The 54946-nt window shown below is 63.2% G+C and carries 59 protein-coding genes; 33 read left to right on the top strand and 26 right to left on the bottom strand.

Features of this window, described 5'->3' with window-relative positions:
* Positions 1-135: 135 nt before the first annotated feature.
* On the top strand, positions 136-522 hold the full coding sequence (locus YUA_RS0132940; RefSeq protein WP_027534501.1) for a response regulator: 387 nt from the start codon (positions 136-138) through the stop codon (positions 520-522).
* A 75-nt stretch (positions 523-597) separates the two neighbouring features.
* Here YUA_RS0132940 and YUA_RS0132935 read toward each other — a convergent pair whose 3' ends face one another.
* From YUA_RS0132935 to YUA_RS0132910, 5 genes are all read right to left on the bottom strand, one after another.
* Positions 598-1716 carry a branched-chain amino acid ABC transporter substrate-binding protein gene (locus tag YUA_RS0132935; protein WP_027534500.1) on the bottom strand — a complete coding sequence of 373 codons (1119 nt, stop codon included), beginning with the start codon at positions 1714-1716 and terminating at the stop codon, positions 598-600.
* A 149-nt stretch (positions 1717-1865) separates the two neighbouring features.
* The gene (locus tag YUA_RS0132925) at positions 1866-2609 is read right to left on the bottom strand and encodes an ABC transporter ATP-binding protein (RefSeq protein ID WP_027534499.1); all 744 of its coding nucleotides are present in this window, start codon (positions 2607-2609) and stop codon (positions 1866-1868) included.
* Positions 2606-3439, bottom strand: a complete 834-nt coding sequence (locus tag YUA_RS0132920) for an ABC transporter ATP-binding protein (RefSeq protein WP_027534498.1) — start codon at positions 3437-3439, stop codon at positions 2606-2608. The genes YUA_RS0132925 and YUA_RS0132920 overlap by 4 nt, the downstream gene beginning before the upstream one ends.
* Positions 3436-4761: a high-affinity branched-chain amino acid ABC transporter permease LivM gene (gene livM, locus YUA_RS0132915; protein ID WP_027534497.1), complete on the bottom strand. Its 1326-nt coding sequence runs from the start codon at positions 4759-4761 to the stop codon at positions 3436-3438. The genes YUA_RS0132920 and livM overlap by 4 nt, the downstream gene beginning before the upstream one ends.
* A gap of 13 nt (positions 4762-4774) precedes the next feature.
* Positions 4775-5692 (bottom strand): branched-chain amino acid ABC transporter permease, encoded by a 918-nt coding sequence (locus YUA_RS0132910; RefSeq protein WP_027534496.1) that lies wholly within the window; start codon positions 5690-5692, stop codon positions 4775-4777.
* 286 nt (positions 5693-5978) lie between these two features.
* On the opposite strand from YUA_RS0132910, the gene YUA_RS51310 reads away from it, so the two are divergent.
* Positions 5979-6155 (top strand): hypothetical protein, encoded by a 177-nt coding sequence (locus YUA_RS51310; RefSeq protein WP_198029547.1) that lies wholly within the window; start codon positions 5979-5981, stop codon positions 6153-6155.
* 196 nt (positions 6156-6351) lie between these two features.
* Entirely contained in the window at positions 6352-6882 is a 531-nt protein-coding gene (locus YUA_RS0132900; RefSeq protein ID WP_027534494.1) for a hypothetical protein, read from the top strand.
* Here the strand turns inward: YUA_RS0132900 and YUA_RS0132895 are convergent.
* From YUA_RS0132895 to YUA_RS0132885, 3 genes are all read right to left on the bottom strand, one after another.
* Positions 6844-7236 carry a carboxymuconolactone decarboxylase family protein gene (locus YUA_RS0132895; RefSeq protein ID WP_027534493.1) on the bottom strand — a complete coding sequence of 131 codons (393 nt, stop codon included), beginning with the start codon at positions 7234-7236 and terminating at the stop codon, positions 6844-6846. The genes YUA_RS0132900 and YUA_RS0132895 overlap by 39 nt on opposite strands.
* Before the next feature lie 69 nt (positions 7237-7305).
* Positions 7306-8088 (bottom strand): 3-oxoadipate enol-lactonase, encoded by a 783-nt coding sequence (gene pcaD / locus YUA_RS0132890; protein WP_027534492.1) that lies wholly within the window; start codon positions 8086-8088, stop codon positions 7306-7308.
* A gap of 15 nt (positions 8089-8103) precedes the next feature.
* On the bottom strand, positions 8104-9459 hold the full coding sequence (locus tag YUA_RS0132885) for a 3-carboxy-cis,cis-muconate cycloisomerase (RefSeq protein WP_027534491.1): 1356 nt from the start codon (positions 9457-9459) through the stop codon (positions 8104-8106).
* A gap of 186 nt (positions 9460-9645) precedes the next feature.
* Here YUA_RS0132885 and YUA_RS0132880 point away from each other — a divergent pair, with 186 nt between their 5' ends.
* The 9 genes from YUA_RS0132880 (at position 9646) to YUA_RS0132840 (ending at position 17122) form a co-directional block, all read left to right on the top strand.
* Positions 9646-10092, top strand: a complete 447-nt coding sequence (locus tag YUA_RS0132880; RefSeq protein WP_027534490.1) for a carbon monoxide dehydrogenase subunit G — start codon at positions 9646-9648, stop codon at positions 10090-10092.
* Between the two features lie 154 nt (positions 10093-10246).
* Positions 10247-10732 carry a (2Fe-2S)-binding protein gene (locus tag YUA_RS0132875; protein WP_027534489.1) on the top strand — a complete coding sequence of 162 codons (486 nt, stop codon included), beginning with the start codon at positions 10247-10249 and terminating at the stop codon, positions 10730-10732.
* Between the two features lie 30 nt (positions 10733-10762).
* Complete coding sequence (locus tag YUA_RS0132870; protein WP_027534488.1) at positions 10763-11569, top strand: xanthine dehydrogenase family protein subunit M; 807 nt, start codon at positions 10763-10765, stop codon at positions 11567-11569.
* A 61-nt stretch (positions 11570-11630) separates the two neighbouring features.
* On the top strand, positions 11631-12539 hold the full coding sequence (locus YUA_RS0132865) for a MoxR family ATPase (RefSeq protein ID WP_027534487.1): 909 nt from the start codon (positions 11631-11633) through the stop codon (positions 12537-12539).
* A gap of 144 nt (positions 12540-12683) precedes the next feature.
* Positions 12684-13886: a VWA domain-containing protein gene (locus tag YUA_RS0132860; RefSeq protein WP_027534486.1), complete on the top strand. Its 1203-nt coding sequence runs from the start codon at positions 12684-12686 to the stop codon at positions 13884-13886.
* Positions 13887-13897: 11 nt separating this feature from the next.
* A complete protein-coding gene (locus tag YUA_RS0132855) occupies positions 13898-14221 on the top strand; it encodes an XdhC family protein (protein WP_008564652.1) in 324 nt (107 codons plus the stop codon).
* 2 nt (positions 14222-14223) lie between these two features.
* A complete protein-coding gene (locus YUA_RS0132850) occupies positions 14224-14925 on the top strand; it encodes an XdhC family protein (RefSeq protein ID WP_027534485.1) in 702 nt (233 codons plus the stop codon).
* Positions 14922-16526, top strand: coding sequence for an NTP transferase domain-containing protein (locus YUA_RS0132845; protein WP_027534484.1), 1605 nt, complete (start codon positions 14922-14924; stop codon positions 16524-16526). Before YUA_RS0132850 ends, YUA_RS0132845 begins: the two co-directional genes overlap by 4 nt.
* Positions 16527-16732: 206 nt before the next feature.
* A complete protein-coding gene (locus YUA_RS0132840; protein ID WP_027534483.1) occupies positions 16733-17122 on the top strand; it encodes a DUF4189 domain-containing protein in 390 nt (129 codons plus the stop codon).
* Between the two features lie 58 nt (positions 17123-17180).
* Here YUA_RS0132840 and YUA_RS45825 read toward each other — a convergent pair whose 3' ends face one another.
* The gene (locus YUA_RS45825; RefSeq protein WP_156947422.1) at positions 17181-19022 is read right to left on the bottom strand and encodes a CYTH and CHAD domain-containing protein; all 1842 of its coding nucleotides are present in this window, start codon (positions 19020-19022) and stop codon (positions 17181-17183) included.
* Positions 19023-19216: 194 nt separating this feature from the next.
* Here YUA_RS45825 and YUA_RS0132830 point away from each other — a divergent pair, with 194 nt between their 5' ends.
* Entirely contained in the window at positions 19217-19627 is a 411-nt protein-coding gene (locus YUA_RS0132830; RefSeq protein WP_027534482.1) for a DUF2000 family protein, read from the top strand.
* Positions 19628-19759: 132 nt separating this feature from the next.
* On the top strand, positions 19760-20785 hold the full coding sequence (adhP, locus tag YUA_RS0132825) for an alcohol dehydrogenase AdhP (RefSeq protein WP_027534481.1): 1026 nt from the start codon (positions 19760-19762) through the stop codon (positions 20783-20785).
* Positions 20786-20795: 10 nt separating this feature from the next.
* Here the strand turns inward: adhP and YUA_RS0132820 are convergent, their stop codons facing one another.
* From YUA_RS0132820 to YUA_RS0132810, 3 genes are read right to left on the bottom strand one after another with little or no spacing between them, the layout of a single operon-like run.
* Positions 20796-21209: a GFA family protein gene (locus YUA_RS0132820; RefSeq protein ID WP_027534480.1), complete on the bottom strand. Its 414-nt coding sequence runs from the start codon at positions 21207-21209 to the stop codon at positions 20796-20798.
* 24 nt (positions 21210-21233) lie between these two features.
* On the bottom strand, positions 21234-21698 hold the full coding sequence (locus YUA_RS0132815; protein ID WP_027534479.1) for an SRPBCC domain-containing protein: 465 nt from the start codon (positions 21696-21698) through the stop codon (positions 21234-21236).
* Positions 21695-22030 (bottom strand): helix-turn-helix transcriptional regulator, encoded by a 336-nt coding sequence (locus YUA_RS0132810; RefSeq protein ID WP_027534478.1) that lies wholly within the window; start codon positions 22028-22030, stop codon positions 21695-21697. Before YUA_RS0132810 ends, YUA_RS0132815 begins: the two co-directional genes overlap by 4 nt.
* A 107-nt stretch (positions 22031-22137) precedes the next feature.
* On the opposite strand from YUA_RS0132810, the gene YUA_RS45820 reads away from it, so the two are divergent.
* The 9 genes from YUA_RS45820 (at position 22138) to YUA_RS0132765 (ending at position 31255) form a co-directional block, all read left to right on the top strand.
* Positions 22138-22824, top strand: a complete 687-nt coding sequence (locus YUA_RS45820) for a TetR/AcrR family transcriptional regulator (RefSeq protein ID WP_027534477.1) — start codon at positions 22138-22140, stop codon at positions 22822-22824.
* Entirely contained in the window at positions 22821-23738 is a 918-nt protein-coding gene (locus YUA_RS0132800; RefSeq protein ID WP_245285318.1) for an HlyD family secretion protein, read from the top strand. The genes YUA_RS45820 and YUA_RS0132800 overlap by 4 nt, the downstream gene beginning before the upstream one ends.
* Positions 23735-24670, top strand: a complete 936-nt coding sequence (locus YUA_RS0132795; RefSeq protein WP_027534475.1) for an ABC transporter ATP-binding protein — start codon at positions 23735-23737, stop codon at positions 24668-24670. The genes YUA_RS0132800 and YUA_RS0132795 overlap by 4 nt, the downstream gene beginning before the upstream one ends.
* Positions 24671-24676: 6 nt before the next feature.
* Complete coding sequence (locus YUA_RS0132790; RefSeq protein ID WP_027534474.1) at positions 24677-25840, top strand: ABC transporter permease; 1164 nt, start codon at positions 24677-24679, stop codon at positions 25838-25840.
* Between the two features lie 30 nt (positions 25841-25870).
* Positions 25871-27178, top strand: a complete 1308-nt coding sequence (locus YUA_RS0132785; protein ID WP_027534473.1) for an adenylate/guanylate cyclase domain-containing protein — start codon at positions 25871-25873, stop codon at positions 27176-27178.
* A gap of 100 nt (positions 27179-27278) precedes the next feature.
* Positions 27279-28010, top strand: a complete 732-nt coding sequence (locus tag YUA_RS0132780; protein ID WP_027534472.1) for a GntR family transcriptional regulator — start codon at positions 27279-27281, stop codon at positions 28008-28010.
* A gap of 50 nt (positions 28011-28060) precedes the next feature.
* The gene (locus tag YUA_RS0132775) at positions 28061-29305 is read left to right on the top strand and encodes an MFS transporter (RefSeq protein WP_027534471.1); all 1245 of its coding nucleotides are present in this window, start codon (positions 28061-28063) and stop codon (positions 29303-29305) included.
* Between the two features lie 21 nt (positions 29306-29326).
* Entirely contained in the window at positions 29327-30220 is an 894-nt protein-coding gene (locus YUA_RS0132770) for an amidohydrolase (RefSeq protein WP_027534470.1), read from the top strand.
* A 120-nt stretch (positions 30221-30340) separates the two neighbouring features.
* Positions 30341-31255 carry a PhzF family phenazine biosynthesis protein gene (locus YUA_RS0132765; RefSeq protein WP_027534469.1) on the top strand — a complete coding sequence of 305 codons (915 nt, stop codon included), beginning with the start codon at positions 30341-30343 and terminating at the stop codon, positions 31253-31255.
* A gap of 155 nt (positions 31256-31410) precedes the next feature.
* On the opposite strand, the gene YUA_RS0132760 is transcribed toward YUA_RS0132765, so the two are convergent.
* The gene (locus tag YUA_RS0132760; RefSeq protein WP_027534468.1) at positions 31411-31872 is read right to left on the bottom strand and encodes a DUF488 family protein; all 462 of its coding nucleotides are present in this window, start codon (positions 31870-31872) and stop codon (positions 31411-31413) included.
* 9 nt (positions 31873-31881) lie between these two features.
* A complete protein-coding gene (locus YUA_RS0132755) occupies positions 31882-32718 on the bottom strand; it encodes a DUF72 domain-containing protein (protein ID WP_084293025.1) in 837 nt (278 codons plus the stop codon).
* Positions 32719-32822: 104 nt separating this feature from the next.
* Between YUA_RS0132755 and YUA_RS0132750 the strand changes: the two genes are divergently transcribed.
* The 4 genes from YUA_RS0132750 to YUA_RS0132735 all read left to right on the top strand — a co-directional run bounded on the left by YUA_RS0132750 (position 32823) and on the right by YUA_RS0132735 (position 36493).
* Entirely contained in the window at positions 32823-33212 is a 390-nt protein-coding gene (locus tag YUA_RS0132750) for a hypothetical protein (protein WP_027534466.1), read from the top strand.
* 152 nt (positions 33213-33364) lie between these two features.
* Positions 33365-33571, top strand: coding sequence for a hypothetical protein (locus YUA_RS0132745; RefSeq protein ID WP_027534465.1), 207 nt, complete (start codon positions 33365-33367; stop codon positions 33569-33571).
* A 258-nt stretch (positions 33572-33829) separates the two neighbouring features.
* On the top strand, positions 33830-34957 hold the full coding sequence (locus tag YUA_RS0132740) for a glycosyltransferase family 2 protein (RefSeq protein ID WP_027534464.1): 1128 nt from the start codon (positions 33830-33832) through the stop codon (positions 34955-34957).
* Positions 34958-34987: 30 nt separating this feature from the next.
* Positions 34988-36493 (top strand): glycosyltransferase family 39 protein, encoded by a 1506-nt coding sequence (locus YUA_RS0132735; RefSeq protein ID WP_027534463.1) that lies wholly within the window; start codon positions 34988-34990, stop codon positions 36491-36493.
* Between the two features lie 72 nt (positions 36494-36565).
* Here YUA_RS0132735 and YUA_RS0132730 read toward each other — a convergent pair whose 3' ends face one another.
* Positions 36566-37594: an NAD(P)-dependent oxidoreductase gene (locus YUA_RS0132730; RefSeq protein ID WP_027534462.1), complete on the bottom strand. Its 1029-nt coding sequence runs from the start codon at positions 37592-37594 to the stop codon at positions 36566-36568.
* Between the two features lie 57 nt (positions 37595-37651).
* Positions 37652-38824 carry a DegT/DnrJ/EryC1/StrS aminotransferase family protein gene (locus YUA_RS45815; RefSeq protein ID WP_051383499.1) on the bottom strand — a complete coding sequence of 391 codons (1173 nt, stop codon included), beginning with the start codon at positions 38822-38824 and terminating at the stop codon, positions 37652-37654.
* Between the two features lie 181 nt (positions 38825-39005).
* On the opposite strand from YUA_RS45815, the gene YUA_RS0132720 reads away from it, so the two are divergent.
* Positions 39006-39785 carry a glycosyltransferase family 25 protein gene (locus YUA_RS0132720; protein WP_027534461.1) on the top strand — a complete coding sequence of 260 codons (780 nt, stop codon included), beginning with the start codon at positions 39006-39008 and terminating at the stop codon, positions 39783-39785.
* 46 nt (positions 39786-39831) lie between these two features.
* The gene (locus YUA_RS0132715; RefSeq protein ID WP_027534460.1) at positions 39832-40539 is read left to right on the top strand and encodes a WbqC family protein; all 708 of its coding nucleotides are present in this window, start codon (positions 39832-39834) and stop codon (positions 40537-40539) included.
* A 109-nt stretch (positions 40540-40648) separates the two neighbouring features.
* Here the strand turns inward: YUA_RS0132715 and YUA_RS0132710 are convergent, their stop codons facing one another.
* From YUA_RS0132710 to YUA_RS0132690, 5 genes are all read right to left on the bottom strand, one after another.
* Complete coding sequence (locus YUA_RS0132710) at positions 40649-41416, bottom strand: crotonobetainyl-CoA--carnitine CoA-transferase (protein WP_027534459.1); 768 nt, start codon at positions 41414-41416, stop codon at positions 40649-40651.
* Positions 41417-41573: 157 nt separating this feature from the next.
* On the bottom strand, positions 41574-42254 hold the full coding sequence (locus YUA_RS0132705; protein WP_027534458.1) for a metallophosphoesterase: 681 nt from the start codon (positions 42252-42254) through the stop codon (positions 41574-41576).
* A complete protein-coding gene (locus YUA_RS0132700; RefSeq protein ID WP_156947424.1) occupies positions 42232-43143 on the bottom strand; it encodes an ATP-grasp domain-containing protein in 912 nt (303 codons plus the stop codon). Before YUA_RS0132700 ends, YUA_RS0132705 begins: the two co-directional genes overlap by 23 nt.
* Before the next feature lie 62 nt (positions 43144-43205).
* Positions 43206-44048 (bottom strand): NAD(P)-dependent oxidoreductase, encoded by an 843-nt coding sequence (locus tag YUA_RS0132695; protein ID WP_156947418.1) that lies wholly within the window; start codon positions 44046-44048, stop codon positions 43206-43208.
* A gap of 8 nt (positions 44049-44056) precedes the next feature.
* The gene (locus YUA_RS0132690) at positions 44057-44782 is read right to left on the bottom strand and encodes a class I SAM-dependent methyltransferase (RefSeq protein ID WP_035972399.1); all 726 of its coding nucleotides are present in this window, start codon (positions 44780-44782) and stop codon (positions 44057-44059) included.
* A 211-nt stretch (positions 44783-44993) separates the two neighbouring features.
* On the opposite strand from YUA_RS0132690, the gene YUA_RS47260 reads away from it, so the two are divergent.
* A complete protein-coding gene (locus YUA_RS47260; protein ID WP_051383498.1) occupies positions 44994-46991 on the top strand; it encodes a glycosyltransferase in 1998 nt (665 codons plus the stop codon).
* 165 nt (positions 46992-47156) lie between these two features.
* On the opposite strand, the gene YUA_RS0132680 is transcribed toward YUA_RS47260, so the two are convergent.
* A complete protein-coding gene (locus YUA_RS0132680; protein ID WP_027534454.1) occupies positions 47157-49043 on the bottom strand; it encodes a CHASE2 domain-containing protein in 1887 nt (628 codons plus the stop codon).
* 64 nt (positions 49044-49107) lie between these two features.
* Entirely contained in the window at positions 49108-49635 is a 528-nt protein-coding gene (locus tag YUA_RS0132675; protein WP_027534453.1) for a FecR domain-containing protein, read from the bottom strand.
* Between the two features lie 652 nt (positions 49636-50287).
* On the opposite strand from YUA_RS0132675, the gene YUA_RS0132670 reads away from it, so the two are divergent.
* Complete coding sequence (locus YUA_RS0132670; RefSeq protein WP_027534452.1) at positions 50288-51376, top strand: tlde1 domain-containing protein; 1089 nt, start codon at positions 50288-50290, stop codon at positions 51374-51376.
* Between the two features lie 7 nt (positions 51377-51383).
* Here the strand turns inward: YUA_RS0132670 and YUA_RS0132665 are convergent, their stop codons facing one another.
* Together YUA_RS0132665 and YUA_RS0132660 are read right to left on the bottom strand one after the other, a co-directional pair.
* Positions 51384-52013 carry a glutathione binding-like protein gene (locus YUA_RS0132665; protein WP_027534451.1) on the bottom strand — a complete coding sequence of 210 codons (630 nt, stop codon included), beginning with the start codon at positions 52011-52013 and terminating at the stop codon, positions 51384-51386.
* A gap of 12 nt (positions 52014-52025) precedes the next feature.
* Complete coding sequence (locus YUA_RS0132660; protein WP_027534450.1) at positions 52026-52619, bottom strand: cysteine hydrolase family protein; 594 nt, start codon at positions 52617-52619, stop codon at positions 52026-52028.
* A gap of 129 nt (positions 52620-52748) precedes the next feature.
* Between YUA_RS0132660 and YUA_RS0132655 the strand changes: the two genes are divergently transcribed.
* Both YUA_RS0132655 and YUA_RS0132650 read left to right on the top strand, forming a co-directional pair.
* Positions 52749-53582, top strand: coding sequence for a LysR family transcriptional regulator (locus YUA_RS0132655; RefSeq protein WP_027534449.1), 834 nt, complete (start codon positions 52749-52751; stop codon positions 53580-53582).
* A 142-nt stretch (positions 53583-53724) separates the two neighbouring features.
* On the top strand, positions 53725-54012 hold the full coding sequence (locus YUA_RS0132650) for a GIY-YIG nuclease family protein (protein WP_027534448.1): 288 nt from the start codon (positions 53725-53727) through the stop codon (positions 54010-54012).
* Positions 54013-54142: 130 nt separating this feature from the next.
* Here the strand turns inward: YUA_RS0132650 and groEL are convergent.
* The coding region (gene groEL / locus YUA_RS0132645; RefSeq protein ID WP_027534447.1) for a chaperonin GroEL at positions 54143-54946 on the bottom strand (804 nt) is incomplete at its 5' end.

Here is a 54946-nt window from a genome sequence, read left to right as displayed (position 1 = left end):
CAGCTTACTTAACTTGGACAGGGAGTCGGAATAGGGAATCGGTAAGGTTGGCTTTACTGGACCGTCCCATACTCCCTTGGCGCACGCCGCCGTTGAATTGAACCAATTCATGATCCGAATCCGGGAGTTGTTCCCATGCCCCGTGTCCTCGTTGTCGACGACCAGAAGGACGTCCGCGCCATGGTCTCGATCGTTCTTCGGGTCAACCGTTATGACGTAGTTGAAGCGGAGACCGGCGCGGCCGGCCTGAAGGCCTTTGGCGAGAACGTTTTCGACGCAGCGATTGTCGACATTTTCCTGACCGACACCAGCGGTATCGAGGTCATGGCCGCTATTCGCGAGCGGGTCCCCGGATTTCCGATCGTGGCGGTATCAGGCATGACGGCGCTGGACTTCGTGGGCGAGGCGCCCGGCCTTGACGGCGTGGTCTGCCTGCAAAAGCCGTTTCGGCCGAACGACCTGCTCCAAGCCCTCCGCAGGGCGCAGGAAGCGGCGGGCGGCGAATTGTCGGCAGCCGTCTGATCGGACTGCAAAAGAAAACGCCCCGGCGAACCGGGGCGTTGACGTCGGTCTGGTTAGAGGGTCAGGCGTCCTGTCTCAGGTACCGTTGCCCTTGATCTGGGCGTAGCCGCCCTTGGCGTCCCACTTGTAGACGACGTAATCGAGCTGCTTGATGTCGCCCTTGGCGTCATACTCGATCGGGCCGATCACGGTGTCCCACTTGCCGGCCTTCATCGCTTCCATGACCTTCTTGGGGTCGGTGGTGCCGGCCTTCTTGGCCGCCTGCGACCACACCTGCATCGCAGCGTAGGTGTAGAGCGTGTAGCCTTCGGGATCGATGTTCTTGGCCTTGAAGGCGTCGACGATCTTCTTCGCGGTCGGCTTCTCGCGCGGATCTGGGCCGAAGGTGAACAGCGTGCCTTCGCCGGCGGGGCCGGTGATGGAGGCGTATTCCTTGTCGGCAAGCGCGTCGCCGGCCATCAGGATCGTCTTGAGGCCCTGGTCGCGCATCTGGCGCAGGATCAAGCCGCTTTCCTGGTGATAGCCGCCGACATAAACGAGATCGATGTTGTCGCGCTTCAGGCGCGAGACGATCGCGTTGAAGTCCTTGTCGCCCTTGTTGTAGGACTCGTACATCTTCTCGGTGACGCCGGCCTTGTTGAGCGCCTTCTTGGTCTCGTCCGCAAGACCCTTGCCGTAGGTGGTCTTGTCGTTGAGGATCGCGATGTTCTTGCCCTTGAAGTTCTTGGCAATGTACTGCGCCGCGATCAGGCCCTGCTGATCGTCGCGGCCGCAGACGCGCGCCACGTTCCAGAGCTTGCGTTCGGTGAAGAGCGGATTGGTCGAGGCCGGCGTGATCTCAAGCACGTTGCCGTCGGCGTAGGCTTCGGACGCCGGGATCGACGACGACGAGCAATAATGCCCGGCCACGAACGGGATCTTGGCCCCAGCGATCTTCTCGGCAACCGAGCGCGCCTGTTTCGGATCGCAGGCATCGTCCTCGACGTTGAGGGCGAGCTTCTTGCCGTTGACGCCGCCGGCGGCGTTGATGTCAGCTACGGCCATTTCAGCGCCGTTCTTCATCTGGCGGCCGAAGGCGGACTCGGTTCCGGTCATCGGGCCTGCGACTGCGATGGTGACATCCTGCGCGAACGCCGCGCTCGACAACGCGATCGACGCGCCGAATGCCAGACCGATGAGCTTAAGTGATTTCATGAGATACCTCGCGGGTGATCGCCTGTGGAAGTTGCCGGGCTCGCCCGGTTCAAACCGGCGCCATTCTTGAACGAATTTGGCGAGAAGTCACCGGCAAAATACGGGCATTGCGGCGATATCTCGCTACATTCAATCGCAAACGGCGGGCGCTAGCCGTGGCGGCCGCCTTCCAGATAGGCGGCGCGAATCTCAGGGCGCTGCAGCAACTCGGCGCCGGTTCCGGCAAGCGTGATCAGGCCATTGACCATGACGTAGCCGCGATGGGCGAGCTTGAGCGCATGGTTGGCGTTCTGCTCGACGATCAGGACGGTCAGGCCGTCCTGCCGGTTCAGGGTCCGGATCGCGTCGAAGATCTGGCGGGCGATCAGCGGTGCGAGCCCGAGCGAGGGTTCGTCGAGCATGAGCAGGCGCGGGCGGCTCATCAGGGCGCGCCCGATCGCCAGCATCTGCTGCTCGCCGCCGGACAGCGTGCCGCCGCGCTGGACGTAGCGCTCCTTCAGCCGCGGAAACAGCGTGAACACGCGCTCCAGCGTCGCCTCGCGCTCCGCATCGGTGCATTCGGTGGCGTCCGCACCCATCTGGAGGTTTTCCGCCACGCTCATGCGCGGAAAGATGCGGCGGCCCTCCGGCGACTGCGCGATGCGTAAGTGCGCGATCTCGTGGGTCGGTACGTCGGTGATGTCGCGGCCTTCGTACAGGATCTGCCCCGAGCGGGCGCGCGGCTTGCCGAAGATCGTCATCATCAGCGTCGATTTGCCGGCGCCGTTGGCGCCAATCAGCGCGACGATCTCGCCGGCATTGATCGCGACGTCGACGCCCTTCAGCGCCTCGATCTTGCCGTAGGCGGCGCGCAAGCCGCGAATCGCGAGCAGGGGAGTGGACGCCGGCGTCACGACCCACTCTCCATCACGGCCGCAGCCTCTTCCTCGTCGGTGCCGAGATAGGCGGCGATCACCTTGGGATCGTCGCGGACCTCTCGCGGCGTGCCCTGCGCGATCTTCAGGCCATGGTCCATCACCACGATGTGGTCGGAGATCTCCATGACCACAGACATGTCGTGCTCGATCAGGAGGATCGAGGTGCCGAGCTCGTTGCGGATCGACAGCAGGAGCTCGCTGAGCCCAGCGCTCTCGCGCGCGTTGAGGCCGGCGGCAGGCTCGTCCAGGCACAGAAGGGCAGGCTCGGTGCACATTGCGCGCGCGATCTCGAGCCGGCGCTGGTCGCCATAGGCGAAATTGCCGGCGGCGTCGTCGGCGCGGTCGAGCAAATTGACTCGCTTGAGCCATTCGGTTGCAAGCTCGATCGCGCGCTTCTCGGCGGTGCGATAGGAGGGCACGCCGATCAGGCCGAGGAAGGTGAGGCCAGAGGCGCGCATCAAGGCATTGTGCTGCGCCACCATCAGGTTCTCGAGCGCCGTCATGCCGGGAAACAGCCGGATGTTCTGGAAGGTGCGGGCGACCTTGGCCTGTTTGGCGATGCGGAAATCGTTCAGCCGCTCCAGCGCGATCACCTTTCCGTCGTCGTGGGCGAGGCGGATGCTGCCGCCGCTCGGCTTGTAGAAGCCGGTGATGCAGTTGAAGACGGTGGTCTTGCCGGCGCCGTTCGGCCCGATCAGCGCGGTGATCTTTTTCCGTTCGGCCGCAAACGACAGGTCCTGCACGGCGACGATGCCACCGAAACGCATGGTGAGCCGGTCGACGCTGAGAATTGGCTCACCGCTCATCCGTGTCCCTCCTTGACGAGGTCGGAGGAGATGGCATTCGCCTTGGTCAGATACACGGTCGGCGCGCGATGGCCGATCAGACCGCGCGGCCGCCAGATCATGATCAGCACCATGGCCATGCCGAACACCAGCATGCGGTAGGTCTCTAAGCTGCGGAACAGCTCGAAGCCGCCGATCATGGCAAGCGCTGCGAGCGCGACGCCGAGCTGCGAGCCCATGCCGCCGAGCACGACGATGGCGAGCACCAGTGCCGATTCCTGGAAGGTGAAGGATTCCGGGCTGATGAAGCCCTGACGGGTCGCGAAGAACGCGCCGGCAAAGCCGCCGAACATGGCGCCCGTTGCGAACGCCGTGAGCTTGGTGGTCGTGGTGTTGATGCCGAGCGCGCGGCAGGCGACCTCATCCTCGCGCAGCGCCTCCCAGGCGCGGCCGATCGGCAGGCGGCGCAGGCGGATCGTGACCCAGTTGGTCAGCAGCGCCAGCGCCAGGATCAAATAGAACAGGAAGACGATGCGATGGGTCGGCGAGTACTCGATGCCGAGTTTTGCAGCCAGCCCGTCGTCGCTGTTGTCGAGCGGAATGCCGAAGAAAGTGGGACGGGGAATGCCGGAGACGCCGTTTGGACCGCCGGTCAGACTCTGCCAGTTGATGATGACGAGACGGATGATCTCGCCGAAGGCGAGCGTGACGATGGCGAGATAGTCGCCGCGCAGCCGCAGCACGGGAAAGCCGAGCAGCATGCCCCAAAACGCGGCAAGGATGCCGGCGAGCGGCAGGCAGACCCAGAACGACCAGCCGAAATTGGTGGCGAGCAGCGCGTAGGAGTAGGCTCCGACCGCGTAGAAGGCGACGTAGCCGAGATCGAGCAGGCCCGCGAGCCCGACCACCACGTTGAGGCCCCAGCCCAGCATCACATAGGTGAGCACGAGGATCGCGAGGTCGAGGATATAGCGCTGGTCATAGAAGATGACAGGCACCAGCAGCGTGAAGATGAGGAGCGCGGGCGCAACGTAGCGGCCGATGAACGACATTCCGCTCTGCACCGAGGGCGGCACCAGCTTCTCGGCACCGGTCGGGCCGATCCATTGCCTGAGCAGCTCGATCACGATCGAGCCGCCGAAGACCGCGGCGACGATGGATGCGAGATCGCCGAAGCGCGTCCAGTAGGTCAGTTGGCCGTCGGAGCCTGCCTCGGTGCGGATGCCGATCATCAGCGAGAACAGCACCAGCGCGATCAGTGCGTTGATGAAGGCGGTTTTCAGAAGGAAGGGGATGCCGGCGGTGCGACGTGCTTTGGTGGTCTCGTGCGGGATGGCTGTCACGCGGGGCGGTCCGTCAGACTTTTTCGACTTCGGGACGGCCAAGCAGGCCGGTCGGCATGAAGATCAGCACGACGATCAGGATCGAGAACGCGGCGACGTCCTTGTACTCGACCGAGAAATAGGCTGACCAGAACGTCTCGATCAGGCCAATCGCGAGCCCGCCGAGCATGGCGCCGGGCAGTGAGCCGATGCCCCCGAGCACGGCGGCGGTGAAGGCCTTGATGCCGGCGACGAAGCCCATGAAGAAATCGACCAGGCCGTAATAGAGCAGATACATCAGGCCGGCGACCGCGGCGAGCGCGGCGCCGATCACGAAGGTCATGGAGATGGTGCGGTCGACGTCGACGCCGAGCAGCGCCGCCATGGTCTGGTCCTGCTCGCAGGCGCGCATGTCACGGCCGAGCCGTGTGCGGGAGACCAGCCAGGTGAAGATCCCCAGCAGGGCGATGGTGGTGAGGACCACCATGATCTGGATGTTGGAGAGCTGAATCACGAAGCCGTCTGCGCTCTCATGCAGCGTGTAGCCGCCGATGATGAAGGGTGGGATCGGCTTGACGCGCGCTCCTTGCGCCACCTGCGAGTAGTTGGTCAGCACGAAGGACATGCCGATCGCCGACAGCATCGGTGCGAGGCGGAAGGAATGGCGCAGCGGGCGGTAGGCGATGCGCTCGATGGTCCAGCCATAGAGCGCAGTGATCGCCATCGAGACCAGCAGCACGACCAGCAGGATCACCGGGATCGCGGTCAGGCCGAGCGATATCAGAATCAGGAAGGTGATCAGCGCGATGAAGCCGCCGATCATGAAGATGTCGCCATGGGCGAAATTGATCATGCCGACGATGCCGTAGACCATCGTGTAGCCGATCGCGATCAGGCCGTAGATGGAACCGAGCACGAGGCCGTTGATGAGCTGCTGGGCGAAATAATCCATAGGCTGCCGTTACCCAAACCTGACGCGACGCAAAGGGAGGTCTTCGAGAGAGTGTTTAAGTTTCTTCTCGGGCCCCGGCAGCCCTTGAGCGTTCTAACGGTTTTGTAACAGGAGGGAACTGGTGGCTGCAACTGGCCATGCCTTGGCATAAAGGCTTGTACAGAGATCATTTCGGCTATGGATCTCATATCCCAGTTCCCGCAACTGCGAGGAACCCGGTTCCGCACAGCAACCAAATCGGCTGCAGGCTGTTAGCTTCCACTGACGTCCAACAAGGGAGTTCCCCATGCCGAAGCAGCAGAACCAGAATCCGGGCCAGCAAAACCAGAGCCCCGGCCAGCAGCGCCCAGGGCAGCAGCAGGGCGGCGGGCATAAACCCGGACAGCAGCAGCAGGACGACCCGATGCGCCAGGGCGATAAGCCCGGCCAGCAGCAGGGCGGCCAGCACGGTCAGGACAAGTAGGGAGCCCGATGAGAACCAAGGGTTGTGAAGTGAAGCTGGCCCCGGCGAAAAGCGGGGCCTTTTTCATTGGATGAACCGGCCAGCCGGGCGATTAAGGTAAACAAAGGGTTTAAATTGCCGCCACAGTCCGATGCGAGTTAGCTCCCGGCAAAGCCTTCCGTCGAAGGCGCGGGTGGCAGGCGAAGCGGGAAGCGGCATGTTCAGGAATTGGCGGATCGGCTCGGTCAACGGCGCGTTGCTGGCGGCCTATTTCATTCCGGCATGGACGATGGTCGCCTTCAACATCATGGTGGCGCCGGTGCACGGCCTCTATGAGCGGCCGAGCGTCGCGGTGGCGCTGTTCCTCAGCGATCAGCTTCAGATGTCCGGCATCAGCACGGTGCGTGCCGCCTGGCTGCTGGCGCTCGGACGGCTGACCGTGGTGGCGTTCTTCGCGATCTATCTCGCGCTGCTTGCCATTCCGCGCACCCGCAAGAGCGGGGCCAGCGACGAGGCGCTTGGCATTGCGCTGGCGATCGGCAGCGTGATCTCGTTTGTGAGCATGGTGATGGCCTCGAAGGTCGCCGAGATGGCCGCGCTTCGGCTGCATGCCACCGAGCTTCTGCTGCTGCTCGGCGCGGCGGTCGTGCTCGTAATCGAGCGGCCGGCGGCTGCGCCAAAGATCGTCGACGTCGCGGACACCGCGCCGCTAGGTCTTGAGCAGGCCGAGCTCCTGCACAATCGCTGAGGCCTCCTTGACGGCGTGGTTTGCCGCCGGCACGCCGCAATAGATCGCCTGCTGCAACAAAATTTCCTTGATGTCGTCGGGGTTGAAGCTGCCCTCGGCCAGCGCCGCGCGCACGTGGAGGCGGAATTCGTCCCATTGCCCGAGCGCGACCATGGTGCCGATCACCAGAACCCGCCGCGTGCGTTCGTCGAAATGCGGCCGCGTCCAGATCTCGCCCCAGGCGTAGCGTGTGATCATGTCCTGGAAGTCGGTGTTGAAGGCGTTACGGTTGGCGATCGACTTGTCGACCCAGGCATTGCCCAGCACTTTTCGGCGCACGTTCATGCCGGCATCGCGGCGCTTCTGGTCGTCCATGTTGTTTCCTCCGGATCAGTCATTCCGGGTTCGCCTCTTCGAGGCGTCCCGGAATGACGACGATAGCAATCAGCGTTGCGTCAGGAATCCCACCACTGCGTCGGTGAACGCGTGCGGCTGCTCGACATTGGAAATGTGAGCGGCGTCGATGATGGTCATGCTAGCGCCGGGAATGTTCGAGCGGATCAGTTCGCCAGCGGAGATCGGCGTCGCCATGTCGTGGCGGCCGGCGATCACCAGTGTCGGGCTCTTGATGTCAGGCAGCAGGGCGCGCTGGTCGAGCGTTGAGAGCGCCTCGCAGCAGGCCAGATAGCCTTCGACCGGGGTGGCGAGCAGCATCGCCTTCATCCTGGCGGTGATGTCGGGCTCACGCTCGCGAAAATCCTGCGTCAGCCAGCCCGCGATCACGGCATCGGCGACCGCGGCGATGCCGCCTTTCTTCACGGCGTCGATGCGCTCCAGCCATTTGGTCGGCTCGGCATAGTAGCAGGAAGTGTTGGCGAGGATGAGCTTGCCGAAGCGCTCCGGCGCATTCGCGCCCAGCCATTGCCCGACCATGCCGCCCATCGACAGGCCGCACCAATGCACCTTCTCGATGTTGAGATCGTCGAGGATCGCGAGCACGTCGCGGCCGAAGCGTTCCAGCGTATAGGGGGCGGGCGGAACGTTGGACTTGCCATGGCCGCGGCGGTCGTAGCGGATGACGCGGAACACCTGCGTCAGCGCCTTCATCTGCGGCTCCCACATCTGCAGCGTGCAGCCGAGCGAATTGGAGAGCATCAGGGTCGGCCCGCCGTCGCGGCCCTCGACGGAGACGTTGATCAGGCAACCGTCGGCATCGATCATGGGCATGCGGCGTCTCCGTATCTATTCGCGGTCGAGGCTGTCGAGCAGCCGGTCGATCAAGGCCTGCGAGGCCCCTTGATAGGCCATCGGCTCAAATAATGCCGTTATTTTCTCAGGCGTCAGATGCGCAGTGACCTGCGAATCGGCGGCGAGAATTTCGCGCAGATGTTTCCTCTCGGCAACCGCGCGCTTGCTCGCGGCCTCGATGAGATGATGGGCATCGCTCTTGCCGATCTTGTCGGCGAGCGCAAAGGTGACGGCTTCCGCCATGATCAGCCCGTGTGTTGCATCGAGATTGCTGCGCATGCGCACGGCATCGACCTCCAGCCCTTCCGCGATGTCCACGACGGCCGCGAGCGCGCCCGAGGTGACCAGCATCAATTGCGGCAGCGTCGGCCATTCCGCATGCCAGGGGCCGGCGCTACGCTCGTGGTCTTGCACCTGGGCTGCCAAAATCGTCGCGGCGAGCTGCGGCGCCATGGTCGCGCAGCCGAGGGCGCTTGCGGCTGCGACCGGGTTGCGCTTGTGCGGCATGGTCGAGGAGCCGCCGCGGCCTTCGCCGGCGGGCTCGAACGCCTCGCCGACATCGGTCTGCATCATCAGCGAGACGTCGCGCGCGATCTTGCCGCAGCTTCCGGCGAGAATCGCAAAGTGTGAGGCGGCCTCCGCGATGCGGTCGCGATGGGTATGCCAGGGCGCTTCGGGGAGCGGCAGGTTCAGCTCCTGTGCCAGCCCTTCGGCCACGTCGAGCCCGTTGTCGCCGAGCGCGGCGAGCGTGCCGGCGGCTCCGCCGAATTGCAGGGCGAGGCCTTCGCGGCGGAGCCGCCGCAGACGGCAGCGGGCGCGGGCGAGGCTCGCGGCGTATTCGGCGACCTTCAATCCGAACGGCATCGGCAGCGCATGCTGAAGCCAGGTCCGTGCCACCATCGCGGTGTTGCGATGGCCGCGGGCGAGTGCAGCAAAGCCCTTGATGGCGCGGCTGAGGTCGACATCCAGCGCGTCGATTGCAGCACGCAGCGTCAGCATGGTCGCGGTGTCGATGACGTCCTGGCTGGTCGCACCCCAATGCACGTAGCGCGCGGCCTCGCTGTCGGCCTTGCCGACATTGGCGGTCAGCATCTTGACCAGGGGGATCGCGAGATTGCCCGACCGGGTCGCGGCCTCGGCCAGCGCAGCCATATCGAGGGAATCAGCCTTGCAGGCGGCTTCGATCGGGCCCACCGCAGCCTTCGGAATCACGCCCGTGGCCGCCTCGGCCCGGGCCAGGGCTGCCTCGAAATCGAGCATGTTCTGGAGCGTGGACCGGTCGTCGCAGACGGCACGCATGGCTGCGCTCGACAGCATCGGCGCAAGCAGGGGGGAGAGGGCTGTGCTCATGTTGCGCCGGACCTAATCACCATGCTTCGGCTCTGCCAATCCCTGACCGACCGCACCAGACATTTTGCAGGTGCGAATATGCATTGCACGTGACCGGGGGGCTGCTCTTTCCTTTGCGGCCTCCGTGCGTTACTTGAGCATTATTATTCTGATGCGATCCAAGTCTGATATCCCGGGAGAAGCCCCATGGCCATGACAATGAACGGCGAAGTCCAGCTTGCGGCGCCGCGCGAGGCTGTGTGGGAGAAGCTCAACGATCCCGCGGTGCTGAAGGCCTGCATCCCCGGCTGCGAGGAGCTGGAGAAGACCGATGACGGCGGCTTCCGCGCCACCGCAAAGATGAAGGTCGGCCCGGTCTCGGCGCGCTTCAAGGGCAAGGTGACGCTGAGCGATCTCGACGCGCCGAACGGTTACAAGATCTCCGGCGAGGGCGAGGGCGGGGTCGCCGGCTTCGCCAAGGGCGGCGCGGTGGTCAAGCTCGCGGAGAAGGACGGCGGCACGCTGTTGTCCTATGACGTCGAGGCGCAGATCGGCGGCAAGTTGGCGCAGCTTGGCCAGCGCCTGATCAACGGCACGGCCAAGAAGCTGGCCGACGAGTTTTTCGCGAATTTCGCCAAGGCGGTACAGGGCTGAACGCCCAAATACCTTGAGCATAGTGCTTTTCGTCATGGCACCTTGCGCCCGGGGCAATATTGCCCCCGGCGATAATGGTCCATATGATGGGTTGGAATAATTATAAAAAGAACCGCTTCGACGGGACCCGTCGGGGCGCTGATAGAGAGTGCTTATGGCAAAAATCTCCCTCATCGTGAACGGCAATCCTGTTTCCGGCAATGTCGACCCGCGTACGCTTCTGGTGCAGTTCCTGCGCGAGAATCTGCGGCTGACGGGCACCCATGTCGGCTGCGACACCTCGCAGTGCGGCGCCTGCGTCGTGCATCTCGACGGCAAGGCCGTGAAGTCCTGCACCACATTGGCCGTGATGGCCGACGGCCACGAGGTCAAGACCATCGAGGGACTGGCCGCCGATGGCGCGCCGCTGCATCCGATGCAGGAGGCCTTCCGCGAGCACCATGGCCTGCAGTGCGGCTTCTGCACGCCCGGCATGATCATGACCGCGATCGACATCGTCCATCGCAAGGGCCACGAGCTCGACGACCACACCATCCGCGAGGAGCTGGAAGGCAATCTCTGCCGCTGCACCGGCTACCAGAACATCGTCGCCTCGATCGCCGCCGGCGCGAAGGCGATGGCGAAATCCGATCTCGCGTAACCGCGCGCCCTCCGCGATCAGGACACCCCAATGTACGAATTCAAATACCATCGCCCCGGGACCGTCCGGCAGGCCGCCAATCTCCTGGTGAAGAACGAAGACGCCAAGGTGATCGCCGGCGGTCACACGCTGATTCCGGTCATGAAGCAGCGGCTCGCGAGCCCCCCGCATCTGGTCGACCTCTCCCATATCGAGGGGCTGAACACGATCGAGATGAAGGGCCGTTCGCTGGTGATCGGCGCGACCGCCAAGCATGCCGAGGTCGCAAGCTCTGCGATCGTCGGCGAGGCCATTCCGGCACTGGCCGATCTCGCCAGCCAGATCGGCGATCCCGCCGTGCGCCACAAGGGCACGATCGGCGGCTCGCTCGCCAACAACGACCCGACGGCGGATTATCCGGCCGCGGTGCTGGCGCTGGGCGCGACCATCGTCACCAACAAGCGCCGCCTCAAGGCGGAAGAGTATTTCCACGGCCTGTTCTCGACTGCGCTGGAAGCCGATGAGATCATCACCAAGGTGATGTTCCCGCTGCCGAAGAAGGCGGCCTACATCAAGTTCCGCAACCAGGCCTCGCGCTACGCGCTGGTCGGCGTGTTCGTGGCGCGGCGTCCGTCGGACGTGCGCGTCGCCGTCACCGGCGCGGGCTCGGACGGTGTGTTCCGCGTCGAGGCGTTCGAGGAAGCGCTGAAGAAGCGTTTCGCTTCGAAGGCTCTGGAAGGCATCGAGGTGCCGGCGGACGGGCTCAACAGCGACATCCATGGCAGCGCTGAATACCGCGCGCATCTCATCGGCGTGCTGACGCGGCGCGCCCTCGACGCCGCCAACGCCAAGGAGTGAGTGAACCTCACACCTCGGCCAAACTTGTCCCTTGTAGGGACGTAGCGAGACTGGCTCTTTCATGACTTCAGTGACCTTGCCGGCATCGGTCGACGCGATGCTCGAACTTTTGACCTCGCGCGGCTATCTCGCCGAGCGGTCGCTGGCGACGGTGACGTATCTCTCGCTGCGCATGGGCCGGCCGCTGTTCCTCGAAGGCGAGGCCGGCGTCGGCAAGACTGAGATCGCAAAAGTGCTGTCGGCTGCGCTGGGGCGGAAGCTGATCCGCCTGCAGTGCTATGAAGGTCTCGACGTCGCCTCCGCGGTCTATGAGTGGAACAGCGCCGCACAGATGATCGCGATCCGGATGGCGGAAGCCGCCGGTGACACCGATCGCGATCAGCTCTCGAGCGACATCTTCGCCGACCGCTACATGATCAAGCGGCCGCTGCTGCAGGCGCTGGAGCCCGACGTCGCCGGTCCGCCGGTGCTGCTGATCGACGAGCTCGACCGTGCCGACGAGGCGTTCGAGGCGTATCTCCTGGAAATCCTCAGCGACTTCCAGGTGACGATCCCCGAATTCGGCACCGTGAAGGCGCCGCATCCGCCGATCGTCATCATCACCTCCAACCGCACCCGCGAGATTCACGACGCGCTGAAGCGGCGCTGTCTCTATCACTGGGTCGATTATCCCGCCGCCGACCGCGAGCTCGCGATCGTCAAGTCGCGCGTGCCGGGCATCTCGGCAAAGCTGTCGCAGCAGGTGGTGCGCTTCGTGCAGGCGCTGCGCAACCAGGACTTCTACAAGTCGCCGGGTGTCGCCGAGACCATCGACTGGGCCACCGCTCTGTCCGAGCTCGACGCCCGCTCGCTGACGCCCCAAGTGGTCGGCGATACGCTGGGCGCGCTGCTCAAGTACCAGGACGACATCACGCGAATGCAGGGCGACACCTTGCAGAAGGTGCTGAAGGAAGCGACGAGCGAGAATTGACGCCCGCGCGTCTAACTCGTCGTTCCGGGGCGCGCGTAGCGCGAGCCCGGAATCCATTGTGCAGCGGCGACGGTGGATGAATGGATTCCGGGCTCGCGCCCAAGAGGGCGCGCCCCGGAATGATAAGGGGATGGATACGAGACCATGGCCATCAACCACCTGGCGCCCGAGCAGACCGAGCAATTCGCTGACAACATCGTCGGCTTTGCCCGTGCGCTGCGTGCGACCGGCATGCCGGTCGGCCCGGGCGCGGTGATCGATGCCATGAACGCGCTGCAGGTGATCGACATCGGCAGCCGCGCCGACGTCTTCACCGCGCTGGAGTCGATCTTCGTCATGCGCCATGAGCATGCGCTGATCTTCAAGCAGGCCTTCAACCTGTTCTTCCGTGCCTCCGAAGAGTGGAAGCACATGCTGGATTCGGTGCCGCTGCCGGATGGCGCCAAGAAAAAACCGCCGGCCGCCGCGCGCCGCGTCCAGGAGGCGATGACGCAGCCGCGGATGACGGAGACGCAGCAGCACCAGGAGCAGGATCTGCGCCTGTCGGTCTCCGACAAGGAGATCCTTCAGAAGAAGGATTTTGCGCAGATGAGCGCCGCCGAGATCGCCGAGGCGCTCCGCGCGATCGAGAAGATGCGGCTGCCGCAGGCGGAGCTGCTGACGCGCCGGCACCAGCCCGATCCGCGCGGCCTGCGGCTCGACATGCGTCGCACGTTGCGCGCGTCCTTGCGCACCGGCGGCGACATCATCGACATCCATCGCCTCGGGCGGATCGAGAAGCCGGCCCCGATCGTGGCGCTGCTCGACATCTCTGGCTCGATGAGCGAGTATACCCGCCTGTTCCTGCATTTCCTGCATGCCATCGGCGATGCGCGCAAGCGCGTTTCGGTGTTCCTGTTCGGCACGCGGCTCACCAATGTGACACGTGCGCTACGCCAGCGCGATCCCGACGAGGCGCTCGCAAGCTGCTCGGCGGCGGTCGAGGACTGGGCCGGCGGCACCCGCATCTCGGCGTCGCTGCACAACTTCAACAAATTGTGGGCGCGGCGGGTGCTGAGCCAGGGCGCCATCGTGCTGTTGATTTCCGACGGGCTGGAGCGGGAGGCCGACTCCAAGCTGGCCTTCGAGATGGACCGGCTGCACCGCTCCTGCCGGCGGCTGATCTGGCTCAATCCCTTGCTGCGGTTCGGCGGCTTCGAGGCCAAGGCTCAGGGCATCAAAATGATGCTCCCGCACGTTGACGAATTCCGCCCGGTACATAATTTGAGTTCGATCCAGGAGCTGATCACCACGCTGTCCCGGCCGCTGCCGCCGCATCACCGCAGCCTGATCCGCCCCGCAGCCTGAGAGGCAAAACCATGCTCGATCGCGACGAGGATATTCTGAAGGCGGCGGAGGACTGGCAGAAGGCCGGTCGTGGCGTCGCGCTGGCAACCGTGGTGGAGACCTGGGGCTCGGCCCCGCGTCCGGCGGGCTCGAGCCTGGTCATCAACGACGAGGGGACATTCCTGGGGTCAGTCTCCGGCGGCTGCGTCGAGGGCGCGGTGGTCACCGAAGCCATGGACGTGATCGAGAGCGGCAAGCCGAAGATGCTCGAGTTCGGCGTTGCCGACGAGACCGCCTGGAATGTCGGGCTGTCCTGCGGCGGCACCATCCGCGTGTTCGTCGAGAAGGTCGGCTAGCCGTGAAGCTCGCAATCCTGCACGAACTCAATGCCGAGCGCGCCGCGCGCCGGCCGGTGATTTTGGTGACCGACACCGAGAGCGGCGAGCAGCGCCTGGTGAAATCAGCGGACTTCGCCAAGGATCCGCTGCGCGCCGAGCTGGACAAGCAGCTTCGCATGGGCAAGAGCGCCAATGTCGAGGCCGGCGGCAAGAAGCTGTTTCTCAATGTCTACGCGCCGACCGCAAAGCTCGTCATCATCGGCGCGGTCCATATCAGCCAGGCGCTCGCGCCGCTGGCGCGCTCGCTCGGCTACGACGTCACCGTGGTCGATCCGCGCACGGCCTTTGCGAGCCCCGAGCGCTTCCCCGATGTTCCCCTGGTCGTGGAATGGCCGGACACCGCGCTGCCGCCGCTCAATGTCGATGCCTATACGGCCTTCGTCGCGGTGACGCACGATCCGAAGATCGACGATCCCGCGCTGCTGCACGCCTTCGAGCGCAACTGCTTCTATATCGGCGCGCTCGGCTCGCGGAAGACGCACGCCAAGCGTGGCGACCGGCTGCGGGCGCAGGGCGCCAGGGACACCGACATCGCGCGCATCCACGCGCCCATCGGGCTTGCGATCGGCGCGGTCTCGCCGTCCGAGATCGCGGTATCGATCATGGCCGAGATCACGGCAGTGCTTCGGCTGCCGCCAAAAGAAAAAGAAGAGGCGGCATGAAGTTCGGCCCGGCGAGCCCCAAGGATGCGATCGGCGGGGTGACCGTCCACACCCTGCGTCAGGGTCCGCTGGTGCTGAAGAAAGGCACGACGATCGGGCTTGCCGAGGTCGAGGCGCTGACGCGCGCCGGCATCAAGGACGTCGTCGTGGTGAGGATGGAGGAGGGCGATGTCTCCGAGGACGTCGCGGCTGCCAGCATTGCGCTTGCGATCGGCGGCGAGGGCATTCATGTCGAGCGCGCCTTCACTGGCCGCGCCAATCTGTTTGCGGCGCGCCCGGGTTTGCTGGTGATCGACCGCGCCGCGGTCGACCGCATCAACAATATCGACGAGGCCATCACCTTCGCCACGCTCGCCGCTTACAAGCCGGTGGTCGAGGGCGAGATGGTCGGCACCGTCAAGATCATCCCGTTCGGCGTTGAAGGAGACTTGCGCGATGCCGCTGTGAAGGCCGCTGGCAAGGACGTGCTCAGAATCGCGTCCTACGTGATCAAGCGTGTCGGCGTGGTCTCGACGCTGCTGCCGGGTCTGTCTTCGAAAGTGGTCGACAAGACCCTGCGGGTCACCGCGGAGCGCCTCGCGCCGGCCGGCGCCAGCATCATCGCCGAACGGCGGGTCCAGCATGATGAGCGCGCGCTGTCGGCTGCGATCAAGGAATTGCTCGCGCTCGGCGCCGAGCTCGTGATCGTGTTCGGGGCGTCGGCGATTGCCGACCGCCGCGACGTGATCCCGGCGGCCGTCACCGAGATCGGCGGCGAGATCGAACATTTCGGCATGCCGGTCGACCCCGGCAATCTGCTGCTGATCGCGCGCGCCGGCAGCGTGCCGGTGCTGGGTGCGCCGGGCTGCGCGCGTTCGCCGGTCGAGAACGGTTTTGACTGGGTGCTGATGCGGCTCTTGGCCGGGATCAAGGTGACGCGCTCCGAGCTGATGGGCATGGGCGTCGGTGGCCTCCTGATGGAGATCGTCACGCGGCCGCAGCCGCGCGCAAAGCCGGAGATCGAGGGCAACAGCCATGTCGCGGCCATCGTGCTCGCGGCGGGCCGCTCGACCCGCATGGGCGGACCGAACAAGCTGCTGGCCGAGCTCGACGGCAAGAAACTGGTGCGCATCGCGACCGAACAGGCGCTGGCCTCCAGGGCATCCGAGGTGATCGTCGTCACTGGCCATCAGACCGAGCTGGTCGAGCAGGCGCTGCAAGGCCTGAAGGTGCATTTCGTCAAGAATCCGGATTTCGCCGGCGGCATCGCGAGCTCGGTCAAGGCCGGCATCGCGGCTGTGTCCGACGCGAGCGATGGCGCTGTGGTTTGTCTCGGCGACATGCCGCTGATCGACGCCGGCCTGATCGATCGTCTCATCGACGGTTTTGCCCCGGACCGCGGCAATCTCATCGTCGTGCCGGTAGCCGAAGGTCGCCGCGGCAATCCCGTGCTGTGGTCGCGCCGCTTCTTCAAGGAGCTGATGACGCTGGACGGCGACGTCGGCGCGCGGCACCTGATCGCCAAGCACACGGAAGCAGTCGCCGAAGTCCCTGTCGACGGCGAAGGCGCCTTCCTGGACATCGACACGCCGCAAGCGCTGGAGGCGGCGAGACGCAGGTAGTGCCGTAGTGCCGTAGGGTGGGCAAAGGCGCAAAGCGCCGTGCCCACCATCTCTCTGCGCTGCAATCATCCAAATTGGTGGGCACGCTTCGCTTTGCCTACCCTACGGCACCTCCCAATTCTCCCGGTTTCAACGCCCCGTTCACCATCTGGAAACGACCGCCGCTTAGAGTCCCCTCCACCTGCCTTGGGGGGAGGGGCTTTTCCATGGTTTCGAACGTCGTCGCGCGCCGTTGCGCGATGTTTTTCTTTGCGCTGTCGGTTTGTGTCGCCGGCGCCCGCCACATCACCGAAGCCCATGCCGCCGGTGCGTTTGCAGTCGGCAAGTGCGGCGCTTACGGCCAGGCCTATGATTATGGCGCCGAGCACGAGGCGCGTGCTGCCGCGCAGAAGCAGTGCAAGGGCGACTGTACGACCGTGACGATGAAGCGCGCCTGCGCAGCGATGTCAGTCGACATGGCCAATCCCTGCGGCGCCTATGGCTATGCCGTGAAACCGAAGATCTCGGCCACGCTCAATGCTGCCACGCGCGAATGCTACAGATTTGGCGGCAAGGAATGCGTGATCCGCGCCTGGGCCTGCGACGCCAAGGGTTGATCAAAAGGGTTGACCAAGGGCTGGCGCAGCCATCAAGGGCTGGCGCAGTCATCAAGGGCTAGCGCAGCCATCCCGCGTTGGCTTGCACCAGTTTTGCCGGTTGCGCCGGCGCGTCCACCGACCACGGCGCCTTGGCCCCAGCGAATTCCGACCAGGCCTTGAGCAGACGCGCTTCGATGCCGACCATGGCATGGGCCTGCCAGCCGGCGATCGCCGCCGCGGCCATGCCGCTGCCGGTCAATCCCGCGTCGACATCCGCAAGCAGTGACGACGTCGTGGCCATGTCGTTGTAGATTCCGAGCTCCTGCTGGAGGTCGGCAAGCCGGCGCGAGAAGCGCCTCGCGGATTTGCGCTGCCCGCAGAGCGGGAGCAGGAAGTCGGCGACGTAACGCAACTTCTTTGCGGCGAGACGGACGCGATGCCGTTCCTCCGTCGGCAGCGACTTGAAGCGACGGCCGCGCTTCAGCACCTTCGCATGCTGCGCCGACAGGATGTTTCGTGCAAAATTGATCGCCGGCTCCGCCAGTTGCGAAAGACCCTCGGGAGCAACCTCGCTGCGCCAGCCGCGTGCTTCGATCCAGGCGCCGAGCCCGATGACAAAATACTGACACCGCCGGTCGGCGAGGGCGAGGCGGGCCTTGTCATAGCAGGCCGCGCGGCGTTCGTCGGCGAGCTCACCCAGCGTGTCGAAGCCGGTGACCGACGGACAGCCATCCGCGACGGTCCGCAACGTCTCCTGCCGAAACACATCCCAATCACGTGCGCCGGAGAGATTTCCCGCGAGCCACTTCGTCTCGGCGCGCATCAGGTCGAGCTTGCTCAACGACACCGCCGACCGCATCAGGTCGAGCGCGGAGCGCAGGCGCCGCAGCGCGACGCGAAGCTGATGCATCCCTTCGGGATCGCGACCGTCCTCGGCGGCGGGCAGCGACTGGAGCACATGCAAAAGACAGGAGCGCAGAATCTCGGAAAAGGCTTCGTCGAGCGATGTCGACGGATCGAGACGAAGCTTTGGCGGCTTCGGTGCCCGCGGCGGGATATCGACCGCGAGATCGAATCCGCGCGCCGATTTGGTCCGGATCGAAGGCTTCACCGAACCATGCTCGGCGAGCCGCAGCGCCAACTCCCAGATGGCCGACGGGCTACCGCTCTTGAGCTCCAACTCGATCTCGCTGAGCGGCATCGAGCGATCGCCTGATGTCAGGTGGCCCTGATCGAAGGCGACCTCGACGGTGCCGGACGGCAAGTCGACGAGGCGCTGATGCCGGTGGATGTCGCTGCTGAAGATGGCTTCGACCGGGTGACGTTCGAGATCGGCGCGTAGCTTCTCTGAAACCAGCGGCGTGGCCAGCGCGATGTCCGGCGCCATCGACGGGAGGGCTGCCTCCCACTCGCCACGGCGCAGCGGATCGTTGCCGAATTCGGCCTTCACCGTCTGCGTGAACCGCGCGCCGCTCTGACGAACCCTGAAGCTGAACCCGTCACGCCGGAGTGCGCGCTTGGGCGTGTCGTAATACACGGCCTTGAGATGCTTGCGCGTGCCCTTGTTGCGCGCATTCGCCGCGATGATCGGCGCATCGTTAAAATCCGCCAGGCGATCGGAAGACACGATCAGTTTGAGTTCGATTTCGGTGGCGCGTGGTGCGGCTTCGCGGGAAGGCGGGGTTTCCGGCGCAATCGTCTCTGCACCAGCTTCATCAGCGGAGAGGCGGGCCTGGAAAGACTCGTTGTGCGAAGACTGGTTCACAGGGAGCGCAGAACTGGGCGCCTCACGCGCTGCGGGAACAACGAAGCTGCTGGATTTGTTCCCGTCCTCGGGAATCGGATGGCCGATGGCTTTCGCAAGCCGTTGTACGGGTTCGAGGGCTCGCTTGATTGCGCCAGTTTCGGACATGCACATTTTATGACAGTTAAGTGACAGAGCGCCGACGTATACCCTACTTGACTCGCGAGGAGAAGCGCTGCCGGTCGCATCTCCATTGAAATTTCCGCGCTGTGATCGATGGGTCAATCCGGGTTACGTTCGTGTCCGCCGTCGGCGCGCGAGGAATCTTCTTTTCTTTCCCGACGCTTGGATATGTGTTGGGAGAATTCATGCAGTTCGACACCAAGATTGCCGTTGTCATTCGCAACGATCTGGAAGCATGGCAGAAGCTCAATGTCGCATCGTTCCTGACGAGCGGCGTTGCTGCCGCCTTTCCTGAGTGCATCGGTGAAGCCTATGAAGACGCCTCGGCGACGAAATATCTTGCGCTGATCGGCCAGCCGATCCTGATCTATGGTGCCGATGGTCCGGCGTTGTCGCGCGCACTCGACCGTGCGCTTACGCGCAATGTCACGCCGGCGGTCTACACCGAGGACATGTTCAAGACCACGCATGATGCCGCCAATCGTGAGGTCGTGAAGGCGGTTGCGCGCGCCAATCTCAATCTCGTCGGCATCGCGATGCGCGCCGATCGCAAGGTGATCGACAAGATTGTTGACGGTCTGAAGTTCCATAGCTGACGCACCGTCCACTTATCTTGCGCCGGCCCACGGTGGTTTTCGCGACGCATAAATTTGCGTTGTTTGACTCCAATCAAGGGCGCACCGCACGGCATCGCTAGTCTGCTCTGCGTATTGCAATGGAGCAGACACATGCCGACCATGAAAGCCGCGATCGTCAAACAATTCGGCAAGCCGCTGGTGATCGAAGACGTGCCAGTGCCGCAGCCCGGTCCCGGCGAAGTCCTGGTCAAGGTGAAAGCGTGCGGCGTCTGCCACACCGATCTACATGCAGCCTCCGGCGATTGGCCGGTGAAGCCTGGGCCGCCCTTCATCCCCGGTCACGAAGCTGCCGGTATCGTTGCCGCGCTCGGGCCCGGCGTGAAAAACCTGAAAGTCGGCGACGCGGTCGGCGTTGCCTGGCTGCACGATGCCTGCATGTCTTGCGAATATTGCGAGACCGGCTGGGAGACGCTGTGCGAGCACCAGCACAATACCGGCTACAGCGTGAATGGCGGCTTCGCTGAATATGTCATCGCGTCGGCCGCCTTTGCTGCAAAGCTGCCGGCAACGGTCGACTTCGCCGCGATTGCGCCGATCCTGTGCGCCGGCGTCACCACCTACAAGGGACTGAAGGAGACCGACGCGCGGCCCGGCGAGTGGGTTGCGATCTCAGGCGTCGGCGGGCTCGGCCACGTCGCGGTCCAATATGCCAAGGCGATGGGGTTCAAGGTTGTGGCGATCGATATCGCAGACGACAAGCTCAAGCTTGCACGCGAGACAGGCGCCGATCTCGCTGTCAACGCGCTCGCAAACGATGCCGTCGACAAGGTGCTGGCCGCAACCGGGGGCGGGGCGCATGGCGTGCTGGTGACGGCGGTCTCGACCGCCGCCTTTGCTCAGGCGCTGAAGATGGTGCGCCGGAAGGGCACCGTCAGCCTCGTCGGCTTGCCGCCGGGCGAATTCCCGACGCCGATCTTCGACGTCGTGCTCAAGCGCATCACCGTGCGCGGCTCCATCGTCGGGACGCGCAGGGATCTCGACGAGGCCATTGCGTTCGTCGCCGACGGCAAGGTGAACGCCGAGGTGAGCAAGGTGCCGCTCGCGCAAATCAACGATGTGTTCGAGCGAATGAAGGCCGGCAAGATCGACGGCCGCATGGTGCTCGACTTTGCCTGAGGTCTCCGCCTCAGCGCGGCGGCATCGTCTCGAACTTAGTCAGGCTGGAATCGAGATGATCCCAGTCATACGCGCGCGCGGCGTAGGTGACCACTTGCGGCTTGTAGCGGGCGGGCTCGTCGAGGCTTGCGGCGCGGATGGTGAAGATGTCGGGCATTGCGGCGAAAGTCATGTAGACGGCCAGGCCGCATTCGGGGCAGAAGGCGCGCGTCTTAACATTGCCGCTGTCGCCGACCATGTCCCATGTCTTTGCTTCGCCCGTCACCGTGACGCCAGCGCGCGCGAAGGTGGCGTAGGAGCCGTGGCCGCTGCCGCTTTCACGCTGGCAGTCCCTGCACTGGCAGTGATTGGCGAACAGGGGCTCGCCGGCAATCGAATAGCGGATCGCGCCGCAGGCGCAGCCGCCGGTATAGGCCTTGTTCATCGTGATCACTCCTCAACTGTCTCGCTACTTATCTTCGCCGCTGATTTCGTCGAGCTGCCGGACGACCTTCTTCCAGCCATCACTCATGACGGTGTAGGCACTCTCGTTCCTCGGCATGACGAAGCCCGCATGAATCAGCTGGATTCGCGTGCCGGATTCGACCGGGGTGAGGGACCAGGTGACTACGGTATCGAGCGGCGCGCCGTAACCAATGTTGCGCTCATCGCCGCCCTTCCAGGCGTAGACGAGGCGCCGGTTCGGTATGACCTCCAGAACGCGGCAATGGATGACGCCGTCCCAGTTGCCACCCGGCTTGGTCTGGTAGGTGAAATTGTTGCCTTCGACGGCCTCGAAGCCGGTCGGCGGCATCAGCCAGCGCGCGATCAATTGGGCGCTGGTCAGCGCTTTCCAGATCGTCTCGGGCGTGTGAGGGAAGACGTCGTCCAGAACGATATCTTTGGTCTCGGCTTTCAACTCGGCTGCACTCACGGGTCGATCTCCTTCAAGAGGTCACGCAGGTTCTCGAAGCGCTGGCGCCAGAAGACACCGTAATGATCCATCCAGGTGACCAACGGCTCGAGGCCTTGCGGGGCGGCGCGGTAGTAGACGTTGCGGCCCTCGGCGCGCTCGGCGACGAGGCCCGCCTGCTTCAACGATTTCAAATGCTGCGAGATCGCCCCCTGCGTCACGCCGCTGCCGCGCGTGAGCTCGGCGACGCTGATCTCCTTACTGTCGAAGACGCGCTCGAACACCGCGCGGCGGGTCGGATCGGCGAGGGCGCGGATCACGGCGGTGACGGGGTTGGGGGCGACTTCGATCATGTCGATCAATTAGCAGATGCTAATGCATTAGTCAATGCTAATTCGTCGGCGTGCCCCAAGCCGGAATATCAATTGACTATGACTGACTAGTCAGTCATAAATAATGGATGACAAAGAGCCCCACCAAAGCGGCGACTGCCAAAACACCAAAGCCCAAGCCGGACGCAGGCGGAGAAGCCGCCGTACCGGTGTCGAACCGTGCGATGCGCGCGGCGGAGCGGCGCGATGCGATCGTCGAGGCGGCGATGGAGGAATTCATCGCACGCGGCTTTGCCGCGACGCGGCTCGACGACATTGCCAAGCGCGCAGGCGTCGCGAAGGGCACGATCTACCTGCACTTCAAGGACAAGGAATCGATGTTCGAGGAGCTCGTGCGCACAGTGATCGTGCCGGTGGTGGCGCGGCTGAACGCATTGCCGCCGCCGACGGGCTCGGTGCGCGATCTGATCGAAACCTTTGCCGGCAATTTTCTCAAGGAGGTCATCGGCACAAGGCGCGGCGATCTCGTCCGCCTGATCGTGGCGGAAGGGCCGCGCTTTCCGGCCGTCGCTGATTTCTACTACCGCGAGGTGGTCTCGCGCGGGATCGCCGGCATGCGCGCGCTGATCGAGCTCGGCATTGCCCGCGGCGAGATCCGCGAGAGGGACCTTGCGCGCTATCCGCAGATCCTGGTCGCGCCGGCGATGATCGCGGTGATCTGGCAGAGCCTGTTTGAGCGGCACGCGCCGCTGGACGCGCAGGACATGCTGCGCGTCCACCTCGATTTGATTTTTGGCGAACGGAGGACGACATGAAGTCGTCGCGAACCATCTCTCACCTCATCCTGAGGAGCGCGGAACGCGCGTCTCGAAGGATGCGGGCCCGGCTGTGGCTCCTCGCCCTTCGAGACGCCGCTTCGCGGCTCCTCAGGGTGAGGGATCGACAGCAGTATCGGCCGCGCCTCTGTTCGGTCGCAGTTCTGGTCCTCGCAACCGCGCTCGCCGGCTGCAACGAGAAGCGCGATCCCGGCTTCCAGGGCTGGGTCGAGGCCGACATGATCTATGTCAGCCCGGACGAGGCCGGCCGGGTGACGAAGCTGAACGTCCGCGAGGGCGATACGGTGAAGGTCGGCGATCACCTCTATTCGGTCGACGACGATCTCCAGCTTGCCGATCTCAACCAGACCAAGGCGACGCTGGCGAACGCGCAGCAGACCCATGATCGCGCGGAGTCGCTGAGAAAGACCGGCTCCGGTACGCAGGCGTCGCTCGATTCCGCCGTCTCGGACCTGCGGGTTGCGGAAGCGCGGGTGGTGACCTCGGAGACTCGACTGGCTCGGCGCAAGGGTTTTGCGCCGGTTGCCGGCACCATCCAGCAGATTTACTTCCGGGAGGGCGAGATGGTGGCGGCGCAGCGGCCGGTGCTCTCGATCATGCCGCCGGGCAACATGAAGCTGCGCTTCTTCGTGCCGGAAACGGAGCTGCCGAAATTGTCGATTGGTGACGAGGTGCGGGTTGCCTGCGACAATTGCGCCGCCGATCTCACCGCAAAGATCTATTTCATCGCGACCTCGGCCGAATACACCCCGCCCGTGATCTACAGCCTCGAAGAGCGCAACAAGCTCGTCTATTTGATCCAGGCGCGGCCGTCGCGGCCCGACGCGCTTCGCGTGGGGCAACCGATCAACGTCTATCTCAATCCCAAAACTCCGGTAGCGGACAAGCGATGAACGCCGGCAATGATATCGCGATCGACGTCAAGGGCCTGACCAAATCGTTCGGCGGCCGCGAGGTCGTGCACGATTTGTCGATGCAGGTGAAGCGCGGCTCGATCTACGGCTTTCTCGGGCCGAACGGCTCCGGCAAGACCACGACCATCCGCATCCTCTGCGGCCTGCTCACGCCCGACAGTGGCGAGGGCACCTGCCTCGGCTACGACATCCTGAAGGACGCCGACAAGATCAAGCGCCAGGTCGGCTACATGACCCAGCGCTTCAGCCTCTATCAGGACCTGTCCGTGCGCGAGAATCTCGAATTCGTCGCGCGGCTGTATGGCCTCACCGACGCACGCGGCGCGGCACGCGACATGATCAATCGGCTCGGCTTGTCGGGGCGCGAGGAGCAGCTTGCCGGCGAGCTCTCCGGTGGCTGGAAGCAGCGCCTGGCGCTCGGGGCCTGCACGCTGCCCAGCCCAAAACTGTTGCTGCTGGACGAGCCGACCGCCGGCGTCGATCCCAAGGCGCGGCGCGATTTCTGGAACGAGATCCACGCGCTCGCCGCCGAAGGGCTCACCGTGCTGGTCTCGACCCATTACATGGACGAGGCCGAGCGCTGCCACGAGATCGCCTACATCGCCTACGGCCATCTGCTGACGCGCGGCACGGTGGAGGAGGTGATCGCGGGATCTGCGCTCACGACCTACACCGTAACTGGCGAGGATTTGAACGACCTCACGGGCGCGCTCACCGGCAAGCCCGGTGTCGACATGGTGGCGCCGTTCGGCACCTCCTTGCACGTTTCGGGGCGCGACGTTGCCGCGCTCGAAGCCAGCATCGCGCCGTGGCGCGACAAGAGCGGTCTGCATTGGCACAAATCGGCGCCCTCGCTGGAAGACGTGTTCATCGAGCTGATGGGCCGTTCCAAGGACAATTTTCAAGGATAGTTTGCAATGAGCGCCGTCGATCGTTCCGCGCCAGCGCATGAAATCCGGGAGCGCTTCGGCTTCTGGAAGCGCTCCTATGCGATGCTGATCAAGGAGTTCATCCAGCTCAGGCGCGACCGCGTCTCGTTCGCGATGATCGTGATGCTGCCGGTGATGCAGCTGTTGCTGTTCGGCTATGCCATCAACACCACGCCGCACAATCTGCCGAGCGCCGTGCTACTCCAGGAGGATTCCGACCTCGCCCGCTCGGTGTTGAAGGCGATGGAGAACACCGCCTATTTCCGCTTCATCTACGAGGTGCACGACGTCGACGATTTCGACAACCTCTTGAAGTCCGGCAAGGTGCTGTTCGGCGTCGAGATCCCGCGCGGCTTCGAGCGCGCGGTGCGGCGTGGCGACAAGCCGGCGCTGCTGGTCGCGGCCGATGCCACCGATCCGGTCGCGGCGAGCGCTGCGCTCGGTTCGCTCGGTATGCTCGTGCAGACCGCGCTTGCGCACGATCTCTATATCGGCAATCCCCCGGAAATGCCGTTCGAGATCCGCGCGCATGCCCGCTACAATCCAGCCGCGAACTCCAGCCTCAACATCGTGCCGGGCCTGGTCGGCACCATCCTCACCATGACCATGCTGATCTTCACGGCGCTCTCGGTGACGCGCGAGGTCGAGCGCGGCACCATGGAGGCCCTGTTGTCGATGCCGATCAAGCCTGTCGAGGTGATGTTCGGCAAGATCATTCCCTACGTGCTGGTCGGCTTCATCCAGGCCTTTCTCATCATCGGCATTGGTGTGCTGCTGTTCAGTGTGCCTCTCTTCGGCAACGTTCTCCTGCTGGCGCTGCTCTCGACGCTGTTCATCGCCACCAATCTGTCGATTGGCTACACGATCTCGACGCTGGTGCTGAACCAGCTCCAGGCGATGCAGATGTCGATGATGTTCTTCCTGCCGAGCATCTTGCTGTCCGGCTTCATGTTCCCGTTCGCGGGCATGCCGGTCTGGGCGCAATATGTCGGCGAATGCCTGCCGCTGACGCATTATCTGCGCATCGTCCGCGCCATCATGCTGAAGGGGGCGACCATGCAGAACCTGCGTTACGATACGCTGGCGCTGGCCGCCCTGATGCTGGTCGCCATGACCATCGCCGTGACGCGCTTCCGCCGCACGCTGGATTGAGGCAGACTGCCCTGGAATCGAGGGGGTGGAATGGTCAGCTTGGTCAGCGGGAAAGCCCGGCAGAAAGCCGTCTTGTCGGAGGAGTTCGAGCGGGAGCTGACGCGCGAGGTGCTGCGCACCGAGCTGTTGCGGGTGAAGGCGCTGATCGCCACGGGCTGCATCATGATGGTCTTGCTCACGGCAACCTTCGTGATCGATCCCGCCATCGCGAACCGGATCTGGCGCGGAACGGAAGGCATGGTCCGCGAATACGCTCTCGTGACGGGCTTCATGCTCTTCGAGGTCTGGGTCCACAGCCAGATCACGCGAAACCTCAAGCTTGATCGCGACCTGCCGGTGATCAGGCGTTATATCGGCACCCTTATCGAAACGTCGCTGCCGACGCTCATCCTGATCCTCCAAATCCGCAGCATGGGTGCAAGCCAGGCGCTCGGCTTCGTGTTGCCCCTGGTCTATTTCATCTTCGTCATTCTTTCGACGCTGCGGCTCGATTTCTGGCTGTCCACCTTCACCGGATTTGTCGCCGCGGCCGAACTCCTGGCTGTCGCGCTGTATTACAATTCAGTCAGCGACGACGGTGAACCGCTGATCTATTTCCATGCCGTGCGCAGTTTGGTGATCCTGATCTGCGGCGTACTGGCGGGCTCGGTCGGCGCCCAGTTGCGGCGGCAATTTGCCGCGAGCATCGCGGCGGCCACGGCGCGCGACCGGGTGACCAATCTGTTCGGCCAGCACGTCTCGCCGCAGGTGGTCGAGCGGTTGATGGCGGAGGGGACGAGCGCGGCGGGCGATCTTCGCCGCGTCGCCGTGATGTTCGTCGATTTCCGCGGCTTTACGGCAGGCGCGCAGTCGCGCACGCCGCAGGAGGTCGTCGATCGGCTCGACGGCGCGTTCGCGGTGCTGGTCGATATTCTCGACCGCAACGGCGGCATCGTGAACAAGTTTCTCGGCGACGGCTTTCTCGCTTTGTTCGGCGCGCCGCTGGAGGCCGCCGATGCCGCGCATCGCGCGGTCGCCGCAGGCCGCGAGATGCTGACCGCGATGGATCACATCAATGCGCAGACGAGCTGGCCGCTCAGAATCGGGATCGGCATCCATTTCGGCGAGGTCGTCGCCGGCAATATCGGCTCGCCCCGGCGCAAGGAATACACCGTGATCGGCGACACCGTAAACTTCGCCTCGCGGCTGGAGGCGCTCAACAAGGAGTTCGGCTCGCAGTTCCTCATCTCCGCGTCCGTGCGCGAGGCGCTGGGCGACGACGGCGTGGATGCGGTCGCGCTTGGCGAGGTGACGGTGCGCGGTTACGAGCAGAAGGTCGCTGTGTTTCAGCTCGGGTGAGCCTGCTGGGATTGCCAGCCTGGCCCGGGTCACTCTACCTAGTGCATCGGTATTTCAGTAGTGCTTGACTTCGCTTTCATATAGTCATCTATATGACTATATGAATTCAGCCCCGCGCGACGACCGCCTGCCACGCTACCAGCGCCTGCGCGACGACCTCGCCGCGCGCATCAACCGCAATGAATGGCGGCCGGGCGAGCCGATTCCGTCGGAGGCCGAGCTTGGCGCCCATTACGGCGTCGCCATCGGTACCGTGCGCAAGGCCATTGACCAGCTTGTCGCGGACGCCGTGCTGGAGCGGCAGCAGGGCCGCGGCACCTTCGTGCGGCGTGCACGCTTCAACTCCTCCCTCTTCCGCTTCTTCCGCTTCCAATCCGAAAGCGGCGAGCGGCGCGTGCCGAAGAGCCGCATCATCCGGCGCAAGAGCGTGCCGGCGACGTCCGCCGTGGCATCGGCGCTGCGCATTCCGGCCGGCGAACCCGTGATCAGCCTGTCGCGCCTGCGGCTGATCGACGATGTGCCGCTGCTCGCCGAAGAGATATGGCTCCAGCAATCGCGTTTCGCCGAGATCCTCGAGATCGACACGGCCGAGTTCGGCGACTTGCTGTATCCACTCTACGAGGAGCGCTGCGGCGAGGTCGTGGTCTCCGCCGAGGAAATCTTGACGGTCGAGATGGCGAACGAGATGCAGGCGCGATTGTTGCGGCTCGAAGCTCACGCGCCGCTGATCGTGATAGAGCGCCTCGCTCTCGATCTGGAGCGACGGCCGATCGAATGGCGCCGCTCGCGCGGGCCGGCGGATCGCTTCCGCTACCACGCTGAGATCCGGTGACGGCGACTTTCAACGACATCAAGCAATAAACGAGTACAGGGGTAGGAAACATGTCGAACTGGTATAGTGAAAGCTCGCCGCTGGAGCGGCGCACGTTCTGGGCAAGCTTTGGCGGCTGGGCGCTGGATGCGCTCGACGTGCAGATGTTCGGCCTTGCCATCCCCGCGCTGATCGCGGCCTTCGGCATCAGCAAGGCCGATGCCGGTCTGCTCGGCTCGGTCACGCTGTTCTTCGGCGCATTCGGCGGCTGGCTTGGCGGCGCGCTCGGCGATCGTTTTGGTCGCGTCAAGGCGCTCCAGATCACGGTCGCGACCTTCGCGCTGGCGACGTTCGCTTCAGCATTTGCGATGAGCTACACCCAGCTCGTGGTGCTCAAAGCAATCCAGGGTCTCGGCTTCGGTGCCGAATGGGCCTGCGGCGCCGTGCTGATGGCCGAGATCATCCGTCCCGAGCATCGCGGCAAGGCGCTGGGTTCAGTGCAGAGCGCCTGGGCTGTCGGCTGGGGCGGGGCGGTGCTGCTGTCGGCGCTGGTCTTCACCTACGCGCCGGCAGACATCGCCTGGCGCATCCTGTTTGCGATCGGCTTGTTGCCGGCGCTCCTCATCATTTTCATTCGCCGAGGGCTGAAAGAGCCGCCGCGCGCCATTGCAAAGGACGCAGAAACGCCGTTCCTCGCCACGCTGTCCGGCATCTTTCATCGTGACGTGCTGCGATCGACCCTGGTCGGCGGTCTCTTTGGCATCGGCGCCCATGGCGGCTATGCGGCGCTGACGACGTTCCTGCCGACTTATTTGCGCGAGGTGCGGCATCTCTCGGTGCTCGGCTCCAGCTTCTATCTCGCGGTCATCATCGCCGCCTTCTTCTGCGGCTGTGTCGCGAGCGGGATCATCAGTGACCGCGTCGGCCGCAGGGCCAATGTCGCGTTGTTCGCCAGCGCCTGCATTGCCACCGTGTTGGTCTACATTTTCGTGCCGCTCACCAACGGAGAGATGCTGGTGCTTGGCTTCCCGCTCGGCTTCTTCTCGGCCGGTATTCCCGCCAGCATGGCCGCGCTGTTCAGCGAGCTCTATCCGGCTGGCGTGCGCGGGACAGGCGTCGGCTTCTGCTACAATTTCGGCCGCGTCGTCTCCGCCGCATTCCCGTTCCTGGTCGGCTTCCTCAGCGATCACATTGGCCTTGGGCCGGCGATCGGTATCGATGCGGCGTTTGCTTATGCGCTGGTGCTGATCGCGGTGATGCTGCTGCCCGAAACCCGCGGGAAGGTGTTCGAGCAGACCGCGGCCGCCCGCGTTTGACCGGAATGGAGAGGAATAACCATGACATTTGCCCACCGCGGCCTCACGCGCCGTCAATTCAGCGTCGGCCTGGCGTCCCTCGCGACGGCAACCGCAACCAGAGCCATGAGTGAGACGGCCTTGCCGACGATCGACACCCACGCCCATGTCTTCCATCGCGCATTGAAACTCGCGCCGGGCCGGCGCTACGCGCCGGATTACGATGCGCCACTGTCGCTCTATCTCGAGCAGCTCGACCACAACGGCATGACCAATGGCGTGCTGGTGCAGCCGAGTTTTCTCGGTACCGACAATTCCTACCTCGTTGATGGCCTGAAGCAGACCGGTGCCCGCCTGCGCGGCATCGCCGTCGTCGATCCCGCTGTCTCCACGGACGAGTTGCGCGAACTCGATCGCGCCGGCGTGGTCGGCATTCGCCTCAATCTCGTTGGCCAGCCATTGCCAGATCTCGCTGCGAGCGAATGGAAGGGATTACTCGCGAACGTGAAGGCGATGGGCTGGCAGGTCGAGATCCAGCGCAACGCGTCCGATCTCGCTGTGCTGGCGCCGCAGCTGCTCGATCACGGCGTCAATGTCGTGCTCGATCATTACGCGCTGCCGGATCCAAAGCTCGGCATCGCCGATCCCGGCTTTCAATCCGTGCTGAAGTTAGGGGCGACGCGGAACGTGTGGGTCAAGATTTCGGCGCCGTACCGCAACGGTCCGGCCGGCGAGAGCTTTGCCAAGGAAGCCTATCCGCTGCTTCGCAAGGCGTACGGCCTTGATCGCCTGCTGTGGGGCAGCGACTGGCCGCACACGCAGTTCGAGGCAACGCAGAGTTATGCGAAGAACCGCGAATTCCTCGATACGCTGATCGTCGACAAGAGCGAGCGCGCGCAAGTTCTGGCATCACCGTCTCAGCTTTTTCGTTTCTGATCCGTCATCCGCGATTGCTCCGATTGCTCCGAATTTTGGGGCATGACGGGCGATGTTGCGGGCTTGTAGAGTGCTGCGCGAGGCGGCCGGCCGCGGCCGCCATTTGCGTGAGGATTTTGCATGCAGCGCCGCTACATCACCGTCGACGTGTTCACCGACCGCGCCTTCGGCGGCAACCAGCTTGCCGTGGTGCTTGATGCCGCTGGGCTCTCCACGCGTGAGATGCAGGCGATCGCGACCGAGTTCAACTATTCCGAGACGACCTTCGTGCTGCCGCCGCGCGATAAGGCCAACGACGCCGAGGTGCGCATCTTCACGCCGGTGCTGGAGATTGCCTTTGCCGGCCATCCCAATGTCGGCACCGCTTTCGTGCTGGCCTCGCTGGCGAAGGAGCCGAAGCCGCGCCTGCTGTTCGAGGAGAAGGCCGGGCTCGTGCCGGTCGAGATCGCGAGAGAGCAGGGCCGGGTGGTCGGGACCGAGCTCACCGCGCCGCAGCCTCTGGCGCGGCTGTCGCAATTGTCTGCCGCGGAAGCCGCGAGCTGCATCTCGCTCAGTGCAGAGGACATCAAGACCGACAACCATGCGCCGCAAATCGTCACCGTCGGAAACGCGTTTCTGGTGATGGAGCTGCATTCGCGCGAGGCGCTGAAGCGGGCTCGGCCCGATGCTGTGGCCTATGGCAGGGTCTTGCCGCGTGACGGCGCCCGCTCGGTGTGGTTCTATACACGCGACGTGCCTGCAGCCGAAGCGCCTTGCGAGCGGCAGGCGCGGATGTTCATGCGCGGCGCCAGCGGCCTCACAGAGGACCCCGCCACCGGCAGCGCGACGGTCGCGGCCGCCGCGCTGTTCGCCGATCTCGATCCCACGCGCGACGGCGAATTGAAGCTCACGGTCGGCCAGGGTTTTGACATGGGCCGGCCCAGCATCCTCCGGACCCGCGTGCGCAAGCAGGACGGCAAAATCGTCTCCGCCCATGTCGGCGGCAGCTGCGTGCCGGTGATGGAGGGGACGTTTCGGCTGGCAGGAGAGGGGTAAATCTGGACCCGTCATCCTGAGGTGCGAGCCCTTGCGAGCCTCGAAGGATGCGCGGCCGAGGTGCCGCAGCGTCAGTGGCACGCCGTCGTCCTTCGAGGCCTCCGCTTCGCTACGGCACCTCAGGATGACGGCTACGTCTGGCGCCGATGGAGAGGCTACACCTGCCGTCCCGCCAGATTCTTCACCGCCACCCCATCGCGCTCCTCGATGATCTCCGCGATCATCTGGCGGTGGCAGTGGGTGTGGTCGCGCTCGTAGCAGAGCAGGCAGACGGGGCCGGCCTTCTTCACCAGCGCGGAGAGCTCGTCCATCTCCTCTCTGGCCTGCGGCGTCTTGAGGTGTTTTGAGTAGATCTTCTCCAGCACCTCATACTGGCCGCTACGCGCGGCGAGGCGGCCTTCCTTCGGCGTGCCCAGAGCTGCGAGATGGACATAGGCGATGCCGCGTTCGTCGAGACCTGCGGCCAGCTGCTTCTTGGAAAAGCCCGGCCGCCGCGACGACGTCACCGCGCGCACGTCGATCACGAGCTTGACGCCGGCCTGCTCGAGCTCGTCCAGCACGGCCTTGGGCGGCGTCTGCTCGTAGCCGATGGTGAAGAGCTTCTTCGCCCTGGCCATGAATGATCCTCAGCTTACCCGCGCAATCAGTTCCATGGCGCCGTGCGGTGCGCGCACCTTGCCCTCGTGGATGACGTAAGCGAACACGTCGCGCGGTTCCTTCTTTGGCTTGGCCTTGTCAACTTTCGGGAGATCGCCGGGTTCACCGCCGCCGGCCCAGGCCTGGAAGCGCTCGGCCCAGGCGTCTAACTGCTTCGGCGGATAGCAGGTCTTGATCTCGTCATTGCCCTTTTGCAGCCGGGCGTAGACGAAATCGCCGGCGACGTCGGCGATCGCCGGATATTTACCGTGCTCGGCGAACACCACGGGCGTTTCGAATTCGCGGATCAGCGCGATGAAGTCCGGCGTGCAGAAGCTGTCATGCCGCACCTCCACCACGTGGCGCAGCGCGCGGCCCTCGAGCTTGCGCGGCAACAGCTCCAGAAACTTGCCGAAATCGGCGCCGTCGAATTTCTTGGTCGGCGCGAACTGCCACAGTACCGGTCCGAGGCGGTCGCCGAGCTCCAGCACGCCGGAATCATAGAAGCGCTTGATGGAATCGCCGGCCTCGGCGAGCACGCGGCGATTGGTGGCAAAGCGCGGCCCCTTCACCGAGAACACAAAATTTTCCGGCACTTCGCTCGCCCATTTGCGAAAGCTCTCCGGCTTCTGCGAGCCGTAATAGGTGCCGTTGATCTCGATCGAGGTCAGCTTCGAGGCGGCATAGGACAGCTCCTTCGCCTGCGTCAGCTTCTCCGGATAGAACACACCGCGCCACGGCTCGAAGGTCCAGCCCCCGATGCCGATGAAGATGTTGCCGGATTTTTTTGTCGCGGTTTTTGCTTTGGCCACGTGAGGATCTCGCATCGACGGGAAGGGGAGGGCTGCATCCTATTCAAACCAGAAGTGATTGGCCAGTTGCCGTGTCCCGTCTAAGCTCGCGATGAAATCTGCGCAAAAAGGAGAACAAGATGCGGATGCTGGGAGCGGCGCTCGCCATGATGACATCTGCTGCCATGACGTTTGCTGCCATGACGTTCGCTGCCATGGCGGATGACGACGATACGAAAGGCGCCCAGAAGCTCGCCATGCAGGGTCGCGACGATTACTGGCATTGCCTGGCGCGGGAATATTCGCGCGACAGCAATCAGGACCTGTCGGAGCAGGATTTTGGCCGCTCGGTCGCCAGCGCCTGCCCGTCGGAGCGGCAATATTACCGGGTGGCGCTGCTCGACTATCTCACCTCGCAATATCCGAACATCGAATCCGGCGCCCATCTCGCGACCGCGAACAGGGCAGTGGAGGCGGCGCAGAAGGACATCGTGACCGCCTACGTCAAGCGCCGCCCGCCAGCGAAATAGGCAGTGGCGAATGGCCAATAGCGAATAGGGTCAGAAGACCCGCTTGCCTTATTCGCTACTCACCATTCGCTATTCGCCCATTCGGCAAGCCCTTCCGGCCGTGCGTTCATCCGTGATATGACTGGGCCCATCTGGAACAGGGGCGGGTTGGCATGTCGTCTGAGTCGGTAGGTGGCATCTGTGGCGCGATCGTCGCGGCGATCGTGCTTGCGGTCGCCGTCGTCTTCGGGCCGATCGGGCAGTACGGCAAGCCGCCCAAGCCGGCCAAGGTCGAGCCGGCCCCCGCCGCCATGGCGCCCGCAGCCCCAGCGGCACCCGCGCCGCGGGGCCCAGTGATCCGGGAAGTCCCGAACCAGTAACGGGCTGAAAAAGGCTGTTTTTGCCCCTTGCAAAGCGGCTTCGTCGTTCCCATTTGGCTTGTAACGGCGACGTTGAGCGAAAACTCCGGCGCTGGGACGACCTTGGAATAGCTTGGGCTGCGCCGGATGTACGCGCGGTCCGCCGTTCCGGGGTCGTTGGCATTTTAGGGCCCCTTTGGGGCCCATTCCCCAGAGAAACCCCGGCTCGGTGGCCCCAGAACTTGGCATCGCAGGACGCGGCGGATATACGCTGCCGTCATGAATGAAGCGATCAGACCGGGCGTCGACGGCCAGGCTCAAGAGGGGCCGGAACTGTCGGTCATCGTCCCCACCTTCAACGAGCGCGACAACGTCACGGTGCTGTACCGGCGGCTGGAGGCGACGCTTGCCAACGTCGCCTGGGAAGTCGTGTTCGTCGACGACAATTCGCCCGACGGCACGTGGGACGTCGTGCGCGCGCTCGCCCAGCAGGACAGCCGCGTGCGCTGCATCCGCCGCATCGGCCGCCGCGGTCTGTCCGGCGCCTGCATCGAGGGCATCCTGGCCTCCAGCGCGCCCTATGTGGCCGTGATCGACGCCGACCTCCAGCACGACGAGACGCAGCTGCCGAAGATGCTGCTGCTGCTCGCAAGCGACCAGGCCGAGCTCGTCGTCGGGAGCCGCTACATCGAGGGCTACAAGAGCGAAGGTTTCAACAAGCAGCGCGCCGGCGCCAGTGCACTGGCGACCGAGGTCGCCAGGAAGATGCTCCGGGTCGAGATCGCCGATCCCATGAGCGGCTTCTTCATGGTCCGCCGCGACCGCTTCGAGCAATTGGCGCCGAAGCTTTCGGTGCACGGCTTCAAGATCCTGCTCGACCTCGTCGCGACTGCGCATGGCGATCTGCGCGCGGTCGAGATTCCCTACACGTTCGGTGAACGTCAGCACGGCGAGAGCAAGCTCGATTCCATGGTCGCGCTGGATTTTCTCGGCCTGGTGCTGGCGAAGCTGACCAACGACATCGTCTCGCTGCGCTTCATCCTGTTCGCGATGGTGGGCGGCATCGGCCTCGTGGTGCATCTCACCACGCTGTTCATCGCGCTCGAGCTGATCAAGGCACCGTTCGCCGAGGCGCAGGCCGCCGGCGCCATCGTGGCCATGACCACCAACTTCGTCATGAACAACTTCCTCACCTATCGCGACCAGAGGCTGAAGGGCTTTGCGATCCTGCGCGGCCTGATCATGTTCTACATCGTCTGCAGCGTCGGCCTGCTCGCCAATGTCGGCGTCGCCTTCTCGGTCTACGACCAGGAGCCGATCTGGTGGCTGGCGGGCCTTGCCGGTGCGCTGATGGGCGTGGTGTGGAATTACGCGATGTCCGGACTGTTCGTCTGGCGCAAGAAATAGCGCGTCACGGACGCTTGCAAGGAAGCTTGTATGGGCGGGGCTGACGCGCGGATCGTCCGCAATACGGCGCTGGTGATCCTTGTGCTGGTCGTATTGCGGCTGGTTGCGGCCGCCTTCACGCCGATCACTTTCGACGAAGCCTATTACTGGATGTGGTCGAAGAACCTGGCGGGCGGTTACTACGACCACCCGCCGATGGTGGCTTACGTCATCCGCGCCGGCACCATGATCGCCGGCGATACCGAGCTCGGCGTCCGTCTGGTCTCGATCCTGCTCGCGCTGCCGATGAGCTATGCGATCTATCGCTCGGCCGCGATCCTGTTCGGCGGCGCGCGTGTGGCGGCGACCAGCGTCATCCTGCTCAACGTGACGATGATGGCGTCCGTCGGCACTCTGATTGTCACGCCCGATGCGCCGCTGCTGGTCGCGTCCAGCTTCGTGCTGTTCTTCCTGGCAAAAGTGCTGGAGACCGGTCGCGGTGTCTGGTGGCTTGCGGTCGGCGCTGCCGTCGGCGCGGCGCTGCTGTCGAAATACACCGCGATGTTCTTTGGCGCGGCGATCCTGATCTGGCTCGCAACTGTGCCGAAGCTGCGGCGCTGGTTCCTCTCGCCCTGGCCCTATCTCGGCGGCCTCGTTGCGCTCGCGCTGTTCTCGCCGGTGATCTTCTGGAATGCGGATCATCACTGGGTCTCGTTCGCAAAGCAGCTCGGCCGCGCGAAGATCGAGGATTTCCGTCCGGTCTTCATTGCCGAGCTGATCCCGACCCAGATCGCGTTCGCAACCCCGCTTGTCTTCATCCTCGGTGCGATGGGGCTGCATGCGCTGACCTGGCGCCGGGCCGGTGCGCTGGCCTCGCGCGTGCTGATCGAGACGATGTTCTGGACCATCGTTGCCTATTTCGTCTGGCATTCGCTGCATGCCCGCGTCGAGGCCAACTGGTTCGCGCCGGTCTATCCGCCCTTCGTCGTCGCCGCCGCGGCCGCAGCCAACATCGCGCAGTGGAAGCCGCGTACACGACGCCTGGTGGATTTCTGCCTGCGCTGGGCCGCGCCGACCGGCATTGTGATGTTTGCCGCGCTGATCCTGCAGGCCAATACGGGCTGGCTATCCGGCTATCGCCGCGATGCGACCGTGCGCAGTGTCGGCGTTGGCTGGCGCGAGCTTGCTGCCGGCATCGAAGCCGAACGCGTCCGCGCAGGTGCGACCTGTGTGCTCACGCCGGACTACGGCACCACGGGCTGGCTTGCCTTCTATCTGCCCCGCGGCAGCTGTGTGGTGCAGCAGAACCAGCGCATCCGCTGGGTCAACATGCCCGAGCCCGATCCAAGACTGCTCGCTGGCAAGCTGATCTATGTCGATGAGCTGCGTCCCGACGGCCATCCGTTCCTGAACGACCTCTTCACGCAGGTGACGCGCGTCGCCGAACTGCAGCGCAAGCGCGGGCCGCTCGTGGTCGAGACCTACGGGATCGATCTGCTCGAGGGCGCCAAGGGCGACGTGCTGGACCGCTCGCCGCCGCCCGAACTCCTGCCTTGAACGGGCCGCACCTCGCGGTGCGGGCTGCAAGGCCGGCAAAAAATTCCGTCCTTCACCAGCGGGGAATTTCGGTCACAAGATCTTGCCGTCGATCGACAGCTCCTTGATCCTCTTTTCCCAGTCAATCAGGGCACGGTACCATCCCAGTGTATGGGTTGTGGGATCGTCGCCACTCACCACGCCCCGCTCCAAAGCCTGTTTTATCTCCACGATGCCTTCATGTACGCGGGAGGATGGATCGAATCTCAGGCGTTGTATGATCTTTGCAAAGGACAAATTATAGGTTCGCTTGTCCGTCGCATCCGGAATGGTGTGGGTGACTATGTTCGGAATGATGTCTTTGACAAAGTTTGCGAGCTGTTTGATTTGATAATTGAGATCGTCGCCGCCGACGTTGAAAGTCTCCCCGGACACGATTGACGCGTCGCTCTCGATGCCCAGCATCAGGGCGCGGCAGACATCATGAACGTGGATGAACGGCCGCCACTGCTCGCCGCCTCCCATGACGTAGATAACACGCTCTTTCCAGGCGCGTAGTGTCATGACGTTGATGGCGAGGTCGAAGCGCATGCGCGGCGCCAGGCCGAATACGGTGCTGTTCCGTAGTATAACCGTTTCGAATGTGTCGCTTTGCAGCTTACGCAGCTCGTCCTCGACGTGCAGCTTGCTTTCGGCATACAGCGTCTGTGGGCGGCAGACTGAGTGCTCGTTGAGCGCCACTTCCTGCCCGTGGCCGTAGACCGATGCTGAACTCGAATAGACATAGCGGCGAACGCCAGCCTCCTTGGCCGTGCGAGCCAGACGAGCGCCCCCCTTGTGGTTGATGGAGATCGTCAGCTCGGGATCGATTTCGGCGGAGGCATCGTTGCTCAGTCCGGCCAGATCGATGACGGCATCCATGCCCTCGAAGTGCTTGGGGTCCACGGTGCGGATGTCGTCGACGAGCAGCGTGATGTTCGGATGGGAAGCCGCCTGCATGAATCGATCCCGGCCGAAAAAACCTCGATCGAGCGCAACCACCGAAAAACCCTTTTGGGCCAGCATCTGGCACAGGGGAATGCCGATATAGCCTCCTGCTCCAGTCACAAGAATCTTCTGCATTTGCTCGACTTCTATGTCCTTGGGATCATCGCATAAGGTGCGATCTGATTTTTGCGACTAAGACTTGCTTCGGTTTTGCGCTGATTGGCGCACGCGCTGTATGGCGGCAACGATGAGATCGCATTCTTCGTCGGTCATGTCGTTGTAGACCGGGAGCGCAATGACGCTGTAAGCGATCCTTTCCGTCACGGCCAATTTCAGCTCCTTCTGCGCGCTGTAAGCCGTCATGTGGTGGCAGGGCGGGCTGTAGTACTTCCGAACGAAGACATTGTGCTTCTCGAGCGCCGATGCCAGCACCTCTCGGTCGAGTCCGAATTCCTCGGCGTCGACGACGACCGGCAGGTATAGCCAGTTGGCCTGAACGCCCGCGGGCTCTCGTCCGACGCGCAAGCCAGGAATCCGGGAAAGGCCGATCCGCATGCGCTCGACAGCCTGACGGCGCGTCGCAATGGCCTGCTCGAACGTCCTGAGTTGCTCGAGGCCGATGATGGCCGATATCTCCAGCATTTTCCCGTTCAAGCCCGCCTCGTGACAGTCGGCGCCATCGACTTGTCCGAAGTTGCGCATCGCTTTGACGCGCGCGAGCAGTTCTGCGTCGTGGCTGCAGACGCAGCCTCCTTCCATCGTCGAGAAGGCTTTGGTGGCGTGAAAGCTGAACATCTGCGCGTCCGCGAATCCTCCCACCAACTGGCCGTTGATGCGCGTGCCGAACGATGGCGCGCTGTCGACAAGGAACTTCAGCTTGTGGCGCTCGGCGATGCGGGCAAGCGTAGCGTAGTCGCTGGCGACCCCATAAGCGTCGACGGCGAGGATGGCGACGGTGCGGTCCGTGATCCTGCGCTCGACATCGCTCGGGTCGAGGCGCATGGTCTGGTCATCGAGGATATCCGCAAATACCGGTTCGGCGCCTGCCCATCTGACAGCATGCGGGGTGGCGCTGAACGTGAATGACGGCACGATCACTTCGCCGCCGGTGATTCCCGCAGCCCTCAGCATCGCCATCATGCCGATCTGGCCATTGCAGAAAACGAGGGTCGGGACGCCAAGATACTCGCTCAAACGCGTCTCTAATTCGACGACCCAACGCGAATTGTTGGTGACCTGGCCGGTTTCCAGCGCCTTCTCAAAAGCGGTTAAGAACTGCTCCGCTCTTGGAAACCTCGGACGCACGATATGGAGCGGGCTCTGGGCCCGCGGCGTCGGAAATTCAGGCGGGAGCGCGTCACTCATCTCGAGTCCTGATTATCGATAAGGTCCATGACTGATCATCGATACAGACCGAAACTTGCGTGGAGCATTCCTGTGCAGCGGGAGTCCGTGATTGACACGCGTTTTGGACTAGCCGCGACCGTGGCGAATCATATTTGAGTAACGCTCACCGGTATCCATTCGCCAACGGTGCTGCTCGCATATGAAGAACTTCGTCATTAATCTCGATCGCTGTCCGGAAAAATATCGACGCTTTCTGGAACGGAACGCAGGCTGCGGAATCGCTTTCGAGCGCTTCTCTGCGTCCAACGGGCTGGAGATGACCGACCAGGAAGTGATGGCGATGCGACTTGTCGCGCCCGGTTCGATGTTCACCAGGGGAGCCGTCGGCGGTGCCGCTTCGCTATGGCGGATATTGAATTGGATCGCCGGGCAGAATGAACCCGCCCTTGTGTTCGAGGACGATTGTACAATCCGCCACGACATCATCGCGCGCTTGCAGGCGCTTCTTCCGTCCCTTGAGAACTGGGATCTTCTGGTCCTTGGCTGCAATACTGATTCCGTACTCGATCTCGAACTCGCGCCAGGCATGAAGTCGATGATGATCTTCAGGCCCCAGCGCCCCAATGACCAGAGCGAGGCTGCTTTCCAGCGCGCGAATTCGCAGGTTGCCGCGCTCCGGCTCAACACCTGCTTTGGTCCAGCCGGAAACCTGATATCTCCCGCAGGAGCGAAGCGGCTCCTGGAGCTGTGTTACCCGATGGACAATCGGCCGGTCCAAATCGAAGCGCTTGGCAATCGCGTACTGCCGACGATCGGTCTGGATGGGATGGGCAATAGCGTCTATCGCTTCATGCAGGCGTATGCATGCTTCGCGCCACTCGTGGTGCCGCGCAATGACAACTCGACTTCGACGACCTTCACCCACGATGCACGGGCCTGGGGCTCGGCGCAGACGAGTTTGACCGGCGTGGGAAGCTGACGAAGGCAAATTGAGAATGTCTTCACAGTAGCAGGGCGCACACACGATGAAACTCGCGATCATGCAGCCGTATTTTCTTCCCTACATCGGCTACTATCAGCTGATCGGTGCGGTCGATCGTTTCATTGTCTACGACAACATCAAATATGTGAAAAAGGGGTGGATCAACCGCAATCGGATGCTGCTCAACGGAACGGACGCGATGTTTTCGCTTCCGTTGAAGAAGGATTCGGATGCCCTGGATATTCGCGACAGGGAGTTGGCGCCCGATTTCGACCGTGCAAAGCTGCTCAATCGATGGCGAGGGGCCTATCGAACCGCGCCCTTCTTCGAGGCAACCTTTCCGCTTCTCGAAAAGATCGTCAGCTTTGAAGACCCCAATCTGTTCCGTTATCTTTTCAACTCATTGCGGATGACCAGCGAGCATCTGGGTTTAAAGACCACCTTCAAGATCTCGTCTGAGGTCCCCATAGACCATTCACTCAAGTTTCAGGACAAGGTGCTCGCCTTGTGCGAAGCGGAAGGTACGCAAAAATATATCAACGCGATCGGCGGTCTGGAGCTTTACGATTCCGCTGCCTTCAGCGCCCGCGGAATCGAATTCAGGGCGCTTCGGAGCAGACCGTTTCCCTATGAACAATTCGGTCAGCCGCATGTGCCATATCTTTCGATTGTGGATCTGCTGATGTTCAATTCAGTTTCGAACCTGAACGAAATCATTGCCGAGAACTATGACCTGGTTGACAAGGCGTAGATGCCCTGAGCTGCGGAGGATGACGCCCGATCCCGGGCCTGCGGCGCCACTCGATCATGACGCGCGCTTGTTTCACCGATTTGCGATTTCTGGCACCAAGATTAGCGAGTTACTCGAAAACGACGTAACTCTGCTGCGGTGAACTCGTGTTGCGGCAAATGCGATATCCTTCGGTGCCCCATGCCTCGCGCAATGCCAGGGTTTCTCCGGGATTCTCCGCCAGCACCAACTCATCGAACCCGACAATGCTGTTCTTCGCCAGATAGGGGCGAATGAGCTCCAGGCATTTCTTCGTCGGCTCGTAGAGATCGAGGTCGAAATACGCCAGCGCGATGATCGTCTCGGGGTGCTTTTCCAGATATCGAGGAAGAGTTTCGGTCACGTCGCCCTTGACCAGCTCGAACTTGCGGATGTGACTGCGAGGCGCGAGTTTTTCCTGCGCCGACAGGATCTCTGCAAGCACGTCCTCGTAGTTCGGCGTGACACTGAGCCCGCCGACTTTCAAGGCGTCGAAATCGCCGTCTTGCGGTGCCACCGACGGGAAGCCCTCGAATGTGTCGAAGCCAACAACCTTGCGGCTCATGTTGTAGGGCTCGTAGATGTGGCGCATCGTCGTGAACAGCGCCATGTTCTGCCCCCAGCGCACGCCAAATTCCATGATGACGCCATGCGTGTGCAGGGCTTTCGAATAAAGATCATGCATGAAGAGAATGCGCGCCAGCGATGGGCGATTCAGGAACAGGCCGAGGTTTGCGTGAAATTCGCGCCGAGGCAGCGGCGACGTCTTCATCAGTTCCTGCAACCGACTATAGGCGGCCACTTCGTCCAGGGCCGCATAAGTGAAGTTCTGCGCGTCTTGCGGATCTTTTGATGTCATAACCTGCGCTCATAAGGCAATTGAGGGTGAACTTTCATCGTGATTCGGGGAAAACGCAACGCGAGATCGGGGCCGATTGCGGCGTTGCGGCCTTGCGCTCCAAGTCCGTCAGTCCGTTGCAAGCACTGGCCGGATCCATCAGTTGGGAGAGCTGCTCTCAATCCGCGAGCCGCCTGAGATTCTTCGCGCCAGTCTTCAGTCCGCCGTAGTAGTAATCGTGGAAACCCGCGGCCTCCATCAACTCGAATACCCTTGGCATGTTGTACTCGACGCGATGCAACTTGAAGCTCTCGCCGTCAAAAGTTGCAAACGCGGCCCGTGGATCACCGTCGCGGGGCTGCCCGACGGACCCCGGATTGCAATAGATCTTTTCCCCGAAGCGGTGGATGCTTTGCACGTGGGTATGGCCACTTACGAAATTGACGCCGGAGAGCCGTGCGAAATATTCCTCGTTGGGGTTGGTGAGGTACTCGTCGATCGGATCGCCCCATCCGGCGTGAACGACTTGAGCATTCCCGATTTGCATTTGCAGGCTAAAAGCCCTCAGCCAATTCACGTTTTCGGAGGTGATGACCTTCCTCTGATAGGCCAGGCATTCGTTCACGCTCCTGGATCTGGTGCAAAAGCCGCCGAAGCCCAGGTACCAGTCATGGTTGCCGAGAACGCTTTGGATGCCGCGCCTTCTCAGTTCATCGCAGCATTCGTTCACCTGGGAATAATAGCCGACCACGTCACCCACGCAGAAAGTCCCGGTGACGCGCATTCGATCAAGTTCGGTGAGAACCGCCTTTAGCGCCTCGAAATTTCCGTGGATGTCAGAGATGAACGCTATTGTCATAAAAGATGAAATCCTCGGTATAGCGAACGGCTCTGCCGCGCTTGATCTCAGGTTGGACAGGCATCCGTTTCTCGACGGCCATTTCGACCGCCATCAGCGCTTCGTTATATCCAAAGGCGGCGCGGATCGACGTGGATGAAGAAATCCTCGGATTGATCTCGAGCAGCTTGAGGCCGTGACCAGTCTTGCGAAACTGAAAGTTGGTCGGCCCGATCGGAGCAAACGCTCTGCACAGATCCCGGATGGGCTCAGAAAATTCGGCTTGATCTACAACCGCGGCCTTTTCCGTGAACCCATCCTTGGAGAGTTTTCGCCGAAGCGCCATGAAGGCCGAATAGTCCCCATGGCCATCGCAAAACGCGGACACGGTGAATTCCTCATCATCTCGCCCGACGATGGGTTGCGCCATCAATGTCGCCTTTGTCGCGGGAGCAATCCTGGCAAATTGCTCCGCAGTCTCGACCGCCACGATACCCTTTGATCCAAAGCCCCGGCGAGGCTTCAGGAGGAACGGCAGGCCGCATTTCTCCTTGAGAAAATCGAAGTCCATTTCCAGATAGCTCGGGATCGCATAGGTCGGCATCAGTTCCAGCTGCCGTTCGTAGAACGCCCATTTGTCGGAGCATCTGGAGATCAGCTCGCGCGAATTGAGGACGACGTTGGTCCCGGTCGCATCAATTTCGGCGACGTGATCCGCCCATTTGTACATGTCTGCATCGATGCCGGGGAACGCCACGTCGACGTGATGCTTGCGCAGGAGCGCGAGAAGCCGATCGAGGTAGTCTGGCGCATCCGTCTTGGGCACGGCTTCAAAGACGTCACAAAATCCTGGTGCGACCGAGTCGGTATATATCGAGGTGCCGACGAGCTTGATCGGCCGCTTCGACATCTTGAGGGAGCGCAAGATTCCGTAACCGACGATGCCGCTGGTGCCGGAAACCAATACCGTCGTCACGACACCAACTTTCGATGAGTCGCTTCCATCTGCATTCCTTGCGCGGAGGATATGCAGGGAAAATATTCGATCAACCGGAACAGCGTCTCGTCACAAGCAAAGCCGTTGCTCGGGATGTCGGGCTTGTCTCGCAGGAACCTGACCTTGCTTTTGCTTTCAAAGGCGGAAATGGCAGCCGCCGCGATTTGAGAATAGGTGACGTTGTCGGGGTTCACGCAGCGATAGACGCCTTCGAGTTTCATCGTCATGACGGCCGAGATGATTTTTGCCATGTCCTGAGCATGAATGAAGTTCCTCAAGGCGTCATTCGAGCCAAAGAAGTCTATGTCTTCATTTCTCTGGGCCTTGTCCATGATGGTGTACAGGAATGGCTGATGTTTTCGAAACTGCTCGCCGACACCATAAATCCGAGAAGGCTTCAGCACCGCGATCGGCAGCCGAAGCTCCCTGCCGCAGAATTGCGCAACGTCTTCGGAATGCCTCTTTGAAAGTGAGTAGGCTCCGAAGAACGGAGAGTCGTTGTTGAGATCCGCAAATATGCTGGAAATGTGCACGAAATGCTTCGCGTTCGCCTTTGAACTGGCATGACAGAGCTTCATCAGGCCAAGCACGTTGACATCCATCGCTTGCAGGGTGGCTGGTAATTCCTTGCCCCCGAAAGCAGCGGCCATGTTCACGACGCAGTCAATCCCGCCGGGAATCTGAATATGATGCGAACAGAGGTTCAGCTCGATATCGCAGCCGCTGCGCCCAGCCGTCAACACTTCGCAATGGCCACGAAGGAGTGGGATCAGCGCCTGTGCCAGCGAAGAGGTTCCCCCGACGATCAACACTCTCATGAGCACGCCTAGCCGTCCGCCGTGAGCTGAGCGAGCATCCCGCAGGATAGTTCCGGATATTCAATTCCCATCTCGCACAAGGCCTGGATGATCTTGGTGTCGAGGTTCAACGACAGGAGCTGACTTGTCGCGAAGGGCTTGAGATAGATGCCTTCCATCTTCTCGAGTTTGTAGCCGGCATCGCTCACCAGTCTGGTCAGCGAGTCGACTGTAAAATACCGCTGATGCCCCAGGACCAGGTCGTTCTCTGAGAGGGCCTGCATATCCGGCAGCATTCCCGCGAGATTCCCAAGCCGTCGGTTCATGACCTCGGCATTGGGGACCGCCACAAACAATTTGCCGGCGGGTGCGAGAAACTTCCTGAAGCGGTTCAGGATCAGAAGGGGGTCATCGACATGCTCGAGGACGAACCCCATGACGATAAGGTCGAATCTTTCGTCCGTATCGAACTCTTCGAAGTAGATTTCGATGACCTCGCTCTTGTTGTCCGGAAATCTGAGCTTGAAGTTTTCGATGACCGCGGGAGATCCTTCAAGAACCACATGGCGGCCAGGTCCGCCCGAAAAGATTTCGGTTGCAAATCCGTGCCCCAGTCCCAGATCCAGGACGGCGCGCGGATCCTTGACGACACGCGCAATGCGTTTCGGGTACCAGGTCAGCGAAATTTCGTTGTCGAAATCGTAGATGTTCTTGCCTTCATAGGCGGCGACGTGGAGATCCAAGCGACGGTTCATGGGTTTTCTCTCCCCAAATTCGATGCGCCATCGGACGCCTGGTGGCAGGCATATCAACGCCCCCTTTGATTCGCCACGTGCCGGCCCGGTGAGGCGAGGGCGGTGTCAAGCTTCAAGCAAGCTACAAACGGGATAGTGCGAAGTGGCGACCGTCCTGAAACCTTTGGGAATCGGGTTGCCCCCCGCTCTCCCATGGCCCGGAAGGTCCCCGATGAATTATCACGACGGCACTCTCGCAAGAGCGAACGAGATCTCGGGAAGCCCGTCGTCGCTGACGCGGGATGAATATTACCAGATCTGCCTTCGACACCTGAAATCAGGCGAGCTTGACCAAGCCGTGGCGCGCTGCCGGGAAGGGCTGGCCGCAGACGAAAACCATGCCGGCTTGCTTCATCTGATGGCCGGTGTGTCGCTGCTCAACGGGGATTACGATGCCGCCATCAACTGGGCCGGCCGTGCTCTCACAAACGAGATGAAAGCGACCTATCTCGCAACGTTCGGGACGGCCCTGCAAGGCAAGGGACTCCAGGAGCCGGCGCTGGAGGCGTTTCAGCGCGCGGTGGCGCTCGATCCCGTTGATCCGTCGATCTGGGAGAACTACGGCCACGCCTTGAACAGGGCCGGGCATGTCAACCAGGCGAGCCTTTGCTTCTTGATCGCGCGGGCGTATCAGAAATTGCCGTTCCTTGCGGAGTGCCGTTCTGTTCCTCGCAACGGCTGGAGTGCCCTGACAGAGCAATTCAACGCTCATCTTCAGAGTCGCTCGGCGCCGGGAGAGGCCCGTGATCCCATCCATTGCTTCTGGTCGATGGCTCCGCTGGGCGAGATGTCGCGTCTCTCGCTTCAGTCGATGATCCGCCAGGGCCATCCGGTCAAGCTTTACACTTACGACAACGTGGCCGCCGTGCAGGCGCTTGTGCCGCCCGGGGTCATGGTGGTCGATGCCGGAAACGTCGTGCCGGGCTCGATCTACCAGCATGCCGTCCTGAACAGCGATATCCGCTACTTCAGCGACATCTTCCGCTATGCCGTTCTTCATGAATTCGGCGGCTGGTGGCTCGATACGGACATCGTGCTCGTGAAGCCCCTGGATTTTGGCAGTGAGCACGTGTTTTCCGCGCAATGGTCGGGAGTCGAGAGCGGGCATGTGTGCGTCGGAGACGTGATGCGCGCGCCCAAGGGCTCGCTGCACATGGCCAATCTGTATGCCCTGTCCCTCCAACGGCTTTTCAGCGAGAAGCGCGTCGAACACGGCGCGGTCGGGCCGCTGTTGCTGAGCGAATACCTGCTCGTGGCAGGCGACGAGGAGCTGCAATCGTCGATCCTGCCGCCGACAAGCTTCAACGCGATCGACTGGCGCGAAGTGGATCTGTTTGCCGCCGAAGGCCGGGCCGGCTTCGACCTCTTGAGCGATCCCCGTGTGACGGGTGTCCATCTCTGGGGAAAAATGTGGGCCGAGAGAGGGCTGCGCTTCGATGCGGTCCCCGAGCAGAGCGTGGCAGGCTATCTCAAGAAGCTGGTGCTCGAGCCGAACTGGTTGACGCAGCTTGCCGCGAAATACGACTCCGACAAGGGCGCAGTCTGCAAAGGCCACCTTGCCCATCACTATACGCGCATCTATCACGAGCTGCTTCGATCGAAGGCCCTCGAGCCCATTCGTATCCTGGAAATCGGTCTGTGCCGGGGGCGGGTCGAAGGCGGGACTCAAGATCAGGTCCCGTCGCTGCAAATGTGGCTGGACTACTTCCCGAATGCCGAGGTCATCGGCGCCGACATCGAGGATTTCAGCTGGTTCTCCCATCCGCGGGTCAGGATCCATCGCGTCGATCAGGGCGATCGCGGCATGCTGGAGCAGCTTGCAGCCAAGGAAAAGCCGTTGGACATCATCATCGATGCCGGCTCTCACGCCTCTGTGCATCAGCACCTGACTCTCGGCGTGCTGTTTCCCTCGCTGAAGCCGGGCGGCTTGTTCGTGATCGAGGATCTCGATTGGCAGCCGCCGGAGATTCCTTCCAACGGCGCGCCCCTGGTCAAGGATGTGCTCAACGCGATGAAGGCGAGCGGCTCGTTCACGTCCAGCGTCATCACCGAGGCCGAAGCGAAGTTGATCTCGGGCGAGGTCGACGAGATCCTCCTCAACGACAGCTTCCGCGAATTGATGTCGCGTGGCAAGCTGGGCGGCTTGGGCGCGCTGAGGCGCAAGGTTTAGCGGCGCAACTCTCTTTGCGCTGTCGTCCCGGCGAAGGCCGGGACCCATACCACGCGATCTATCGATGAACTCAGGTGCTCGTACCAATCGATGACCTGTTCACTCCTAGTATTCGCCAAATTTCTGCCTGGGAGTATGGGTCCCGGCCTTTGCCGGGACGACAGTTCAATCGATCATTTCGACCTTGGCTGCGGCCGGGCTCGGCCTGTCCTGGTCGCGCCAGAACCAGACGTGGACGATGCCGGAGCGGCCGCGGATCTGCGTGAGCAGGGGGCCCGACAGGACACCGTCGGGCGCCCCGTGAAAGTCAGCCGCATCGAGCAGTGCGTCGGTCAATGCGAGCCGCGCGCCGTTCTGCGCGGCGACCTCCATCAGCCGGCTCGCGAGATTGACAGTGTCGCCGTTTGCCGTGATGTGCTGGTGGCTCTCGCCGAGACGGGAGGCGACGATCGGGCCGAAATGCGCCCCGATCTTGAACCCAAGCCGGCCGCCGATCGCCGATGGCAGTGACGCCGTCCAGCGCTCGACGCCGCGGTGCAGGTCGATCGCACATTTCAGCGCACGCGCCGCATCGTCCGGCATCGCGCTGGGCAGGCCGAACAGGATCATGGCGCCGTCGCCGAGAAAGCTCGTGATCATGCCGCCGCAATCGACCGCGGCCCGGTCGATCAGCGCGTGGAACGCTTGGAGGATGTCCTGGAGTTCGTCCGGATCGATCCGTTGGCTCAGTGCGGTGAAATCGGAGAGATCGATGAAGACGATGGCCGCATCTTGCCGCACGGGCTTCGCCAGGAAATCGGGATCGCGTGCCAGCCACTCCTGCAGGGCCGGCGCCTGGAATTGCGCCAGCGACCGGCTCCTGGCGGCGAGATATTGCGTGCGGCGGCCTCCGGCCCACAATTGCACGCCGACGAACACCGCGACCGGCGGCACCGTGGCTGCGAGCGTGATCGCGGCATCGAGCCAGACGCCGTGCGTGAACGCGAACAGATTGAGCCCGGCCCAGGCGACCATCACCGCGGCTGCCGCGACGAAGCCGAGCGCGCTCCGCCGCCAGGCGAGCAGGCCGACCAGCAGCATCGGCAGCAGGATCGCGATGAGCGCATCGGCGATGTGAACCTTGCGGTCGCGCACGATGCTGTCGCCGGCGACGAGATGCGTGATCGCGGTCGAGATCACCTCGACCCCCGGCATCAGGGAATCGAACGGCGTCGGGAAGAAGTCGCCGCCGCCGGCAACGGCTGCGCCGATCACGACGATCCGGTTCTCGATCGCCTTACGGTCGAGCGTGCCGTCGAAAATGCTCTGCGCGCTCACGGTGCGGATGGTGCGGCGCGGGCCGTAATAGGTGATCGGCAGCGCAAAGTCGGTGTCGGTCGGCACCGCGCGATCGCCGAGCATGAGATGATCGGGCGCGATCGTCAGCGGCTTGTCGAGTGCGCGGCTCGCGACCCGCAGCGGAAACGACAGTTCGACCTTGTCGCCTGTCCGGAACAGCATCGGCACCGAGAGCGGTGAGCCCGATTGCCCGGTCGCGACGTTGACGATTCCGACATCGGCGTGATCGGCGAAGGCCGGCAACGGCAGCAGGAAGCGCTCGGCCTGGGGCAGGGCGGCGAGCGGCCCTGCGCTGCCGGGCGCCACGGTCTCGCTCTCGCTCGGGAAGATCGCAGCGGCGGCCAGCACCATGAGACCGGTGGCGAGCGTATGGGCCAGCGTGGCGTCGCCGATCGCGGCGCTGCGGTCGATCAGCAGCAGGTCGATCGCCACGACCTTCGGCTTGAGCTGCACGATGGTGTCGACCACCCGGGCGAGATCGGCGCGCGGCAGCGGATAGCTGCCGCCACATTTCACCACGGTGTCGTCGATGGCGACGATGGTGACGAGATCGGGCGGAGCTTGCACGCCCCGGACCTGTGTTCGCCAATCCGTCAGCGTCGCCTCGAGCCGATCGAGAAAGCGCAGATGACCGTTGGCGTGGCCCGCATGGATGCCCGCGCCCCACAACGCGGTGAGGACAAGTGCCACCAGAATTTGAACGCGTCTCTTCATTCCGTCGTACTGCAATCTTCTTTTTGTTGTCGGGCCTGCCGAAGCAGGTCGTGACGACCGAGTTCTATTGGCCTAGCCGGGCCATCAGCGCGTCGACGCGTGGCTGGCCCCATGTCTTCACGGTCAGCGGACCGGTCGCTTCCACGTCGACGCCTTCGCCGGGGCCGAGCACGATGCCGCGTCCACGCGCCGGCCTGCGGGTCACGCCGACACGGCCGTTGGCGACAAATACCGAGGTCTTGGCCTCGGCGACATCGACCGCCCATTTGGTGCCGCGCACGGCGGCGATCGCTTGCGGCGTCAGCACCTTGAAGGGATGGCCGTGGGGTCTCTTGGGCGCTTCGACCAGCAGCGCTTTGCTGCTCAACTCGACGGAGTCAATATGTCCGTCGCGGTTGGCGTCGTTTAGTTCAAATCGGGCGCCGCTTTCGGCAACGATCGTGATGCCGTTGTCGCAGCGCCAGGTCTGCGTCCCTGCGGCCGACGGCGACGCCGTGCAGCCTGCATTGGCGGCAGGCTGTGCAGTTGCAGATCCGATCAACACAAATGACCACGCCATGGCCGAAAACCCGGCGCGCGAAAACCCTCTCATGCCAGCCTCCGTTTGCGTGCTCGGCACAGTTCAAGGCGATGTTGATACGGTACCGTATCACTCGCAGAGGCTGCTGAAAAGTGCCGATGTGGTAGCTATTTTCTCGGCACGCCCATTTCCAGACCGGCACGATCAACTTTCGATCAGGTGCGCCGTGCCACGTGAGCGCTCCGTGCGGTGTGCGTGCTGCTGCCTTTCTGCAGCTGACTGCACCAGCCTCACGCAACGCTTCGGCGCTATCGTCGGGCCAGTTTGATGATCACGAAAATGTCGTTGTTGAATGTGTTTTGGGTGCGGTCGGAGGCGTCGGGATCCCTGCGCAAACCGACCTAGAATTATGGTTAACAGCTTCGCCTAAGTCCGTAGTTCTGCGGGCTTTTTTCTCGAAATGGCACAGCGTTAACGACTTGCCCCACATCTGCCCGAACTTAATCCGCATTTAACTAAAAGTCGCCTTAATGACGCTCCGACCCTCTGCGAGATGCTGTTCCCGGATCGTGACCAGCGGCACTTCGAAGGGGAACTGAGTGGCACTGTTCTGGACGCAAGGCGAATGAGTACGAGTATCGCTGCGCAGAGTTACGCGGCACGGAAGCCCAAGAATCCGAACAAGAATCCGAATAAGCATTCTCATCGGAAGTCTTCCCGGAAAATGACCACCCAAAACGTGCTTGGCGCCGCCGTGATCGGCTGCGTCGTGCTTGCCGGCTGGACCGTCTACAACAACATCTTCGCAGCCAGCGTCTATCCGGCTGTCGGCAGCTCCGGCTACGACGAGCCCGTGGTCAAGCGCGCCCCCAAGGTCGCGCTGCGCGAGGCGGGCGAGGCCATCCGCGAGACGTTTGCGCTGCTGCCCGATCGGCTGCAGGTGGCTGCACCGATTTCACGTGAGATGTTCAACGAGCGCTTTGCCGCGGCAGCCACGCAGGGCGTCGAGTCCAACGCGGCGAGCGCTGCGCCCGCGACGAAGGTTGCCGAGGCCAAGGAAACTGGCAAGGAGCCGGCGAAGCCGACCGTCGTCGCCAGGGTCGCGGACGTGCTGAAGAGCCCGGCCAGGGTCGTCGAGAAGATCGCGGACGCCGCGAAGACCAAGCGTGCTGACGCACCGGTGCAGCTGGCTTCGGCCGATCCGGCCGGGATCGTGCCGGCGCCTGAAGCCAAGCCAAAATCCTTTGCCGATCGCGCCAAGGCCGCGGTGATGTCGATCACCGGTCCGCGCCAGTCGATGGTGGAAAAGCTCTGGGGCAAGCGTGAGCCGTCCGGCGGCTTGCTCGCCTATGCTTCGGCCGATGCCAGCGTGACCTCGGCGATCGCGCCGAAGGAGCAGAATCCGATGTTCGGCGGTGCGCCGCCCTATGAGCGTGACACTGCGGTCTACGACATCACCGCCAAGACGGTTTATCTGCCCGATGGCACCAAGCTCGAGGCGCACTCCGGCCTCGGCTCCAACCTCGACGACCCGCGCTCGCAGCGCACCCGCATGCGCGGCGTGACGCCGCCGCACATCTACAATCTGAAGCCGCGCGAAGCGCTGTTCCACGGCGTGCCGGCGCTGCGTCTGACCCCGGTCGGCGGCGAGAGCGCGATCTATGGCCGCGACGGCCTGCTCGCGCACACCTTCATGCTCGGGCCGAACGGCGACTCCAACGGCTGCGTGTCGTTCAAGGATTATTACGCGTTCCTCGACGCCTATCGCAACAAGGGCATCCGCAAGCTCGCGGTGCTGGCGCGGGTGGAGTGAAGCGCGCTCAAGTCGCGATCGTCTTGCGCAGCGCCATCTCGGTTGCAATCGCGTCCCGCACGGTGGGTCGCGCCTGCATGCGTTCGAGATAGGCCGACAATGACGGCCATTGCGCGATGTCGACGCCCGCGGGGCGGAGCAGCAACAAAGCCCAGGCGAGGTGGGCATCGGCAACGGTGAAGCGTTGACCAACGACGAATTCGCGGTCTGCGAGATGCGCTGCTGGCACCGACAATGTCTGCGCGATCCGCGCACGTGGCTTGGCGAGCGAGCCGTCGTCCTTGTACCAGAAGGTCGGAAACAGGAACGCCTTGTGGATCTCGGCGCCGATGAAGCTCAGCCATTCCTGCATGCGATAGCGATCGGGATCGCCAGGCGGCGGCGCAAGGCTGCGTTCGGGCTTCAGGTCGGCGATGTATTGCAGCACCGCCGCGCTCTCGGTCAGTCGCTCGCCGTTTTCCAGCACCAGGACCGGTACCGCGCCCTTCGGCGAGATGCCGCGAAAATCGCTGTCGTCGTCCGCGACCTGCTTGGTCAGGAGATGCACCAGATGATAGTGCGCATCGAGGCCGGCTTCCATCAGCGCGATGCGGCTCGCAAGCGAGCAGGCCATCGGCGAGAAATAGAGTTGCAGCATCGCGTAGCTCCGTTATTTCAGCGCATCGCCGCGCGCGATAATCGCGAAGCGGTCGGATAGCTCGGCGAGTGCAACCTCGTGGATGGTCCGGGCGTCCAGCGTGCCGCCGCGGCCGTCGGGCAGGTCGCGCGTGGCGCAGGCGTCGGCGTTGATCGTCGTGCGAAAACCGAGGTCGAGCGCGGCACGAGCGGTGGAGCTGACGCACATATGCGTCATGAAGCCGGCCAGCACGAGGTTCTTCCTGTCGGTTGCGGCAAGGCGCGCCTGCAGATCGGTGCCGGCAAAGGCGTTGGGCAGCTCCTTCTCGATCACCAGTTCGCCGGCACGGGGGCTCAGTTCGGCGACAATGGCACCGCGGTCGGCGCCGCGATCGAACAGGCTCCCCGCCTTGCCGCGATGAGCGATGTGGATGATCGCGGCTCCGCTCTCGCGCGCCCGCGCCAGGAGCGCAGCCGCCCGCGCGATCGCGGGCCGGGCAGCGGGCAAGGCGAGGGGGCCCGCAAGATATTCGTTCTGGATATCGATCAGCACCAGCGCGGCGTCGCTGAGGCGCGGCGGGTTGAGGTCGGCACCGGCAAGCTGCAGCAGGGTCTTTGCGGTCGTCATGGTTTTGGCAATCTCCGAAGGCGAAAGGCCCGATGAACATAGCCCCGGAAACGCCTGCCGATATGCAGGGATGTTGCAGCGGGTGGCTGCGATATTGCAGGCTGCCGACGGCCGATATAGTCTGAAGCCATGAACTGGGACGATCTGCGTATCATCGCTGCCGTCAGGGACGAGGGCACCTATGCCGGCGCCAGCGCGCGGCTGCGCATCGACGAGACCACGGTGGGGCGCAGGCTGTCGCGCATCGAGCGCGCGCTGGGCCTGCGCCTGTTCGAGGCCGCCGACGGCGTCCGCAAGCCGACGCGGCAATGCGAGGCGGTGCTGGCCCATGTCGAAGCGATGGCGGCGCATGCCGCCGAGATCGGTCGCGTCGGCGAGAGCCTGGCGGGTCCGGTGGGACGCCTGCGCATCGCCTCCACCAACACGGTCGCCGAGGAGGTACTGTCGCCGCGCGCGAGCGACTTCCTGCGCGTCAATCCCGGCCTGACGCTGCAATTCCTCACCTCGAGCGAGAACGTTAAGTTCTCGCGTTGGGAGGCCGATCTCGCCATCCGCCTGCGCAAGCCCGACAAAGGCGATTTCGCGATCTCGAAGCTCAGCGATATCAAGCTCTATTATTTCGAGCCTGTTGCAACCGAGGGCGAGCCGATGCTGTGCGCCTATCCGGACGAGCTCGGCGCCATTCCCGAGATGCAATTCCTGCGCACCAGGAAAGCCCGCGCGCGCTGCGTCACCGACAACGTTCGCGTCATCCGTAACCTGATCCGCGCGCATCAGGCCGCCGGCGTGTTGCCGGAGTATGTTTGCGCGGATCTGCTCGGGGACCGCCGCCTGCGCGCCACCCTGCTGCCGAAACGGCGCGACGTCTGGCTGCTCGTGCAAAACCACCTCAAGCGCGACGCCGCAACCCGCGTGACGATTGACTGGGTGAGGGCGTGTTTCCAGGACATGTCGCGCGCGTGACGTCGCTTCGCAGTGCCACGATCGTAAGATTGCGATTGCAGCTTTTGGTTGATGTATTCTTCGCCTGATACTAACATCCGGTCGTCATTCCGGGGCGGCACGAAGCGCCGAGCCCGGAATCCATAACCACAGGCCGATGGGAATGGCGTACTACGTCTACAACCTGGCAAGTAGGAAATACGGTACCCTGTACATCGGCGTAACGAGCGATCTCGTTCGACGCGTCCATGAGCACAAGACCAAAGTCGTCCCAGGATTTACGAAACGATACGGGGTCGACAAGTTGGTTTTGTTTGAGACTTTCGATGACCCCACAAGCGCAATCGCTCGAGAGAAAGAGCTCAAGAAATGGCGGCGCGATTGGAAGACGCGATTGATCGATGAACAGAATCCCAATTGGGATGATCTCTACAACGGTATCTCCAACTAAAGCCTGTGGTTATGGATTCCGGGCTCGCGGCTTCGCCGCGCCCCGGAATGACGAGGGGAGGGAGTTTCACCCTCAAACAAAAACCCCGGCATCGCTGCCGGGGTTTCGTAGTCCTTGAGGTCGTTGGACCTTAGAAGTCCATGCCGCCCATGCCGCCGCCCGGGGGCATTGCCGGACCGGCGCCGCCCTTCTTGGGCAGCTCGGCGACCATGGCTTCCGTGGTGATCAAGAGAGCCGCAACCGAAGCTGCGTTCTGGATCGCGGTACGGACCACCTTGGTCGGGTCGATGATGCCCTTCTTGACGAGGTCGGCATATTCGCCGGTCTGGGAGTCGAAGCCGTAAGCGTAGGCCTTGTTCTCCAGGATCTTGCCGACGATCACCGAGCCGTCTTCACCGGCGTTGATCGCGATCTGGCGAGCGGGCGCCGACAGCGCCTTGCGCACGATCTCGACGCCGGTCTTCTGGTCGTCGTTCTTGGTGCGCAGGCCCTTGAGCTGCTCGGAAGCACGGAGCAGGGCGACGCCGCCGCCCGGAACGATGCCTTCCTCGACAGCCGCGCGGGTCGCATGCATCGCGTCATCAACGCGATCCTTGCGCTCCTTCACCTCGACCTCGGTCGCGCCGCCGACGCGGATCACCGCGACGCCGCCCGCGAGCTTGGCGAGACGCTCCTGGAGCTTCTCACGATCGTAGTCCGAGGTGGTTTCCTCGATCTGCGCCTTGATCTGGGCCACGCGCGCCTCGATGTCGGCCTTCTTGCCGGCGCCGTTGACGATCGTGGTGTTCTCCTTGTCGATCATCACCTTCTTGGCGCGACCGAGCATGTTGAGCGTGACGTTCTCGAGCTTGATGCCGAGATCTTCCGAGATCGCCTGGCCGCCGGTCAGGATCGCGATGTCCTGCAGCATGGCCTTGCGGCGATCGCCGAAGCC

The sequence above is a fragment of the Bradyrhizobium sp. WSM3983 genome (assembly GCF_000473045.1).
Taxonomy (GTDB): Bacteria; Pseudomonadota; Alphaproteobacteria; order Rhizobiales; family Xanthobacteraceae; genus Bradyrhizobium.
This window is presented reverse-complemented; position numbering and strand designations above follow the sequence as displayed.

Bases quoted from the DNA above. Each gene is read 5' to 3' on its own strand.
- YUA_RS0132940 (WP_027534501.1), top strand. From the start codon at position 136: ATGCCCCGTGTCCTCGTTGTCGACGACCAGAAGGACGTCCGCGCCATG.
- YUA_RS0132935 (WP_027534500.1), bottom strand. From the start codon at position 1,716: ATGAAATCACTTAAGCTCATCGGTCTGGCATTCGGCGCGTCGATCGCG.
- YUA_RS0132920 (WP_027534498.1), bottom strand. From the start codon at position 3,439: ATGAGCGGTGAGCCAATTCTCAGCGTCGACCGGCTCACCATGCGTTTC.
- YUA_RS0132910 (WP_027534496.1), bottom strand. From the start codon at position 5,692: ATGGATTATTTCGCCCAGCAGCTCATCAACGGCCTCGTGCTCGGTTCC.
- YUA_RS51310 (WP_198029547.1), top strand. From the start codon at position 5,979: ATGCCGAAGCAGCAGAACCAGAATCCGGGCCAGCAAAACCAGAGCCCC.
- YUA_RS0132900 (WP_027534494.1), top strand. From the start codon at position 6,352: ATGTTCAGGAATTGGCGGATCGGCTCGGTCAACGGCGCGTTGCTGGCG.
- YUA_RS0132895 (WP_027534493.1), bottom strand. From the start codon at position 7,236: ATGGACGACCAGAAGCGCCGCGATGCCGGCATGAACGTGCGCCGAAAA.
- pcaD (WP_027534492.1), bottom strand. From the start codon at position 8,088: ATGCCCATGATCGATGCCGACGGTTGCCTGATCAACGTCTCCGTCGAG.
- YUA_RS0132885 (WP_027534491.1), bottom strand. From the start codon at position 9,459: ATGAGCACAGCCCTCTCCCCCCTGCTTGCGCCGATGCTGTCGAGCGCA.
- YUA_RS0132880 (WP_027534490.1), top strand. From the start codon at position 9,646: ATGGCCATGACAATGAACGGCGAAGTCCAGCTTGCGGCGCCGCGCGAG.
- YUA_RS0132875 (WP_027534489.1), top strand. From the start codon at position 10,247: ATGGCAAAAATCTCCCTCATCGTGAACGGCAATCCTGTTTCCGGCAAT.
- YUA_RS0132870 (WP_027534488.1), top strand. From the start codon at position 10,763: ATGTACGAATTCAAATACCATCGCCCCGGGACCGTCCGGCAGGCCGCC.
- YUA_RS0132865 (WP_027534487.1), top strand. From the start codon at position 11,631: ATGACTTCAGTGACCTTGCCGGCATCGGTCGACGCGATGCTCGAACTT.
- YUA_RS0132860 (WP_027534486.1), top strand. From the start codon at position 12,684: ATGGCCATCAACCACCTGGCGCCCGAGCAGACCGAGCAATTCGCTGAC.
- YUA_RS0132855 (WP_008564652.1), top strand. From the start codon at position 13,898: ATGCTCGATCGCGACGAGGATATTCTGAAGGCGGCGGAGGACTGGCAG.
- YUA_RS0132845 (WP_027534484.1), top strand. From the start codon at position 14,922: ATGAAGTTCGGCCCGGCGAGCCCCAAGGATGCGATCGGCGGGGTGACC.
- YUA_RS0132840 (WP_027534483.1), top strand. From the start codon at position 16,733: ATGGTTTCGAACGTCGTCGCGCGCCGTTGCGCGATGTTTTTCTTTGCG.
- YUA_RS45825 (WP_156947422.1), bottom strand. From the start codon at position 19,022: ATGTGCATGTCCGAAACTGGCGCAATCAAGCGAGCCCTCGAACCCGTA.
- YUA_RS0132830 (WP_027534482.1), top strand. From the start codon at position 19,217: ATGCAGTTCGACACCAAGATTGCCGTTGTCATTCGCAACGATCTGGAA.
- adhP (WP_027534481.1), top strand. From the start codon at position 19,760: ATGCCGACCATGAAAGCCGCGATCGTCAAACAATTCGGCAAGCCGCTG.
- YUA_RS0132820 (WP_027534480.1), bottom strand. From the start codon at position 21,209: ATGAACAAGGCCTATACCGGCGGCTGCGCCTGCGGCGCGATCCGCTAT.
- YUA_RS0132810 (WP_027534478.1), bottom strand. From the start codon at position 22,030: ATGATCGAAGTCGCCCCCAACCCCGTCACCGCCGTGATCCGCGCCCTC.
- YUA_RS45820 (WP_027534477.1), top strand. From the start codon at position 22,138: ATGACAAAGAGCCCCACCAAAGCGGCGACTGCCAAAACACCAAAGCCC.
- YUA_RS0132800 (WP_245285318.1), top strand. From the start codon at position 22,821: ATGAAGTCGTCGCGAACCATCTCTCACCTCATCCTGAGGAGCGCGGAA.
- YUA_RS0132795 (WP_027534475.1), top strand. From the start codon at position 23,735: ATGAACGCCGGCAATGATATCGCGATCGACGTCAAGGGCCTGACCAAA.
- YUA_RS0132790 (WP_027534474.1), top strand. From the start codon at position 24,677: ATGAGCGCCGTCGATCGTTCCGCGCCAGCGCATGAAATCCGGGAGCGC.
- YUA_RS0132785 (WP_027534473.1), top strand. From the start codon at position 25,871: ATGGTCAGCTTGGTCAGCGGGAAAGCCCGGCAGAAAGCCGTCTTGTCG.
- YUA_RS0132780 (WP_027534472.1), top strand. From the start codon at position 27,279: ATGAATTCAGCCCCGCGCGACGACCGCCTGCCACGCTACCAGCGCCTG.
- YUA_RS0132775 (WP_027534471.1), top strand. From the start codon at position 28,061: ATGTCGAACTGGTATAGTGAAAGCTCGCCGCTGGAGCGGCGCACGTTC.
- YUA_RS0132770 (WP_027534470.1), top strand. From the start codon at position 29,327: ATGACATTTGCCCACCGCGGCCTCACGCGCCGTCAATTCAGCGTCGGC.
- YUA_RS0132765 (WP_027534469.1), top strand. From the start codon at position 30,341: ATGCAGCGCCGCTACATCACCGTCGACGTGTTCACCGACCGCGCCTTC.
- YUA_RS0132760 (WP_027534468.1), bottom strand. From the start codon at position 31,872: ATGGCCAGGGCGAAGAAGCTCTTCACCATCGGCTACGAGCAGACGCCG.
- YUA_RS0132755 (WP_084293025.1), bottom strand. From the start codon at position 32,718: ATGCGAGATCCTCACGTGGCCAAAGCAAAAACCGCGACAAAAAAATCC.
- YUA_RS0132750 (WP_027534466.1), top strand. From the start codon at position 32,823: ATGCGGATGCTGGGAGCGGCGCTCGCCATGATGACATCTGCTGCCATG.
- YUA_RS0132745 (WP_027534465.1), top strand. From the start codon at position 33,365: ATGTCGTCTGAGTCGGTAGGTGGCATCTGTGGCGCGATCGTCGCGGCG.
- YUA_RS0132740 (WP_027534464.1), top strand. From the start codon at position 33,830: ATGAATGAAGCGATCAGACCGGGCGTCGACGGCCAGGCTCAAGAGGGG.
- YUA_RS0132735 (WP_027534463.1), top strand. From the start codon at position 34,988: ATGGGCGGGGCTGACGCGCGGATCGTCCGCAATACGGCGCTGGTGATC.
- YUA_RS0132730 (WP_027534462.1), bottom strand. From the start codon at position 37,594: ATGCAGAAGATTCTTGTGACTGGAGCAGGAGGCTATATCGGCATTCCC.
- YUA_RS45815 (WP_051383499.1), bottom strand. From the start codon at position 38,824: ATGAGTGACGCGCTCCCGCCTGAATTTCCGACGCCGCGGGCCCAGAGC.
- YUA_RS0132720 (WP_027534461.1), top strand. From the start codon at position 39,006: ATGAAGAACTTCGTCATTAATCTCGATCGCTGTCCGGAAAAATATCGA.
- YUA_RS0132715 (WP_027534460.1), top strand. From the start codon at position 39,832: ATGAAACTCGCGATCATGCAGCCGTATTTTCTTCCCTACATCGGCTAC.
- YUA_RS0132710 (WP_027534459.1), bottom strand. From the start codon at position 41,416: ATGACATCAAAAGATCCGCAAGACGCGCAGAACTTCACTTATGCGGCC.
- YUA_RS0132705 (WP_027534458.1), bottom strand. From the start codon at position 42,254: ATGACAATAGCGTTCATCTCTGACATCCACGGAAATTTCGAGGCGCTA.
- YUA_RS0132700 (WP_156947424.1), bottom strand. From the start codon at position 43,143: ATGTCGAAGCGGCCGATCAAGCTCGTCGGCACCTCGATATATACCGAC.
- YUA_RS0132695 (WP_156947418.1), bottom strand. From the start codon at position 44,048: ATGAGAGTGTTGATCGTCGGGGGAACCTCTTCGCTGGCACAGGCGCTG.
- YUA_RS0132690 (WP_035972399.1), bottom strand. From the start codon at position 44,782: ATGAACCGTCGCTTGGATCTCCACGTCGCCGCCTATGAAGGCAAGAAC.
- YUA_RS47260 (WP_051383498.1), top strand. From the start codon at position 44,994: ATGAATTATCACGACGGCACTCTCGCAAGAGCGAACGAGATCTCGGGA.
- YUA_RS0132680 (WP_027534454.1), bottom strand. From the start codon at position 49,043: ATGAAGAGACGCGTTCAAATTCTGGTGGCACTTGTCCTCACCGCGTTG.
- YUA_RS0132675 (WP_027534453.1), bottom strand. From the start codon at position 49,635: ATGAGAGGGTTTTCGCGCGCCGGGTTTTCGGCCATGGCGTGGTCATTT.
- YUA_RS0132670 (WP_027534452.1), top strand. From the start codon at position 50,288: ATGACCACCCAAAACGTGCTTGGCGCCGCCGTGATCGGCTGCGTCGTG.
- YUA_RS0132665 (WP_027534451.1), bottom strand. From the start codon at position 52,013: ATGCTGCAACTCTATTTCTCGCCGATGGCCTGCTCGCTTGCGAGCCGC.
- YUA_RS0132660 (WP_027534450.1), bottom strand. From the start codon at position 52,619: ATGACGACCGCAAAGACCCTGCTGCAGCTTGCCGGTGCCGACCTCAAC.
- YUA_RS0132655 (WP_027534449.1), top strand. From the start codon at position 52,749: ATGAACTGGGACGATCTGCGTATCATCGCTGCCGTCAGGGACGAGGGC.
- YUA_RS0132650 (WP_027534448.1), top strand. From the start codon at position 53,725: ATGGCGTACTACGTCTACAACCTGGCAAGTAGGAAATACGGTACCCTG.